The organism is Mesorhizobium sp. LNJC405B00 (genome assembly GCF_000502615.1).
In the GTDB taxonomy this organism is placed as follows: Bacteria; Pseudomonadota; Alphaproteobacteria; order Rhizobiales; family Rhizobiaceae; genus Mesorhizobium.
In genome coordinates, this window is sequence record NZ_AYWC01000021.1 from 1 (window position 1) to 57,671 (window position 57,671).

Annotated in this window: 46 protein-coding genes, 1 tRNA gene and 3 pseudogenes (1 of these 50 running past the window's edge); 16 read left to right on the forward strand and 34 right to left on the reverse strand. The window is 63.3% G+C overall.

The window, feature by feature from the left end; translation table 11 throughout:
- Positions 1–212: 212 nt before the first annotated feature.
- The 11 genes and pseudogenes from X756_RS1000000168125 to X756_RS139790 form a co-directional block, all read right to left on the reverse strand.
- Positions 213–694 (reverse strand): annotated as a pseudogene (locus X756_RS1000000168125) (methyltransferase domain-containing protein); the annotation flags it as partial.
- Between the two features lie 74 nt (positions 695–768).
- Positions 769–1,088: pseudogene (locus tag X756_RS1000000170635) on the reverse strand (hypothetical protein).
- Between the two features lie 54 nt (positions 1,089–1,142).
- Complete coding sequence (locus tag X756_RS01000000166035; protein WP_245264578.1) at positions 1,143–1,436, reverse strand: nuclear transport factor 2 family protein; 294 nt, start codon at positions 1,434–1,436, stop codon at positions 1,143–1,145.
- Positions 1,437–1,580: 144 nt separating this feature from the next.
- Positions 1,581–2,060, reverse strand: a complete 480-nt coding sequence (locus X756_RS139825; protein ID WP_023688798.1) for a carboxymuconolactone decarboxylase family protein — start codon at positions 2,058–2,060, stop codon at positions 1,581–1,583.
- Positions 2,061–2,170: 110 nt separating this feature from the next.
- Positions 2,171–3,724, reverse strand: coding sequence for an alpha/beta fold hydrolase (locus tag X756_RS139820; protein ID WP_023731371.1), 1,554 nt, complete (start codon positions 3,722–3,724; stop codon positions 2,171–2,173).
- Positions 3,725–3,858: 134 nt separating this feature from the next.
- Positions 3,859–4,173: a formate dehydrogenase subunit delta gene (locus X756_RS139815; protein ID WP_023731372.1), complete on the reverse strand. Its 315-nt coding sequence runs from the start codon at positions 4,171–4,173 to the stop codon at positions 3,859–3,861.
- Entirely contained in the window at positions 4,163–4,993 is an 831-nt protein-coding gene (gene fdhD, locus X756_RS139810; protein ID WP_023731373.1) for a formate dehydrogenase accessory sulfurtransferase FdhD, read from the reverse strand. The genes X756_RS139815 and fdhD overlap by 11 nt, the downstream gene beginning before the upstream one ends.
- 349 nt (positions 4,994–5,342) lie before the next feature.
- Positions 5,343–8,255 (reverse strand): formate dehydrogenase subunit alpha, encoded by a 2,913-nt coding sequence (gene fdhF / locus X756_RS139805; protein WP_023731374.1) that lies wholly within the window; start codon positions 8,253–8,255, stop codon positions 5,343–5,345.
- 10 nt (positions 8,256–8,265) lie between these two features.
- Positions 8,266–9,822 carry an NADH-quinone oxidoreductase subunit NuoF gene (locus X756_RS139800; protein WP_023731375.1) on the reverse strand — a complete coding sequence of 519 codons (1,557 nt, stop codon included), beginning with the start codon at positions 9,820–9,822 and terminating at the stop codon, positions 8,266–8,268.
- Positions 9,819–10,298, reverse strand: a complete 480-nt coding sequence (locus X756_RS139795; RefSeq protein WP_023731376.1) for a formate dehydrogenase subunit gamma — start codon at positions 10,296–10,298, stop codon at positions 9,819–9,821. Before X756_RS139795 ends, X756_RS139800 begins: the two co-directional genes overlap by 4 nt.
- A 193-nt stretch (positions 10,299–10,491) precedes the next feature.
- Positions 10,492–11,391 (reverse strand): LysR family transcriptional regulator, encoded by a 900-nt coding sequence (locus X756_RS139790; protein ID WP_023688790.1) that lies wholly within the window; start codon positions 11,389–11,391, stop codon positions 10,492–10,494.
- A gap of 158 nt (positions 11,392–11,549) precedes the next feature.
- Here X756_RS139790 and X756_RS139785 point away from each other — a divergent pair, with 158 nt between their 5' ends.
- The 3 genes from X756_RS139785 (at position 11,550) to X756_RS139775 (ending at position 14,467) form a co-directional block, all read left to right on the forward strand.
- Positions 11,550–12,191: a DUF47 domain-containing protein gene (locus X756_RS139785; protein ID WP_023673429.1), complete on the forward strand. Its 642-nt coding sequence runs from the start codon at positions 11,550–11,552 to the stop codon at positions 12,189–12,191.
- A 3-nt stretch (positions 12,192–12,194) separates the two neighbouring features.
- Positions 12,195–13,199 carry an inorganic phosphate transporter gene (locus X756_RS139780; protein WP_023688789.1) on the forward strand — a complete coding sequence of 335 codons (1,005 nt, stop codon included), beginning with the start codon at positions 12,195–12,197 and terminating at the stop codon, positions 13,197–13,199.
- 77 nt (positions 13,200–13,276) lie between these two features.
- Complete coding sequence (locus X756_RS139775) at positions 13,277–14,467, forward strand: Mrp/NBP35 family ATP-binding protein (RefSeq protein ID WP_023731377.1); 1,191 nt, start codon at positions 13,277–13,279, stop codon at positions 14,465–14,467.
- Positions 14,468–14,627: 160 nt separating this feature from the next.
- Here the strand turns inward: X756_RS139775 and X756_RS139770 are convergent, their stop codons facing one another.
- Positions 14,628–15,086 (reverse strand): carbon monoxide dehydrogenase subunit G, encoded by a 459-nt coding sequence (locus X756_RS139770; RefSeq protein ID WP_023692623.1) that lies wholly within the window; start codon positions 15,084–15,086, stop codon positions 14,628–14,630.
- Positions 15,087–15,229: 143 nt separating this feature from the next.
- Between X756_RS139770 and X756_RS139765 the strand changes: the two genes are divergently transcribed.
- Together X756_RS139765 and X756_RS139760 are read left to right on the forward strand one after the other, a co-directional pair.
- Positions 15,230–17,035, forward strand: a complete 1,806-nt coding sequence (locus X756_RS139765) for an IlvD/Edd family dehydratase (protein ID WP_023731378.1) — start codon at positions 15,230–15,232, stop codon at positions 17,033–17,035.
- Between the two features lie 140 nt (positions 17,036–17,175).
- Positions 17,176–17,574 carry a hypothetical protein gene (locus X756_RS139760; RefSeq protein ID WP_023731379.1) on the forward strand — a complete coding sequence of 133 codons (399 nt, stop codon included), beginning with the start codon at positions 17,176–17,178 and terminating at the stop codon, positions 17,572–17,574.
- Between the two features lie 17 nt (positions 17,575–17,591).
- Here the strand turns inward: X756_RS139760 and X756_RS139755 are convergent, their stop codons facing one another.
- Complete coding sequence (locus tag X756_RS139755) at positions 17,592–19,196, reverse strand: trimethylamine methyltransferase family protein (RefSeq protein ID WP_023731380.1); 1,605 nt, start codon at positions 19,194–19,196, stop codon at positions 17,592–17,594.
- A 208-nt stretch (positions 19,197–19,404) separates the two neighbouring features.
- Positions 19,405–20,898 (reverse strand): PLP-dependent aminotransferase family protein, encoded by a 1,494-nt coding sequence (locus X756_RS139750; protein WP_023669484.1) that lies wholly within the window; start codon positions 20,896–20,898, stop codon positions 19,405–19,407.
- Positions 20,899–21,320: 422 nt separating this feature from the next.
- On the opposite strand from X756_RS139750, the gene pgi reads away from it, so the two are divergent.
- Both pgi and X756_RS139740 read left to right on the forward strand, forming a co-directional pair.
- On the forward strand, positions 21,321–22,928 hold the full coding sequence (gene pgi, locus X756_RS139745; protein ID WP_245264579.1) for a glucose-6-phosphate isomerase: 1,608 nt from the start codon (positions 21,321–21,323) through the stop codon (positions 22,926–22,928).
- Complete coding sequence (locus tag X756_RS139740) at positions 22,925–23,656, forward strand: HAD family hydrolase (RefSeq protein WP_023731382.1); 732 nt, start codon at positions 22,925–22,927, stop codon at positions 23,654–23,656. The genes pgi and X756_RS139740 overlap by 4 nt, the downstream gene beginning before the upstream one ends.
- Before the next feature lie 140 nt (positions 23,657–23,796).
- On the opposite strand, the gene X756_RS0135410 is transcribed toward X756_RS139740, so the two are convergent.
- The 3 genes from X756_RS0135410 to X756_RS01000000166040 all read right to left on the reverse strand — a co-directional run bounded on the left by X756_RS0135410 (position 23,797) and on the right by X756_RS01000000166040 (position 28,175).
- A complete protein-coding gene (locus tag X756_RS0135410; RefSeq protein WP_031239443.1) occupies positions 23,797–25,287 on the reverse strand; it encodes a gamma-glutamylcyclotransferase family protein in 1,491 nt (496 codons plus the stop codon).
- A 132-nt stretch (positions 25,288–25,419) separates the two neighbouring features.
- Positions 25,420–26,181 (reverse strand): 50S ribosomal protein L11 methyltransferase, encoded by a 762-nt coding sequence (locus X756_RS139735; protein WP_023731383.1) that lies wholly within the window; start codon positions 26,179–26,181, stop codon positions 25,420–25,422.
- Positions 26,182–26,183: 2 nt separating this feature from the next.
- On the reverse strand, positions 26,184–28,175 hold the full coding sequence (locus tag X756_RS01000000166040) for a long-chain fatty acid--CoA ligase (RefSeq protein WP_023731384.1): 1,992 nt from the start codon (positions 28,173–28,175) through the stop codon (positions 26,184–26,186).
- A gap of 478 nt (positions 28,176–28,653) precedes the next feature.
- Here X756_RS01000000166040 and X756_RS139730 point away from each other — a divergent pair, with 478 nt between their 5' ends.
- The 5 genes from X756_RS139730 to X756_RS139710 are packed head-to-tail and all read left to right on the forward strand — an operon-like array spanning position 28,654 to position 33,894.
- Positions 28,654–30,252, forward strand: a complete 1,599-nt coding sequence (locus X756_RS139730; RefSeq protein ID WP_023731385.1) for an ABC transporter substrate-binding protein — start codon at positions 28,654–28,656, stop codon at positions 30,250–30,252.
- 48 nt (positions 30,253–30,300) lie between these two features.
- On the forward strand, positions 30,301–31,308 hold the full coding sequence (locus tag X756_RS139725) for an ABC transporter permease subunit (RefSeq protein ID WP_023731386.1): 1,008 nt from the start codon (positions 30,301–30,303) through the stop codon (positions 31,306–31,308).
- 26 nt (positions 31,309–31,334) lie between these two features.
- Positions 31,335–32,219, forward strand: a complete 885-nt coding sequence (locus tag X756_RS139720; RefSeq protein ID WP_050589308.1) for an ABC transporter permease subunit — start codon at positions 31,335–31,337, stop codon at positions 32,217–32,219.
- Positions 32,219–33,064, forward strand: a complete 846-nt coding sequence (locus X756_RS139715; protein WP_023731388.1) for an ABC transporter ATP-binding protein — start codon at positions 32,219–32,221, stop codon at positions 33,062–33,064. The genes X756_RS139720 and X756_RS139715 overlap by 1 nt, the downstream gene beginning before the upstream one ends.
- Positions 33,064–33,894, forward strand: coding sequence for a dipeptide ABC transporter ATP-binding protein (locus tag X756_RS139710; protein ID WP_023731389.1), 831 nt, complete (start codon positions 33,064–33,066; stop codon positions 33,892–33,894). Before X756_RS139715 ends, X756_RS139710 begins: the two co-directional genes overlap by 1 nt.
- Positions 33,895–34,017: 123 nt before the next feature.
- Here the strand turns inward: X756_RS139710 and X756_RS139705 are convergent, their stop codons facing one another.
- The 6 genes from X756_RS139705 to X756_RS139680 form a co-directional block, all read right to left on the reverse strand.
- Positions 34,018–35,814, reverse strand: a complete 1,797-nt coding sequence (locus X756_RS139705; RefSeq protein WP_027049321.1) for an ABC transporter ATP-binding protein — start codon at positions 35,812–35,814, stop codon at positions 34,018–34,020.
- Positions 35,814–36,860, reverse strand: a complete 1,047-nt coding sequence (locus tag X756_RS139700; RefSeq protein ID WP_023725804.1) for a glycosyltransferase — start codon at positions 36,858–36,860, stop codon at positions 35,814–35,816. Before X756_RS139700 ends, X756_RS139705 begins: the two co-directional genes overlap by 1 nt.
- A complete protein-coding gene (locus X756_RS139695) occupies positions 36,857–37,969 on the reverse strand; it encodes a glycosyltransferase (protein ID WP_023731390.1) in 1,113 nt (370 codons plus the stop codon). The genes X756_RS139700 and X756_RS139695 overlap by 4 nt, the downstream gene beginning before the upstream one ends.
- Complete coding sequence (locus X756_RS139690) at positions 37,966–39,147, reverse strand: acyltransferase (RefSeq protein ID WP_023669499.1); 1,182 nt, start codon at positions 39,145–39,147, stop codon at positions 37,966–37,968. Before X756_RS139690 ends, X756_RS139695 begins: the two co-directional genes overlap by 4 nt.
- Positions 39,147–39,335, reverse strand: a complete 189-nt coding sequence (locus X756_RS139685; protein WP_023669500.1) for a hypothetical protein — start codon at positions 39,333–39,335, stop codon at positions 39,147–39,149. Before X756_RS139685 ends, X756_RS139690 begins: the two co-directional genes overlap by 1 nt.
- Positions 39,336–39,827: 492 nt before the next feature.
- A tRNA-Thr gene (locus X756_RS139680) sits at positions 39,828–39,903 on the reverse strand.
- Positions 39,904–40,256: 353 nt separating this feature from the next.
- Between X756_RS139680 and X756_RS139675 the strand changes: the two genes are divergently transcribed.
- Positions 40,257–41,480: a hypothetical protein gene (locus X756_RS139675; RefSeq protein ID WP_023731391.1), complete on the forward strand. Its 1,224-nt coding sequence runs from the start codon at positions 40,257–40,259 to the stop codon at positions 41,478–41,480.
- A 7-nt stretch (positions 41,481–41,487) separates the two neighbouring features.
- Here X756_RS139675 and X756_RS139670 read toward each other — a convergent pair whose 3' ends face one another.
- Together X756_RS139670 and X756_RS139665 are read right to left on the reverse strand one after the other, a co-directional pair.
- Positions 41,488–43,086 carry a cisplatin damage response ATP-dependent DNA ligase gene (locus X756_RS139670; protein ID WP_023731392.1) on the reverse strand — a complete coding sequence of 533 codons (1,599 nt, stop codon included), beginning with the start codon at positions 43,084–43,086 and terminating at the stop codon, positions 41,488–41,490.
- A 239-nt stretch (positions 43,087–43,325) separates the two neighbouring features.
- The gene (locus X756_RS139665; RefSeq protein ID WP_023731394.1) at positions 43,326–44,336 is read right to left on the reverse strand and encodes a ligase-associated DNA damage response exonuclease; all 1,011 of its coding nucleotides are present in this window, start codon (positions 44,334–44,336) and stop codon (positions 43,326–43,328) included.
- A 105-nt stretch (positions 44,337–44,441) separates the two neighbouring features.
- On the opposite strand from X756_RS139665, the pseudogene X756_RS139660 reads away from it, so the two are divergent.
- Positions 44,442–44,888: pseudogene (locus X756_RS139660) on the forward strand (SAM-dependent methyltransferase); the annotation flags it as partial.
- Positions 44,889–44,952: 64 nt separating this feature from the next.
- On the opposite strand, the gene X756_RS139655 reads toward X756_RS139660, so the two are convergent.
- From X756_RS139655 to X756_RS139615, 9 genes are all read right to left on the reverse strand, one after another.
- A complete protein-coding gene (locus X756_RS139655; RefSeq protein ID WP_023731396.1) occupies positions 44,953–45,531 on the reverse strand; it encodes a DUF3592 domain-containing protein in 579 nt (192 codons plus the stop codon).
- A 153-nt stretch (positions 45,532–45,684) separates the two neighbouring features.
- A complete protein-coding gene (locus X756_RS139650) occupies positions 45,685–47,112 on the reverse strand; it encodes a gamma-aminobutyraldehyde dehydrogenase (protein ID WP_023692629.1) in 1,428 nt (475 codons plus the stop codon).
- A gap of 105 nt (positions 47,113–47,217) precedes the next feature.
- Positions 47,218–48,033 carry an ABC transporter permease gene (locus tag X756_RS139645; protein ID WP_023673416.1) on the reverse strand — a complete coding sequence of 272 codons (816 nt, stop codon included), beginning with the start codon at positions 48,031–48,033 and terminating at the stop codon, positions 47,218–47,220.
- A complete protein-coding gene (locus X756_RS139640; protein WP_023692630.1) occupies positions 48,023–48,988 on the reverse strand; it encodes an ABC transporter permease in 966 nt (321 codons plus the stop codon). The genes X756_RS139645 and X756_RS139640 overlap by 11 nt, the downstream gene beginning before the upstream one ends.
- A gap of 220 nt (positions 48,989–49,208) precedes the next feature.
- Complete coding sequence (locus tag X756_RS139635; RefSeq protein ID WP_023731397.1) at positions 49,209–50,207, reverse strand: ABC transporter ATP-binding protein; 999 nt, start codon at positions 50,205–50,207, stop codon at positions 49,209–49,211.
- Between the two features lie 210 nt (positions 50,208–50,417).
- The gene (locus X756_RS139630) at positions 50,418–51,572 is read right to left on the reverse strand and encodes an ABC transporter substrate-binding protein (RefSeq protein ID WP_023692632.1); all 1,155 of its coding nucleotides are present in this window, start codon (positions 51,570–51,572) and stop codon (positions 50,418–50,420) included.
- 211 nt (positions 51,573–51,783) lie between these two features.
- Entirely contained in the window at positions 51,784–52,695 is a 912-nt protein-coding gene (locus X756_RS139625; protein WP_023673412.1) for a LysR substrate-binding domain-containing protein, read from the reverse strand.
- Between the two features lie 80 nt (positions 52,696–52,775).
- On the reverse strand, positions 52,776–53,387 hold the full coding sequence (locus tag X756_RS139620; RefSeq protein ID WP_023731398.1) for a DedA family protein: 612 nt from the start codon (positions 53,385–53,387) through the stop codon (positions 52,776–52,778).
- A 404-nt stretch (positions 53,388–53,791) separates the two neighbouring features.
- Complete coding sequence (locus X756_RS139615; RefSeq protein WP_023685103.1) at positions 53,792–54,556, reverse strand: DeoR/GlpR family DNA-binding transcription regulator; 765 nt, start codon at positions 54,554–54,556, stop codon at positions 53,792–53,794.
- 420 nt (positions 54,557–54,976) lie between these two features.
- On the opposite strand from X756_RS139615, the gene X756_RS139610 reads away from it, so the two are divergent.
- Together X756_RS139610 and X756_RS139605 are read left to right on the forward strand one after the other, a co-directional pair.
- The gene (locus X756_RS139610) at positions 54,977–55,861 is read left to right on the forward strand and encodes a phosphotransferase family protein (RefSeq protein ID WP_023731399.1); all 885 of its coding nucleotides are present in this window, start codon (positions 54,977–54,979) and stop codon (positions 55,859–55,861) included.
- Positions 55,858–57,671, forward strand: the 5' portion of a protein-coding gene (locus X756_RS139605; RefSeq protein WP_023731400.1) for an FAD-dependent oxidoreductase. 640 nt of this gene lie beyond the right edge of the window; the window shows 1,814 of its 2,454 coding nt (coding positions 1–1,814); its start codon is at positions 55,858–55,860; its stop codon lies beyond the right edge, outside the window. The genes X756_RS139610 and X756_RS139605 overlap by 4 nt, the downstream gene beginning before the upstream one ends.

The following is a 57,671-nucleotide window of genomic DNA, read 5'->3' on the forward strand; positions in this document are numbered from 1 at the left end:
TTGGCCGTCGAGACCAATGAAAACTGGATGGAGGCCAACCGATACATCAACATGGACGACCTGCGCGAGCACAAGAAGCTCGCTCTGCGCCAAGCCGCATGACCAGCATCATGGCTGCCCCATTTTGCAGAACTTGACGCACACAACCGGCCGAAGCTGCTGATCCCCCCTTGCGGGGAGATGTCCGGCAGGACAGAGGGGGGTGTGAAGGATCACAACATCGGTGGTTGCTTCTCCGCCGTCACGGCCAGTCCCTCGACCGGCTCTCGCCGGTCATGCCGGATAGTCGTGCTATCAAGCGACAGAATCGAAAACCCGTTTGTGGCCAGAACGCGCCGCACATAAATTTCCGAGTGGGCGTAGCGGCGTGACAGCTGCAAGGCAAAGCCATCGCTGCCGATCAATGTCTCGACGGAAAAGGCAAACAGACCATTGCCGGCCAGAATGCCGGCGACGGTCCTCACCAGACTGTCGAGTGCACCGACATAGATGAACACGTCGGCCGCCACCACCAGATCGGCTTTCGGCCGGCATAAGCGAAATACTGCAGATCGGCCTTGACGAGCAGGTCGTAGACGCCCTTGGCGCGAGCCTATTTCAGCATGGCGGCGGAGATATCGTAGCCCTCCAGCCGTTCGGCGACCGGCCGCAGTTTCTCGCCCATCAGACCGGTGCCGCAACCAAGGGCCAGGGAAGGGCGGTTTTCCGGGCAGCGGACGAGTTTCGGCCGCCGCAACTGATGGCCGAAAACTGCTGCACCTGCCACGGCTACTCCACGATGCGGTAGATGTTCCAAAGGCTGGTGCCTGAAACGACGTAGGGCTCCATCTCCTTGCCCCATTTGGCGTGCGCGTCGATCTTGCCGATCCTGGCGAAGAATCCCTCCAGCTGGGCAAGGCTTTCGACCTGATGATGCGATTCGACCGTCGCTTCCCGAGCTCCGACCGAACCGGTCATGATCTGGAACTCGAGATCGGCAATGCCGACCTGAGAGCCGATCNGATCTCGCGTTCCCATTTCTTCAACAGGTCGAGCACGGTCTGCTTGTGCCCGAACTTGGCGTCGATCTGCCATCTGGCGCTGAACATTTTGTCTCCTCCAGTTTTGCGGCCCAAACCGCGGTTGATCTTTCCGCGGTGGAACTACTCGTCCCAGGCCTGCACGACGGTCTGTCGTGCAATCCGCCCATTCTTCAGCTCCAGCATCGCCGCGCAGAACACTTTCGTTCCGTCCGGATAGGCGCAGGCCTGGGTGAAGGCGAGATTGTCGCCATCGGCGATGGTGGTGTCGACCTTGTGGGTCATCGCCCGGCTGCAGATGTCGTCCCAGAAGGTGCTGATCGCCGCCCGGCCGCGGATCTCGCGCGGCTTGCTCGGCGGATTGTTGCGGTCGATCACCCGCACCAGTGCGTCGTCGGCATAGAAGCTAGCGAGCATCCTGCGTCCCGTCCTTCGATCGCTTTCTTGATCGCCGCGCCGTCCACGCTCTGCGTCTTGGTCAGCATCTTCTCCTCCATGGCCCGTTGATCGGGCGGTTGAATGATCACAAGCAATGCCCGGCGCACCGCCCGGCATTTTCTTTCACTGCGACTTGGCTTTGACGGCTGCGAACACGCCGTCGGTCTGTTGTTTGAAGGTCGCGAAATCGACCTGGCTGCCGTTGAGCATCGTCGACCAGTGGCGCACGATGGCCGCCATCGCGATCGCCTCCTTGATCTCCTCATCGGTCGCGCCATTGAGCTTGGCGGCCTCGGTGTGGAAATAGATGCAGTACTGGCAGGGGATCTGCGAGGCGACGGCCAGCCCCAGCAGTTCCTTGGTCTTGCCGTCGAGCGCGGTCTTGGGGTTGAGCTGCACACCCTTGATCTCGGCCCAGGCGCCGGCAACCGCGACATCGGGCAGCGTCTTGAACATGTCCGGCACTGAGCCGAGCGTCGCCTCGATGTCCTTGTAGGCGGCGGCCGCCGAGGCATCCTCGGCTCTGGCGGGAGCGATCGTGAACAACGCGCCAACGCCTGCCGCTATCACCAGCGATTTGATCGACCTGTTTGACTTCAGCATTGCATCCTCCATCCGCAGTGCCTTTCCCGGCGACATCCGCCTGGCCTGCATGGAGAGAATTGGTACGCCTCGACCCCACCTGGCCGCTTCGCCCGAAAGCGCCATGGTCCCTATGGCCCGTCCGGGCCAGCCTGCCTGGCGGAAAATGCCGCTGCCGCCGCCCGTGACGGCAAATCGAGCTTCAGCAATATGTTGGCGACATGACGCTTGACCGTATGCTCGCTGAGCCTCAGCTCGGCGGCGATCGCGGCATTGCTCTTGCCGTCGGCGATCAGGATCACCACCTCGCTTTCGCGCGCCGTCAGTTGAGCCGGCTCGGCGGGTTTCGCCTTGGGGCGGCAGGCCGGCTCCAGGTGCTGTTCCGACGTTGCCTGGACCAGCGCCAGCGGCTCGTCCAGCTCATCCACCGTGACACGCCCGGCATCGATGAAATGCAGGCCGGACCCCGCCGCCAGATCGGCGGTCAGCCGCGACGCCAGAATATCGCCGCGCCCGGCATGGGCGGCGATCTGCATCGTCACCCGTGCCATCAGCCCCACCGGCGGCCCGCGCATTTCGACCTCACCGACATGGGCGCCCTGGGCGCTTGCAATGCCCATATGTTGCGCCGCATCGCGCAGTGCCGCCGCGCAGCGTATGGCCCGCGCCGGCCCGTCGAAGCGCGAGATCATCAATTCGCCATGGATGCCGGCGACGCGTCCGCCATGACGGCCGACCAGCTGCTGCCAGCTCTCCTGGAAGCGCTCGCTACGTTCGCTCCACATGCGGTCGCCAACCCGCGCCGTGTCGTAGATGCGTGTCGCCAGAAGAGCGGCAAGCACGCGCTCCGCTTCGGCCACGGCACGCTCGCCGGTCAGGAATTCCTCGATCAGGTCGGCCACCCGGTCGACATCGCCGGTCCAGATCGGGTGGTCGCGCCCGGGGACCTCGACCAATCGCGCATTGGCGATCTCTTTCGCCAGGAAGCGGCTGGCGTCCGGGTCGACCCGCGCGTCGTTGCGGCGATGAATGAGCAGTGTCGGTGCGCCGATCGCCGAAAGCACGCCGCGCACATCGATTCCGGCATTCATCCGGGCAAGGGCTGCCGCTGCCGTCGGACTGGCCGACAGCCGCTCGAAGCGGGCCCACCACTGGGTGAAATGCGCATCATCTACCCGGCCGGGAGCGAAGTTGGGCAGTGTGGCGCCCGTGCCCCATTCCGTGCCGGCCGTCGCGATGAAGGCCTCGAGGCGCTCCGGCGACATCACCCATTTGTGGAAATGCGCATAACCGCCATAGAGCGCCAGCGCTCGTGTCCGTTCCGGATAGGTGGCGGCAAACAACATTGCCATCGGCGCGCCTTCCGAAGCGCCGAGCAAGGCCGCGCGGCCGCTGCCGGTGGCATCCATCACCGCGCGCACATCGTCCATGCGGGTTTCGAGGCTGGGCAGGTGGCGTGGGTCGACGCGGTCGGACAGGCCGGTGCCGCGCTTGTCGAACAGGATCAGCCGCGAGAACGCCGAGAGCCGTTTCAAGAGCCTGGCGTAGCCCTCGTCTTCCCAATGCAGGTCGAGATTGGAGATGAAGCCGGGCACGAAAACCAGGTCGAACGATCCCTGGCCGACCACCTGATAGGCGATCCGCACGTCGCTGCTGAGGGCATATCGCGTCTCGATCGGCCTCACGTTGCTATCCCGCCCGGCCAGACGATTTCTGATCGCCGACCATAGCAGACGCCCGGCGGATGCGGCAGCCAAACTTTAGAAGACAGGAATATAGCCCGCGGCGAGCCGTGTTCGCCCGCCATTTCTGGGGGAGGCTATTTCTGGGGAGCGGCGCTCTCTGCACCCGTGGGTTGGACGTAGCCGATGCTCACATCGGCCTGCTCCTCGGTCTTCGGCCGCTTGATCCTGGCCGAGGCCACGACGACGAGTTCGTCAAAACCTTCGCCGCCGCTGTCCAGCATCTCGAAGAACTGCCGGCGCATCCTGGGCTCCCAGAACTTGTTGATGTGCTCGGCCACGCCCGCCACACCTTCCTCGCGGGGCCTTGAATGGAAGAAGGCGGCGATCTGGTTGGCCATGCGCACCAGCTTTTCCCCGGTGCTCGTGATGCGTTCTTCGTTATGCGACATGCTGGGCAACTCCCAAGACCACCCGTTCCGGGTGGGTGAAAACATCGAAATCATCGCCGCGCACCAGCGCTACCAGTGTCATGCCGGCCTCATCAGCGGTGCGGATGGCGAGCGCTGTCGGCGCCGACACGGCGATGATGAAGGCGGAGCCGATCGCCGCCGTTTTCTGCACCATCTCCACCGAGACGCGTGATGTCACCACCACCGCGCCCGATGCACCGTCAATGCCGGCCTTGGCCAGCGCGCCGGCCAGTTTGTCCAGCGCATTGTGCCGGCCGACATCCTCGCGCGCCATGACGATGCCTTTGCCGGGAATGTAGAAGCCCGCTGCATGCACGGCGCCGGTTTCTGAATGCAGAGGCTGCACCTTGGACAAAAGCTTTACCGAACGGGTGATATCGTCGGCTTCAAGCGTAAGCTTGGACGCACCAACCTTGTCGACCGAGCGCATCGCTTCCTCGATCGATTCGATGCCGCATAGCCCACAGCCGACCGGACCGGCCAATCGCCTGCGTCGCGCCTCGAAGCGCGTATTGGCCTGGTCCTTCAACCGGATCTGGATATCGATCCCGGCGCCATGGTCCTCGACCTCGATCGCCTCTATCTCGTCAGGCAACGCGATGATGCCTTCGGTCAGCGAGAAGCCGAGCGCGAAATCCTCGAAATCGGCCGGGCTCGCCATCATCACCGCATGGGTGGTGCCGGCAAAGGAGAACGCCACCGGCGTCTCCTCCGGCACCATGCGGTTGGCCGATGTCGTGCCGCTGGCGCGGTGGGCAAGGCGAGAGATTTGGGTGGTGGCTTGGCGTTTGCGGGTCACGAGGCGCGCCCCTCTGCCCTGTTCGTCCTTAGCAGCAGCTGTGGAGGCTCGCGCCTTTCCTCTCCCCCGTCGACCGGGGGAGAGGTGTCAAGCGAAGCTTGACGGAGTGGGGGTCGACTGCTCGCCAGATAGGCCGGTTTGCCTGCTCTTTGGGTTGTGCGCGACTTTCGACGGCTGCGTGTTGCGGGGCCGGCTTCCCCCACTCCGTCGCCGCTTCGCGGCGCCACCTCTCCCCCCTCCGGAGGGAGAAGAAAGGCGCCAGGCGGCATAAGCTCGCGTCCTTCCTGACGGAGTAGGGGTCGACCAACCGTCAAGATTGAAGCTCTTATTGTCGAACGCCGTGGCAAGACTACTCCGCCGCTTCCAGCTTTGCGATGCGGCGGCTCTGCTCGGCCTGCTCGTTATAATCGCGCTGCCAGTCCGAAGGCCCGTTGGAGGCGCCGACCTGCACCGCGGTCACCTTGTACTCCGGGCAGTTGGTCGCCCAGTCGGAGAAGTCGGTGGTGATGACGTTGGCCTGCGTGTCGGGATGGTGGAACGTTGTGTAGACCACACCTGGCGACACCCGGTCGGTGATCAGCGCACGCAGCGTCGTCTCACCCGAACGGCTGGTCAGCCGCACCCAGTCGCCATCGCGCAGGCCGCGGTTCTCCGCATCGTGCGGATGGATCTCCAGCCGGTCCTCCGAGTGCCACATGACGTTTTCGGTGCGCCTTGTCTGTGCACCGACATTGTACTGGCTGAGGATGCGGCCGGTGGTCAGCAGCAACGGGAAACGGGGCCCGGTCCGCTCGTCGGTCGCCACATATTCCGTCCGGATGAACTTGCCCTTGCCGCGCACGAAGCCGTCGATATGCATGATCGGCGTGCCGAGCGGCGCCTTCTCGTTGCAGGGCCATTGCACCGATCCGACACGGTCGAGCAGATCGAAGGAGACGCCGGCGAAGCTCGGCGTCGTTTTGGCGATCTCGTCCATGATTTCGGAGGGATGCTGGTAGTTCCAATCCAGCCCGATCGCGCGGGCAAGCTCCTGTGTCGCTTCCCAGTCGGCGTAGCGCGCCTTCGGCTCCAGCACCTTGCGCACCATGTTGATGCGGCGCTCGGCATTTGTGAAGGTGCCGTCCTTTTCCAGGAAGGTCGAGCCCGGCAGGAAGACATGCGCGTAGTTCGCTGTCTCGTTGAGGAACAGGTCGTGCACGACCACGCATTCCATCGCCGCCAGGCCGGCCGCGACATGCTTGGTATCAGGGTCGGACTGCAGGATGTCCTCGCCCTGGATGTAGATGCCCTTGAAGGATCCGTCGACGGCGGCATCCAGCATGTTGGGGATGCGCAGGCCCGGTTCGTCGTCGAGCTTCACCCCCCACAGGCTCTCATAGATGTCGCGCACCGCCTCGCCGGAGATGTGGCGGTAGCCCGGCAGTTCATGCGGGAACGAGCCCATGTCGCAGGAACCCTGCACGTTGTTCTGGCCGCGCAGCGGGTTCACGCCGACGCCGGGACGGCCGATATTGCCGGTCGCCATGGCAAGGTTGGCGATAGCCATAACCGTGGTCGAACCCTGGCTGTGTTCGGTGACGCCAAGGCCATAATAAATCGCGCCATTGCCGCCCTTGGCATAGAGGCGCGCAGCACCCCGGATCAGTTCGGGATCGACGCCGGACAGCTTGCCCACGATTTCGGGGTTGTTTTCCGGCAAGGCGACGAAAGAAGCCCAATCCTGGAACTCCGCCCAGTCGCAGCGATCGCGGATGAAGGCTTCGTCGAAAAGCCCTTCGGTAACGATGACATGCGCCAGCGCCGTCAGCACCGCCACGTTGGTGCCGGGCTTCAGCGGCAGGTGATAGTCGGCCTCGATATGCGCCGACTTGACCATTTCGGTGCGGCGCGGATCGAGCACGATCAGCTTGGCGCCCTGGCGCAGCCGCTTTTTCAGCCGCGAGGCGAACACCGGGTGCGCGGAAGCCGGATTGGCGCCGATGATGACGGCGACATCGGTGAAGTCGACGGAATCGAAATCCTGCGTGCCGGCCGAGGTGCCATAGGTCTGGCCGAGGCCGTAGCCGGTCGGCGAGTGGCAGACGCGCGCGCAAGTGTCGACATTGTTGTTGCGGAAGCCTTGGCGCACCAGCTTCTGGACGAGATAGGTCTCTTCATTCGTGCAGCGCGAGGACGTGATACCGCCGATCGAGGTGCGGCCGTATTGATACTGGATACGGCGGAATTCCTTGGCCGTATGGGCGATGGCCTCTTCCCAGCTCACCTCGCGCCAGGGATCGCTGACCTTTTCCCGGATCATAGGCGACAGGATGCGGTCCTTGTGGGTGGCATAGCCATAGGCGAAACGGCCCTTCACGCAGGAGTGGCCGTGGTTCGCCTTGCCGTCCTTGTAGGGCATCATGCGAATGACTTCGTCGTCCTTCACTTCTGCCTTGAACGAGCAGCCGACGCCGCAATAGGCGCAGGTGGTGACGGCGGAGCGCTCGGGCATGCCTTTCTCAAGCACGGTCTTTTCACGCAGCGCATCGGTCGGACAGGCCTGCACGCAGGCGCCGCAGGATACGCATTCGGAGGCGATGAAATCCTCGTGCATGCCGGCGACCATGCGCGATTCGAAACCGCGGCCCTCGATCGTCAGCGCGAAGGTGCCCTGCACCTCCTCGCAGGCCCGCACGCAGCGCGAGCAGACGATACATTGCGCCGGATCATAGGTGAAATATGGGTTGGACTCATCGCGAGCGATGTAGTCGACCGCCAGCGAGCCATGGCCGGGCGCGACGCCGTTTTCCTGCTTGACGTGGTTGCGGCCCTCGATGCCGAAGCGGTTCTCGGTCAGGCCGACCGATTTCGCCACAACGTCGAACTCGCTGGCGCCGGTGCCGGCCTTCTCGTTCCAGCCGGTCGGGTGGTCGGAGACGTAAAGCTCCATGACACCGCGGCGGATGGCGTCGAGCCGCTCGGATTGCGTGCGCACCACCATGCCTTCGCCGACGGGCGTCGTGCAGGATGCCGGCGTGCCGCCGCGCCCGTCGATCTCGACCAGGCAGACGCGGCAGGAGCCGAACGAGTCAAGCATGTCGGTAGCGCAGAGTTTTGGGATCTCGACCCCGCCTTCCATCGCCGCGCGCATGATCGACGTACCCTCCGGCACGCTGATGCTGCGGCCGTCGACGATCAGCGTAACCTGCTTTTGCGCCTTCGATTCCGGGGTTCCGTAATCGAGTTCTTCGATGAGTGTCGGGAAGTCGGCCTTGATATTCATCTGCCAGCTCCTATTCAGCAGCCACGCGCGCCGGCGCGGGCTTGAAATCTTCGGGGAAATGGGTGATCGAGCTCATCACCGGATAGGGCGTGAAGCCGCCCAGCGCGCAGAGCGATCCGAACTTCATCGTGTTGCAGAGATCGGTGACCAGTGCCAGGTTCTTCTCCGGCTCGATGCCGGCGGCAAGCCGGTCGATGGTCTCCACCCCGCGTATCGAGCCGATGCGGCAGGGCGTGCACTTGCCGCAGCTTTCGATGGCGCAGAACTCCATGGCAAAGCGCGCCTGCTTCAGCATGTCGGCCGTGTCGTCGAACACGGTGATGCCGGCATGGCCGATCAGCCCGTCGCGCTTCGCGAACTCTTCGTAGTCGAACGGCGTGTCGAACAGGCCGCGCGGGAAATAGGCGCCGAGCGGGCCGCCGACCTGCACCGCCTTCACCGGGCGACCTGTGGCCGTACCGCCGCCGATATCGTCGACGATCTCGCCCAGCGTCATGCCGAACGCCGCCTCGAACAGGCCGCCGAACTTGACGTTGCCGGCGATCTGTATCGGGATCGTGCCGCGCGAGCGGCCCATGCCGAAATCCTTGTAGAAGGCAGCACCCTTGTCCATGATGATGGGCACGGAGGCCAGGCTGATGACGTTGTTGATCACCGTCGGCTTGCCGAACAGACCCTGGATTGCCGGCAGCGGTGGCTTGGCTCGCACCACGCCGCGCTTGCCTTCAAGGCTGTTCAGCAGCGAAGTTTCCTCGCCGCAGACATAGGCGCCGGCGCCGACGCGGATTTCCATGTCGAAGGCGTTGGGCGAACCCAGCACGCTGACGCCGAGCACGCCTGCCTTGCGGGCGACCTCGACAGCCTTGTTCATGACAGCCACCGCATGCGGATATTCCGAGCGGATATAGACGAACCCCTTGGTCGCGCCGGTGGCGATGCCGGCAATCGCCATGCCTTCGATGAGCACGAAGGGGTCGCCCTCCATGATCATGCGGTCGGCAAAGGTGGCGCTGTCGCCCTCGTCGGCATTGCAGACGATGTATTTGCGGTCAGATGTCGTATCGAGCACCGTCTTCCACTTGATGCCGGTCGGGAAGCCGGCGCCGCCGCGGCCGCGCAAGCCCGATTCCGTGACCTGTTTGACGATGTCGAGCGGCGCCATGGCCACCGCGTTCTGCAGGCCCTTGAGCCCGCCCAGTGACTTGTAGGCGTCGAGCGATAGCGGGTCGTTGATGCCGCAACGCGCGAAGGTCAGGCGCGTCTGCTTGGCGAGGAACGGGATTTTGTCGGGCGCGCCCAGCCAGCGCTTGTGATGCCCGCCGGTCAGAAAGCCGCTGTCGAACAGGCTCTTGATGTCTGAGGGCTTGACCGGCCCGTAAGCGACGCGGCCCTTTTCGGTCGCGACCTCGACCATCGGTTCGAGGAAATAGGCGCCGCGCGAGCCGTTGCGGACGATCTTGGCCTCGACACCCCGTTCGGCCAGTTCCGCACGAACAGCCTTGGCGACCTTTTCGGCGCCGAGCGCCAGCGCGCCGGAGTCACCTGGAATGTAGATGCGCGGGATCATGAGCGTACCTCCGCGACGATCTCTTCGATCTTCTCGTCATCGAGCCGCCCGATCACCTCACCATCCAGCATCGCCGACGGTGAACAGGCGCACAGCCCGAGGCAATAGACAGGCTCAAGTGTAACCGATCCGTCGCGGGTGGTCTCATGGAAATCGATGCCCAACAACTGCTTGACCTTTGCGGCGATCGCATCCGAACCCATCGACTGGCAGGCTTCCGCCTGGCAGAGCTTGAGCACATGCCGGCCAGCCGGACGGGCACGGAAATCATGATAGAAGGTCACGACGCCATGCACTTCGGCCCTCGACAGGTTCAGCCCATCGGCGATGACGGGCACGGCGTCCTGCGGCACGTGGCCAAATTCTTCCTGGATCTCGTGCAGGATCGGCAGCAGCGGGCCTTCGAGGCCCTTCAACTGCTGGATGATCGCCGCCGTGCGCGACTGTATCTCGGTACTTGCTGGCTGCATCGTCACGCAGCGCCCTCCCTATCGTAGCGATCGATGCATATATCGTCCAAAAGCATGAAGCGGTTTTGGAACAACGACATGCCTACGCCGCTTAATCGCTAAGTGCTTAAGAAATCAGAGAAAACCTCTGAAATCAATAAAGCGGTTTCGTTGCACGATAGGAAATTTCTATCGCGCCGATTGACCAGTTATGACTAGCTCAGCGATTGGCGCGGAAATCGTCTGCCAGCGCCATCGCCTCGTCCAGCAGCGCCTGCACCAGCGGCGTGTGCGGTTCGCGCGGCGCGGCGACCAGCCCGACCGTGTGGCTGGCATCCGGTTCGACGATCGGAATGGCCCGGATCGGCTCGGAAAAGCCGAATGTTTCCGCCAGGTTGAGCGGCATGATCGACGACCATTTGCCTGTCCGTATGTGGGAGAACAGCACGATCATCGAGTTGGATTCCAGTGTCGGCCGCACCTGCACGCCGGCCTCGGCCAGATGCTGGTCGATGATGCGGCGGTTCTGCATGTCCGGCGTCAACAAGCAGAGCGGCAGCTGGCTGATTTCGGCCCATGTCACTTTGTCGCGATCCGAATAGGGATTTCCGACCGCCGTGATCAGCTGGTAGCGCTCGTCATAGAGCGGCACGCTGGTCACCCGTCCGAGAGGCTCGTTGTCGAGATAGGTGATGCCGGCATCGACGTCGAAATTGCCGAGCAGCGACAACACCTCGATCGAGGTGCGCGACAGGATAGAGAAGGTGACGCCCGGATGCTTCTCGCGAAATGGCGTCGTAAGCCGCGCCACCATGGCGAGGGCGGTTGGGATGGCGGCAATACGGATACGCCCGGACAGGCCATGTCGCGCCGCCCGCATCTCTTCGCGCATGGTCCTGGAATCGCCGACGATGCGACGCGCCCACACCAGCACCTGCTTGCCTTCCGGCGTCAGCCCCTGAAAGCGCGAACCGCGATTGACCAGCATGACGCCGAGCTGGCCCTCCAGCTGCTTGATCCCGGCCGACAAGGTCGGCTGCGTGACGCCGCACGCTTCCGCCGCCCGGCCGAAATGCTCCTCCTTGGCCAGCGCGATGAAGAATTCGAGCTTGTCGATCATACCATCCGTCCGTTCGTTGCGCGCAAGGTCGGGGAAATTGCCTTTCGCCGCAAGCTCTACCCGCAATTGGCCATGCATCCACATCTTTGGGCCGGCTGGCTGTTTCCCCCGGCCGAACACGGCGCTATGTGGTTGGATGGAATACGAGGAGATCGGACATGCTGGGCTGGTTCCGCAAGCTTTTGCCGCGCGAAGATCGCTTCTTCGACCTCTTTGAACGGCATTCCCGCACCGTGGTCGGCGGCGCCGAGGCGCTGGAGCAGCTTCTGCAGGGCAAGGACATCGATCGTTGGTGCCAGAAGATCATCGATCTCGAGGACGAGGCCGATCATATCACGGCCGAAGTGCTGCTGGCGGTGCGGCGTTCCTTCATCACGCCCTTCGATCGCGGCGACATCAAGGACCTGATCCAGTCGATGGATGACGCCATCGACATGATGCACAAGACCGTCAAGACGGTGAAGCTGTTCGAAAAGAAGGAATTCGACCCGCTGATGCAGGAGATGGGTGGCGTCATCGTTGCCGCCTCCAGGCTGGTTGCCGAAGCGATCCCGCTGCTCAGCAAGGTCGGCACGCACACGGTACGCCTCAACGCCATCGCCGAAGAGGTGATGCGCGTCGAAAGCCGCGCCGACGATCTGCATGAGCAGGGATTGAAGGACCTGTTCAAGCGGCATGGCCGCAGCGATCCGATGGCCTACCTGATCGGCTCGGAGATCTACGGCCAGCTGGAGAAGGTGGTCGACCGCTTTGAGGACGTCGCCAACGAGATCAGCGGCATCGTTATCGAGAACGTTTAGGCAATGGAAGCCACCATCGCCTTTCCCGTGCTGATCGGCCTTGTCGCCGTCGCGCTGTTTTTCGATTTCCTAAACGGCTTGCACGATGCGGCGAACTCCATCGCCACCATCGTCTCCACCCGCGTGCTGAGACCACAATATGCGGTCTTGTGGGCGGCTTTCTTCAATTTCATCGCCTTCATGTTCTTCGGCCTTCACGTGGCTGAAACTGTGGGAAAAGGTATCGTCGACGTCAGCATCGTCACGCCGGCGGTGATCTTCTCGGCGCTCGTCGGCGCCATCGTCTGGAACATCGTCACCTGGATTGCCGGCATCCCGTCCAGCAGTTCGCATGCCCTGATCGGCGGGCTCGTCGGCGCCGGCGTTGCAAAGGCTGGGCCCGGCGCCATCGTCTGGACCGGGCTTGGCAAGACGGTCGCCGCAATCGTCGTGTCGCCGGCGACAGGGTTTGTTCTGGCGCTGGTCCTGATCCTGGCCGTTTCCTGGCTGTTCGTGCGCCAGACACCGTTCGCCGTCGACAGCACTTTCCGCGTCATGCAGTTCTTTTCGGCCTCGCTTTATTCGCTAGGGCACGGCGGCAACGACGCCCAGAAAACCATGGGCATCATCGCCGTGCTGCTCTATTCGCAAGGTATGCTCGGCGGGACGTTCTACGTGCCGCTGTGGGTCGTCCTCACCTGTCAGACAGCACTGGCGCTCGGCACTTTGTTCGGCGGCTGGCGCATCGTCCACACGATGGGCTCGAAGATCACCCGGTTGAACCCGATGCAGGGCTTCTGCGCCGAGACCGGCGGCGCCATCACCCTGTTTGCCGCCACCTGGCTTGGCGTTCCCGTGTCGACCACCCATACGATCACCGGGGCCATCATCGGTGTCGGCGCTGCCCGTCGCGTCTCGGCCGTGCGCTGGGGCATTGCCGGCAACATCGTCATCGCCTGGATCGTCACCTTGCCGGCCACGGCTGCAATTTCGGCGCTCACCTACCTTGCGGTTGGCCTGGCAAGGTGAGGCGGACACTGTGGTGCTTGGAGTCGCTGCCAATCTGCACTATCTGAGCCGCAGCCAAACGCCTTAGGGAACAATGCATGTCCGTCACCAAGGAAATCGTCACCGAGCGTCTGAAGACGGTCAACGGGCCGGACTTCACCGGCAACATCGTCGACCTCGGCATGGTTTCGGAGATTTTCATCGCCGATTCGAAAGTGTTTTTCTCGATCACCGTTCCCGCCGCCCGTGCACAGGAGATGGAGCCGCTGCGCGCCGCAGCCGAGCGTGTCGTCAAGGCGATCCCTGGTGTCGCCGGCGCCGTCGTCGCGCTGACGGCGGAGACGAAGGGCGGCGGCATGGAGGCTCCGGTTGCGTCGCGTCCCGCGCCCAGGCCGGCACCCCCGGCTGCGCCAGCCGCGCCGCGCCCAGCTCCACACTCTCCAGCCCCGCACGCCCCGGCCTCGGAAAGGTCGGGCAAGCGCGGCGTGCCCGGCATCGAGGCGATCATCGCGGTGGCGTCCGGCAAGGGCGGCGTCGGCAAGTCGACCACCGCCGTCAACATCGCGCTTGGCCTCGCCGCCAACGGTTTGCGTGTCGGCGTGCTCGATGCCGATATTTATGGCCCGTCCATGCCCAGGCTGCTCAACATCCATGGCCGGCCGCAGACCGTCGACGGCAAGATCCTGAAACCGATGGAGAATTACGGCCTTAAGGTGATGTCGATGGGCTTCCTCGTCGACGAGGAGACGCCGATGATCTGGCGCGGTCCGATGGTGATGTCGGCGCTGACGCAGATGCTGCGCGAGGTCGAATGGGGCCGCCTCGACGTGCTCGTCGTCGACATGCCGCCCGGCACCGGCGACGCGCAGCTGACTATGGCCCAGCAGGTGCCGCTGGCCGGCGCCGTCATCGTCTCGACGCCGCAGGACCTGGCGCTGATCGACGCCCGCAAGGGATTGAATATGTTCAAGAAGGTCGACGTGCCGCTGCTCGGCATCGTCGAGAACATGAGCTATTTCATAGCCCCCGATACCGGCAAGCGCTACGACATCTTTGGCCATGGCGGGGCGCGGCGCGAGGCCGAGCGACTCGGCGTGACCTTCCTCGGCGAAGTGCCGCTGGAAATGGGCATTCGCGAAAGTTCTGATGAAGGCTCGCCCGTGGTGGCGTCGAAGCCAGACAGCGCCGAGGCGAAGATCTATCGCGGCATTGCTTCGAAGGTCTGGGACCGGGTCAACGAAGAACGCGGCGCGGCCGAAGCGGCGGTGCCGAACATCGTGTTCGAGTAGCTCGGATATCCCTCCCCCTTGAGGGGAGGGTGGCCCGAAGGGCCGGGTGGGGTCCGCGGTGACACGCTCGACGCTATTTCTTTACAAGTCGAGGCAGCTCAACTCAGGTTGAGGCGGTTGAGGCGACCCCACCCGCCTCGCTTCGCGAGGCACCCTCCCCTCAAGGGGGAGGGGAACCCACCTTCTCACCAAAGCTTGAAAAAAACTGCCCGGCCAGCTTCTTCGAAGTCGATTCGATGAGCCGGCTGCCGAGTTGGGCGATCTTGCCGCCGACTTCGGCTTTGGCCGCGTATTTGAGGACCGTCGCATCCGGCCCGTCCGCCGTCAGCGTCACGTCGGCGCCACCCTTGGCGAAGCCGGCAATACCGCCCTTGCCCTCGCCCTGGATGGTGTAGGAGTGCGGCGGCTTCAGGTTCTTCAACGTCACCTCGCCGTTGAATATCGCCTTGATCGGTCCGATCTTCAGGACCACCGTCGCTGCCATTTCGGTCGGCGATTTCATCTCCAGGTTCTGGCAGCCGGGAATGGTCGCCTGCAAAACCTTCGGATCGTTCAGCGCGTCCCACACTTTCTGCAGGGGGGCGGCAATGCGTTCCTCGCCTTCGATCACCAAAGCCATCGATACCTCCCGGACAGACTTCGAAGGCCTAACGCACGGTCTGGTCTGTGTCTATCGCACCAAAGTCCGGTTGCGACGGTGCGCCCTCTTGCCTGCTTCCGCGCGTTGCCATATCGATTTGTCTTACAAATACGGAGACCATGATGGCAGGCGCCCCCACCGGAAAGAAGAAATTTCGCTCGCAGGAGTGGTTCGACAATCCCGACAATCCAGGCATGACCGCGCTCTACCTCGAGCGCTACCTGAACTACGGCCTGACGCGGGCCGAGCTGATGTCTGGCAAGCCGCTGATCGGCATCGCCCAGACCGGCTCGGATCTGTCGCCATGCAACCGCCATCATATCGAACTCGCCAAGCGCGTGCGCGAAGGCATCGTCTCGATGGGCGGCATCCCCTTCGAATTCCCGTGCCATCCGATCCAGGAGACCGGCAAGCGCCCGACCGCGGCACTCGACCGCAACCTTGCCTATCTCGGCCTGGTCGAAGTGCTTTACGGCTATCCGCTCGACGGCGTCGTGCTGACCATCGGCTGCGACAAAACCACGCCGGCGCTGCTGATGGCGGCGGCCACCGTCAATATTCCGGCCATAGCACTTTCGGTCGGACCGATGCTCAATGGCTGGCACAAAGGCAAGCGCACGGGATCCGGCACCATCGTCTGGGAATCGCGCCAGCGGCTCTCCGCCGGCGAGATCGACTATGACGAGTTCATGGACATCGTCGCCTCATCGGCGCCGTCGACCGGCTATTGCAACACCATGGGCACCGCCACCACGATGAACTCGCTGGCAGAGGCGCTCGGGATGCAATTGCCGGGCTCGGCTGCCATTCCGGCACCCTACCGCGAGCGCGGCCAGATCTCCTATGAGACGGGCAAGCGCATCGTCGAGATGGTGCATGAGGATCTGAAGCCATCCGACATCATGACGCGCAAGGCGTTCGAGAACGCCATTGTCGTCAATTCGGCGATTGGCGGCTCGACCAATGCGCCGATCCACCTCAACGCGATTGCCCGCCATCTCGGCGTGCCGCTCACCAATGACGACTGGCAGACGGTCGGCCTCCATGTGCCGCTCATCGTCAATCTGCAGCCATCTGGCGAATATCTCGGCGAGGACTATCATCATGCCGGCGGTGTGCCGGCTGTGGTTGCCGAACTGATGAAGGCCAAGCTGCTGCCCTATCCCGAAGCCATGACCGTCAACGGGAAATCGATCGGCGACAATTGCAAGGGGGTCGCCAACGAGAATACCGATGTCATCCGCACTGTTGCCGAGCCGCTGAAGGTCAATGCCGGCTTCATCAATCTCAGCGGCAATCTGTTCGATTCCGCCATCATGAAGATGAGCGGCATCTCGCCGGAATTCCGCGAACGCTATCTCTCCAACCCGAACGACCCGGAAGCCTTCGAAGGCAACGCCATGGTCTTTGACGGGCCGGAGGACTACCACGCCCGCATCGACGATCCGGCGCAAGGCATCGACGAGCACACCATCCTATTCATGCGCGGCGCCGGCCCGATCGGCTATCCCGGCGGCGCCGAGGTCGTCAACATGCAGCCGCCCGCTTATCTCATCAAGAAGGGCATTCACGCGCTGGCCTGCATCGGCGATGGCCGCCAGTCGGGCACATCGGGGTCGCCCTCTATCCTCAACGCTTCCCCGGAAGCCGCCATTGGCGGCGGCCTGGCGCTGCTCAAGACCGGCGACCGTGTGCGCATCGACTTACGCAAAGGCACTGCCAACATCCTCGTCTCCGACGAGGAAATCACGCGGCGCCGTGCCGAACTGCAGGACGATGGCGGCTATCACTATCCCAAGCACCAGACGCCATGGCAGGAAATCCAGCGCTCCATGGTCGACCAGTTCTCGGAGGGCATGGTGCTGAAGCCGGCGGTGAAATACCAGGACGTCGCCCATACCAGCGGCGTGCCGAGGGACAACCACTAGGCGTTGCAAGTTTGGTGAAATCGAAGGCGGCTTGCCATCGGGTAGGCCGCCTTTTCTCATGGCAACGCTCTTGTATCGATTGGGCCAAGTCTACAGATACGTCGTCTCGACAGGTCCTGCACGAGGGATAACACCCATCAATGACGAAGCGGCGCTCTTCCCTCGGTTTCCTCGGCATGTTCGGCCGCTCGGGTGACTTGCGGGAACTGGACAACGCGCTGCGCGGCGCCGATCTTCATCCGGCGCTTGCCCCCGGGGGGGTAAAGCTCACCATCGTCAATTTGATGAAGGATCATTGGCCGGACGAGCCGCCGCCCGACGCCTACCGGTCCGTGGCGCAGCTGTTCGGCTTTTGCATCGCGGGCCCACAAACCTTCGAGCAGGCCAATGGGCCGGAGCGGCGGCTGGAGGCTGAGCGCCGCATGGAGGCTGCGCTTGAAACCGGCGACAGCCTGGATGCCCAGATCGTGTTGATGGCGCTGCATGGCAAGCTGATCAGCGCCCAAGTCGTCGAGCGCTTTGGGCTAAGTGCGGACTGACCTTCGTAAGGTGAAGCTTACCCGCCCATGCCGCTGCGTGGCAGCTTGATCATCTCGCCGAAGCGGGCACGCAATTTGTCGTCGAGCAGCTTCGGCACATGGCGCGGGAAGCGCTCGGCCAGCACGCGCTTCTTTTCGATGATCGCCCGCTGCAAGATGTCGGGCCGGCCCTTCTCGTTCCATTCCTTGGGCGAAAAGCGGTCGCCGACGGCAGGATAGAAATACTCCGTCTGCATCAGGCGCAGCGTCTGCTCATTGCCGAGATAGTGGCCTGGGCCATTCATGCAGACTTCGGTGATGGTGTCGATCGACAGCGCTTCGTCGGTCACTTCGATGCCCCGCACGCAGCGCAGGCAGTGGCCCAGCATGTCATTGTCTATGATCAGGCTCTCCAGGCAAAAGCCGAGCAGCGAGGCGTGCATGCCCGCCGATTCATAGACCAGATTGAGGCCGGCAAGGCCGGCCATCACATCGGTGATCCCCTTTTCATAGCCGGACTGGATGTCGGGCAGTTTCGAATCCGTCATGCCGGCGGCCGAACCGCCCGGCAGATCGTAGAACTGCGCCATCTGCGCACAGGCCGAAGTCAGTACTGCCTGCTCGGCCGAGCCGCCCGACATCGCACCGGTCCTGAGGTCGGAGACGAACGGCCATGTGCCGAAGATCGCCGGATGCCCCGGCTTGATGGCGTTTACATAGATGAGGCCGACCAGCACTTCCGCCACCGCTTGCACCACAGCGCCGGCAATCGCCGCGGGAGCGGTGGCGCCGGCCTGGCCGGCCGATAAAAGCAGGATCGGAATGCCGCCTTCGACGCAGGCTTCGAGCACGCCGCAGGCGTCCTCGGCAAACTTCATCGGCGGTACGACGAAGCAGTTGGAGTTCGACACGAACGGCCGGGCGCGGAAATTCTCCTCGCCGCCGGCGATCGCATAAAGCATGTCCAGCGCCGGCTGCACGTTCTCGCGCACCGTGAACGAGGTGCCGACATGCTTCGACGTCCCCATCACGCAGGCGTAGAGCGTGTTGAAGTCCATTTCGAGCGGATCGGGAATGTCGCGCGGCACCATCGGCCGCTGGAAGAAATGGATGTTGTCGAGCCCTTCGACGAGGCGGGCGGCATCGTAAATGTCCTGCACCAGCGACTCGCGGTATTCGCGCTTTTCGACATCGACCAGATGCACCGCCGCACCCGCCGTGCCGTAATGCACGCGCTTGCCCTGGATCAGCATGTCATGCCTGGGGTCCTGGCCGTGCAGCGTAAAATTTCGCGCGGCTCGTCTGATCGTGTCCATCACAAGCCCACGTGGGAAACGGACGCGGCCGTCGTCGCCGTAAACGGCGCCGACCCCGGTCAGAGCCTCGATGCAGGAGGGAATGGCATTGGCGAAGCCGACGGTCTCCAGTAGCGTCAGCACCGCTTCATGGATGCGCTCCTGTTCGTTCTGGTTGAGCGGCCCGTAGCTGCCGCCTTCGAGGCCGGCGCGCACCGGCCGGATATCGTCGGCAAGCGGTGCGGCCCGCATGGCGCGGCGCGCTTCGCGCCCGCCGGATCGGCGCGAACGCTGGTCGGCTGATGCATCCTTAGGAGCCGCATCCTGCTTCTCAACAGCCACTGACATGGGGGGGCACTCCACCTTTAGTTTGCGAAACACGACGCGATGATTGGTCCACCGTCGGCTTGCTTCGTCCCTCTGTCAGCCGACTATGCCGTTGCCATTGGCCCAGCCTATGGGCCAGTCAACGCAGCCGAGTATGCCAGAGAGCTAATGCAGAATGTTGGTGATCATGCCAAGGGCCGGGGCTGTTCAAAGCTCCGGCACAGGCAAATCAGGCTGCAGCGGGCCTGCGTCCGGCCGCGGTCGCGAGCTCGCGAATACCCGGCTCGATGTGCTGCAGTGCGATCGAGGAAATGCCCAAGCGCATGAAACGCGACGGCTTTTCGGTGCGATCGAAGAAGCGGTCGCCCGGCTCGATGATGACGCTGCGCGAGGCCGCGGCCTCGGCCAGTCCACGTGAATCGGTGCCGCGCGGGCCTTCCAGCCAGAGCGATGTGCCGCCGGCCGAATCGGTTGAGCGCCATTCCGGCAGGAATGCGGAAATCGCATGGACCAGACGCTTGCGCCGCTCGTCGAAGGCCGACGACAGCCGCCGCACCAGCGCCTCGTGATGGCCGAGCGACAGGAACAACGCGACCGCGCGCTGGTTGTTGGCCGGCGGGTGCCTGAGCATGAAGCGGCGCAGCGCCCTTAGCTCGGAGATTAGTCCAGCCGAAGCGACGATGTAGCCAAGCCGCAGGCCCGGAGCCAGCGTCTTCGACATCGAGCCGACATAGACGACGCGACCCGAGCGATCGAGGCTCTTCAGCGCCTGCTGCGGCGCCTCGTCGAGAAGCTGGCTGTCATAGCCGTCCTCGATGATGATCTGGTTGTGGCGGTTGGCGCGCGCCAGAAGGTCCTGCCGCCGCTCTGCCGACAGCGGCACCATGGTCGGGCAGTGGTGGCTGGGGGTGACGAAGACAAAGCCGGAATCGTTGGGAATGGACGAGGTGACGATGCCGGACTGGTCGACCGGGACCGGCTGGATCTCGGCGCCGGCCAGGCGGAAGATCGAGCGCGCGTCGGGGTACCCCGGGTCTTCCATCGCGACCTTGGAGCCCTTTGTCATCAGCAGTGTCGCCAGCATATAGAGCGCGTTCTGGGCGCCGAGCGTGACGATGATCTCGTCCGGATTGGCGAAGATGCCGCGCCGCGGCAACAGCCGCGCCTGGATCTGCTCGATCAAGAGCGGATCGTCGCGGTCGACCATGTCGGAGGCCCAGTTGCGGATTTCGAGCACGGCCAGCGCCATGCGGTTGCACTCACGCCATTCGGCTGTCGGGAACAGCGCCGGGTCGAACTGGCCGTAGACGAAGGGGTAGGACGACTTGATCCAGTTGTCGTGCTTGGCCGGCGGCGGCATGTCGCTGGCAGCGATCTGCCGGCGTGCCTTCCAGTCGATCTCGTTTTGCTGGTCCGGCGCCTTCTGGTGCGGCTTGGCGGGGGTGGCCAGCACATCCGGATTGACGAAATGGCCGCGCCGTTCGCGCGCCACCAGGAAACCTTGGTCGACCAATTGCTGGAACGCCAGCACCACAGTGCCGCGTGCGACGCCGAGTTTTTCAGCCAGGATGCGGCAGGACGGAAGCGGCATCGAAGCGGCGATCTGCCGGTCGAGAATGGCGGCGACGATCGCCTGACGGATCTGCGCCTGCAGGGTCTGGCCCGATTCCGCCGAAATCCGGAACAGGCCGGACCATATGGCCGTGTCGTTACGCTGTGGCATGGAAGGTGTTCCTCGATGGCCAGTCTTTTTTGCTTGGCTGGACCAGCGGAAGGTAACCGTGGCACAAGGGGTTGCGCCAATCAATTTTTCTGATCGCTGGGATTTATGCCAGTGATCTATGCGCGACGCGCAGCGTCGTCGCATCCCCGGGTGACGCTTGCGTCATCCCGCAGCGCGGACGCCCGCGCGATGCGAAGCGTCGTCGCGCCTCACTATCATCCAGCGCGACGCGCAGCGTCGTAGCTCCATCACATCGCACTATGCTGCACTGCGTCATCCCCACGCATTGAAACATGGGGAATTCGGCTCAATAAGATCAGCGCGACGACACGCGCCGGAAACATCCGGTCTGATAAGATGTCGTGAAAAACGATCAGGAGCCGGCAGTGGATCATTCCTCCTTCGACAAACAGCTTGTCGCCTTGCGTGCTGCGCGCGCGGCGGCATCGGGCACGATGCGCGAGGCGTTTGCCGCGGACCCCAAGCGCTTCGAGACATTTTCGGCCAGCGACGGCGACCTTTTGCTCGACTGGTCGAAATGCGCGGTCGACCAGCGCACGATGGAACTGCTCGAGAAGCTCGCCGCCGCCGCCGATCTCGAAGGTCGCCGGGCCGCAATGTTTTCCGGCAAGAAGATCAACATCACCGAGGATCGCGCCGTGCTGCACACGGCGCTACGGAACCTCTCGGGCAAGGGCGTCACGGTCGATGGCCAGGACGTCAAGGCGGATGTGCTGTCCGTGCTCGACGCCATGGGCGCTTTCGCCGATGCCATTCGCTCCGGCAAGGCCGCCGGCGCCACCGGCAAGAAAATCACCGACATCGTCAACATCGGCATTGGCGGCTCCGATCTCGGCCCGGCCATGGCGACGCTGGCGCTGGCGCCCTATCACGACGGCCCGCGCGCGCACTACGTCTCCAACATCGACGGCGCCCATATCCACGACACGCTGAAGGGCCTGTCGGCCGAAACCACCCTGTTCATCATCGCCTCGAAGACCTTCACCACGGTTGAGACGATGACCAATGCCGAGACGGCACGCGAATGGGTGCAGAAGGCGCTCGGCAAGGAAGCAGTCGGCAAGCATTTCGCCGCCGTCTCGACCGCGCTCGACCTGGTTTCCAAGTTCGGCATCGAAGCGGATCGCGTGTTCGGCTTCTGGGACTGGGTCGGCGGCCGCTATTCGCTGTGGGGCGCCATCGGCCTGCCGGTGATGATCGCCATCGGCCCGCGCAACTTCCGCGCCTTCCTCGATGGCGCGCATGAGATGGACGAGCACTTCCGCACCGCACCCCTGCAGAAGAACCTGCCGGCGCTGCTGGGGCTGGTCGGCTGGTGGCATCGCGTGATCTGCGGTTATCCGGCGCGTGCGGTCATCCCTTATGACCAGCGCCTTTCCAGGCTGCCGGCCTATCTGCAGCAGCTCGACATGGAATCGAACGGCAAGGGCGTCACCCTCGACGGCACGCCGGTGACGACGCCGACCGGACCGCTGGTCTGGGGCGAGCCCGGCACCAATGGCCAGCACGCCTTCTTCCAGCTGCTGCACCAGGGCACCGACTTCATCCCGGTCGAGTTCCTTGCCGCTGCCGTCGGCCATGAGCCTGATCTCAAGCACCAACACGATCTACTGCTTGCCAATTGCCTGGCCCAATCGGAAGCGTTGATGAAGGGCCGCACGCTGGACGAGGCGCGCGCGCAGATGCTGGCCAAGGGCATGAAGCCGGCCGATGTCGACAGAATAGCCCCGCACCGCGTCTTCTCCGGCAACCGCCCCTCGGTGACGATCCTCTACCGCAAGCTCGACCCGCGCACCTTCGGCCGGCTGATCGCGCTTTACGAGCACCGCGTCTTCGTCGAAGGCACTCTGTTCAACATCAATTCCTTCGACCAATGGGGCGTCGAGCTCGGCAAGGAGCTGGCGACCGGCCTGTTGCCAGTCGTGGAAGGCAAGGAGAGCGCCGCCAAGCGCGACGCATCGACGGTCGGGCTGGTGGCGCGCATCCAGCAACTGCGGGGGGCTCAATGAAAAATCCGGCCGACATCAAGGGCATCTTGTTCGACAAGGACGGCACGCTTGTCGATTTCAACGCGACCTGGCTCGGCATCGCCGATTTCATGGCCATGGACGCCGCCGAGGGCGATCGCTGGAAAGCCGACAGGCTGCTTTCGGCGGCGGGCTTCGATTTTGTCGCCAAGCGTTTCAAGCCGGATTCCATCTTCGCCTCGGGCACCAACATGGATGTCGTCGAACTATGGTTCCCGCGTCTGTCCGACGAGGACCAGATGCTGGCCGTCGCCCGCTTCAACGAGATCACCTCGGTGCAAGGCTCGTCGATGGCGGTTGCCTTGCCCGGCGTCGTCGCAGCGCTGACGGCTCTGCACAAGCGGTCCTACCGGCTCGGCGTCGCCACCAACGATTCGACTGCCGGTGCCGAAAAGACCATGGTCACGCTCGGCGTCGCGCAGCTGTTCACCGCCGCCTATGGCTATGACGCGGTCGCCAATCCGAAACCGGCGCCGGACACGATCGTCGCCTTTTGCGACCTGACCGGGTTGAAGGCGTCCGAGATCGCCATGGTCGGCGACAACCGCCACGACCTGGAGATGGCGCGTGCCGGCGGCTGCGGCCTGGCGGTCGGCGTGCTCTCCGGCACCGGCACGCGTGAATCGCTGTCGGCGATCGCCGATGTCGTTTTGGATTCGGTCGCCGATTTGCCAGACTTTCTCTCGGCGCGGGTCAAGGAGACAGTCTGACGGGGGCTTGGGGGGATTCAATCAACTTCGGCTTTCCTACCAATGGAAGTTGCCGTTGGGCTCATCTGCCTGAACGGGCAGGTTGCGGTATAGCGGACATCGGGTCAGCAGTCAGGGGTGCAACTCGCACCGATGCCCTCTCACCGCCCAAGACCTCCCAGCGTAGCCCGCTGCTTCCTGTTCCGTGTCTTGTTGATATCTTCGATCGCTTCAACCGACTGGATGTATTCGGCAATATACTCCGGCGGCAGGCCGTGTTCCCTGCCACCTGCAAGGACAAAATCCTTGTACCAGCTATAGGGTTTGAGGCTATCGTCGATGTAGTCGGGAGTGGAGAGATAGGTAAGAACTTTTCGCCTGCGACCTTTGTCATTGATGACCGTGACCGTCGCGTGCTCGTAGCCGCTGCCGACGCCTTCGGCCTTATCTAGCTTAGCGCGCTCGGTAGGATCGAAGCTGAACAGGACTCCAATCACGCTATTCTCGTCGCCCGTGGCAAATGCGTTGCACTTCCCGGACTCGTCAACGCTACGCTTATGAAATCGAAGCGTATGACCCGGCAAGGTGGCAATGCCGATTGGATTGCAGCTCGGCATGCGATCGCGCAGCCGGGCGGTCGACATATTGGACCCGTAGGCAAAATACACAACGTGCTCCGGAGGACCGGTCTCCGTGTTCTTCAGCGGCTCGATCAAGGGACTTCCCGGCTTTAGGATCGTGCGTAGCGGTACTGTCATGATGCTGCACCCGTCGGTTTTTTCGCCTTCGCGTGTGATGATGGGCTGTCCGTCGCCGAGATCGAGAATTGGAACCGGCCTGCCGGCCCATCCGCAGTCGACGCACTGCGGTCGTTCCCAGAGTACACCGGGCGCCTCAGTATTCTCGCCATGTCCGGGTTCAAGATGCGGTGAGCCGCAGTTCGGGCATTCCCAAGGCACACCGCGCAACTCGCGAATGATCAACGATGTCGCCAAGCCGACGGCGTGTTGGATCAATGAGTGCGCCATCTCGGCATCAATCCAGGTGGCCGACTTTGAATGCGTCAGCCAGTTGGAAAACGTCCATGCGGACTCAAGCGCGCTCTTGACGGTCCCGCGACGCTCCTTGTTGGTGTCACCCGGCAGAAGATCGTTGCAAATGATCTCGGTCCACGCGCGGAAGTTCGCACGCTGTGGTGGCGTGTCTGTCCATATTGCAGCGTCCTGCGCGACGCCGATGAGCTCGAGCAGCGCCTCGCGGCAGCGAACACCGACGGCCTGATAGTCCGAGAGGCCATGCGCCTGTGTCACGGCGGTTCCTGCTTCTTCCATCTTTTCGAAGACCGGGCCGAACGGGAGGATGCGTAGATCATCTTCCTGTTGTTTTTCCGTACGCGGGATCCGGAGCATCAGGCCAATATGGAAGGTAAGGGCAAGATCCATATTTGGGAATTGCTCCTGAGAGTAGAGGTTTGTGCCGCCCGTGATGACCCACCAGCGATCCTTGTTGGTGTGGACGTCCCACACATCGTGGCGGGTGTTGAGGACGGCCTCCGAGTAGACCTTCTGCATAAAGGCCACTTCGAGGTCGGGCGCCTGCCATTCAAAGTATTCCCGTACTTCCTCGATCTCCTCTTCGGTAGCTTTCAACATGATTGGCTCCCTGCGGTGGACTCGTTGCACCCCGCTGCAAAGGGCTGTGAACCTCAACATAATCCGATGTCGCTGAGCTTTCAAAATCCGGCACGTAACGCGGGATGTCCGCAATGGGCCGAACCGGGTCATTCAGAGTGATCGGCTTTTGATCTCAGCGCAGCAATCTTCCACCTCAAACGAAAACACACCGCTCAGCCTGCCCGCAGCGCCCTTCGCGTCACCGAAGTCCGGCACTTGATATTCCGCAACCAATCGTAGCCGCGACAGCGGCAGATCGGCGCGGCGGGGGTCGCCGACCAGCACTTCGATGCCGGCTGCCAGGCAGCGGTCGAGGAACGGAATAACCCGTATCGCAACCTCGCGGCCGTAGAACACGTCGCCGGCAAGCACGAGGTCGACGGCCGGCGGCGGGCCTGTGGTGATGTCCTTGTCGACAATGGTGATCTCGACGCAGTTGGCCGCGGCATTGATGCCGATCGCGGCGACGCCGTTGCGATCGATCTCGGCCGCGATCACCGCGCTGGCGCCGGCCTTGGCGGCGGCGATGCCGACGAGGCCGGAGCCGGCGCCGAGATCGAGCACGCGTCGGCCGGCTACGCTTTGCGGATGGTCGAGTATATAGCGCGCAAGCACCGCCCCGCCGGCCCATGGATAGGCCCAGTAGGGCGGCGGTGGCTGAGGCGCGTCGTCGACTGGCTCAACCGCATCGTCGTCCGCGCCTTGGTGCGGGTCGACAAGCCGCCTCAGGCCGCTGCCGGGATGAGCCGTGTAGAGTTGGATTTCAGGAAGTGCTGGAACAGGCGCAAGGCGCATGTTCGCCTTGATGAACGTCGCCGCGTCGGGACGCGGATTGTCGTCTACACTTTCGCCGCGACTAGGCTCGTCGTTCAAATCTATTCCCGCAGCGCCCGGCGCAAGATCTTGCCCACCGGAGTCTTCGGCAGTTCGGTCCTGAACTCGATGTATTTCGGCCGCTTGTAGCCGGTCAGGTTTTCGCGGCAATAGGCGGTGATTGCCTCAGCGGTCAGCGCCGGATCTTTCTTGACGATGAACAGCTTCGGCACCTCGCCCGAATGCTCGTCCGGCACGCCGATCGCCGCCACTTCGAGCACGCCCGGATGCTGGGCGACGACTTCCTCGAGTTCGTTGGGATAGACGTTGAAGCCGGAGACCAGGATCATGTCCTTCTTGCGGTCGACGATCTTGGTGTAGCCGCGCTCGTCCATGAAGCCCATGTCGCCGGATTTGAAAAACCCGTCCTTGGTCATCACCTTGGCGGTCTCGTCCGGCCGGTTCCAGTAACCGGCCATCACTTGCGGTCCGCGGATGCAGATCTCGCCGACTTCGCCCAGCGGCAGGTTGTTGCCGTCATCGTCGCGGATGACGATCTCGGTCGACGGCAGCGGCAGGCCGATCGTGCCGGTGAAATTGCTGTCGCTGAACTTGTTGGCGGTGGCCACCGGCGAGGTCTCCGACAGCCCGTAGCCCTCGGTGATCGAATTGCCGGTCAGCGCCTTCCAGCGCTCGGCAACCCCCTTCTGTACCGCCATGCCACCACCCAGCGTCATGATCAGCGGCTTGAAGTCGAGCTTGCGGAAATCCTCGTTGTTGAGCAGCGCGTTGAACAGCGTGTTGAGGCCGGGGAAAATGTGCATCGGGTATTTCTGCAGCTCCTTGACGAAGCCGGGAATGTCGCGCGGGTTGGGAACGAGCACGTTCTGGGCGCCCTGCTGCATGCCCATCAGCGCGTTCACCGTCAGCGCGAAGATATGGTAGAGCGGCAGCGCGCAGATGAAGTTGAGATGCGCCGGTTTCGGCTTGATCGCATAGGCGTCCTGCAGCCACAGCGTGTTCTGCGCGACATTGGACAGCACATTGGAGTGCAGCAGCACAGCACCTTTGGAAATCCCCGTGGTTCCGCCGGTATATTGCAGGAAGGCGATGTCGCCGGCCTCCATCTTGGCCGGCTTGAAGGCGATGCCGGCGCCGGCTTTCACCGCCGCATTGAACTTGACATGGCCGGGCAGCGACCAGGCCGGCACCATCTTCTTCACCCGGCGCACGACGAGGTTGACGATCGTGCCCTTGAGGCCGCCGAGCATGTCGCCCATCGCCGCGACCACCACATGCTTGACCGCCGTCCTGGCAATCACCGCGTCCAGGGTGCTGGCGAAATTCTCCAGAATGACGATCGCCTGCGCGCCGGAATCCTTGAGCTGATGTTCGAGCTCGCGCGGCGTGTAGAGCGGATTGATGTTCACCACGACATAGCCGGCGCGAAGCACGGCCATCATCGCCACCGGATATTGCAGCACATTCGGCATCATCAGCGCCACGCGTGCGCCTTTCTGCAGGCCCTTCGATTGCAGATAAGCGCCGAAGGCGGCCGATTGCCGCTCGAGTTCGGCATAGGAGATCGACTTGCCCATGCAGACGTATGCCGGCTGGCCGGAAAACTGCTTGCAGGCGCCGACGAGGAAGTCGCCGATCGAACTGTAGGGCAGGGCGCCGATCTCCGCCGGCACGACCTTCGAATAGCTTTTTAGCCATGGCTTTTCCGGCAAGCCCGCGGCAAGCGCCGTCAGCGTATTCGGCAGTTTTTTGGCCGCGCCCGGCGACGGCTTCGAGGCGGGCTTCGCCGCGGCTGTCTTCGCGGCTGGCGGCTGGGCGGGCTTTGCAGCGGGTGTTGTCTTCGCCGCGCGCTTGACCGCAGGTTTCGCTGCCGGGTTGGCGCTTGCCTTCGCCGGCGTCGAGGTTGCCGTTGGCTTGACGGCGGGAGTGGCTTTGGCCGGTGGCGCTTTCGACTTGGCGGCAGCGGCGGCCGGTTTTGAAGCTTTCGCCGCTTTTGCTTTCGCCGGGGCCGTTGTCTTTGTTGCTTTCGCCACCTCTAGCCTCCCTCGGTCGCTCTGTTGCCTGCTCCATGCTGCACCGCCTCTATGTAGTGAGGCGTCCTCCGCTGCAGCGATGTCACGGATTCCCGGGAATCCCGCGTGTCATCTATCTATTGCGACTATCGGCGGCCGTGCAAGTCTTGCCCCAACGGGAGGACGGCAAAGATTTGCCGTCAAAATCTTTGCCGCGCCGTCGTCTCCGGCACCGGCTTGCCGTGATGAGTGTGAGGAACCCCAGCTGTGTGGATTATTGTGTTCGCGATACCAGCGATCAATGAAAAAATGCGGTCGTTAACAATCCCGTGATTAGCAGATTTTGCTATTTCTTTCTGAAATCGAGCAAAAGCCGAGAAATATTTTCTGCTTACGGTGGGGTAGGCAAACAGGGTGTTCCAAAGCCTGAAAAACGGTGCTTATATGCGCGCTTCGCGAGCCTGATAGAGGGGCTTGGAAGAACATCAGGGAGTGCTCAATGAAAAAGAAACTGACTTTTGCAGCCGCGTTGCTGGCTGCAAGCGTCCTCGGCGGCGTGGCCAATGCCAAGACGCTGGTCTACTGCTCGGAGGCTTCGCCAGCCAACTTCGACCCGGGTACCACGACGGGCGGCAACGACTTCGACGCCTCGTCGCGTACCGTCTATTCGCGCCTGGTCGAGTTCAAGCATGGCGGCACCGAAGTTGTGCCCGGCCTCGCCGACAAATGGGAGATTTCGGACGACGGCCTGGTCTATACTTTCCACCTGCATCCGGGCGTGAAGTTCCAGACCACGGATTTCTTCAAGCCGACGCGTGACCTCAATGCAGACGACGTCGTCTTTTCCTTCGATCGCCAGTTCAACAAGGAAAACCCCTGGAACGGCGAAAAGTACCTGCCCAACCTGACCTGGGACTATTACACCGGCATGGACATGCCGAAATACGTCGCCAAGTGGGAAAAGGTCGATGACCTGACCGTGAAGCTGACGCTGACCGAGCCGAATGCTCCGATGCTGGCCAATCTCGGCATGGACTTCGCCTCGATCGTGTCGAAGGAATATGCCGACCAGCTGGAAAAAGACGGCAAGATGGCCGACTTCTCGACCAAGCCGGTCGGCACCGGTCCGTTCCAGTTCGTCGACTATCAGCTGGATTCGGTCATCCGCTATGCGGCCAACCCGGATTACTTCAAGGGCAAGGAAAAGATCGACGATCTCGTCTTCGCCATCACGCCTGACGCGACCGCCCGCATCCAGAAGGTGCTCGCCGGCGAATGCGACATCGCTCCCTATCCGAATCCTGCCGACATCGGCATGATCAAGGCCAACGCCGACGTGACCCTGATGGATCAGGCTGGCCTCAACATCGGCTATATGAGCTACAACACCACCATCCCGCCGCTCGACAAGCCTGAAGTGCGCCATGCGCTCAACCAGGCGATCGATCGGGAAGCGCTCATCAAGTCGCTGTTCCAGGACGCCGGCGCCACGCCGGCCGTAAACCTGATCCCGCCGACCATGTGGTCGTGGAACAAGGACGTGAAGTCCGACGCCTATGATCCGGAAGCAGCCAAGAAGGTGCTGGCCGATGCCGGGCTGAAGGAGATCCAGCTTTGGGCCTCCGATCGCGTGCGTCCCTACAACCCGAACTTCGCGCGCGCCGCCGAGCTGATCCAGGCCGACTGGGCCAAGGTCGGCGTCAAGGCGGAGGTCGTCAATTACGAGTGGACGAAGTACCGCGAGGAAGGCAAGAAGAAGGACCGTCCCGGCGCGTTCCAGATCGGCTGGACCGGTGACAATGGCGATCCGGACAACTTCTTCGCCACGCTGTTCGCCTGCTCGGCCATCGGCGTGTCGAACTACTCCAGCTGGTGCGACAAGGACTTCGAGGACCTGATCCAGAAGGCCAAGAAGACAAGCGACCAGGCCGAACGCACCAAGCTCTATGAACAGGCGCAGGTTGTCTTCCAGAAGCAGGCTCCGGCCTTCCTCTTGGCACACAGCCAGGTCTACGCAGTCGTGCGCAAGAATGTCAGCGGCTTCATGATGGACCCGCTCGGCATTCATCGCTTCGACGGCGTCGACAAGGCCGAATAGAACTGTTAGGCGGGCGGCGCGCAATCAGGCGCCGCCCGCTTTTTCAAGATGCTCCGATATCTCCTCAACAAAATCGTCTTGGTGCTCCCGACGCTGATCGGCATCACCATCTGCGCCTTCGCTTTCGTCAGGCTGCTGCCCGGCGATCCCATTCTTGCCATGGCCGGCGAGCATGGCGTGTCGCCCGCGCGCTACGAGGAACTGAAGGAACAGTTCGGCTACAATCTGCCGATCTGGCAGCAATATGCGCATTATGTCCGCGATGCCGCGACGGGTAATTTCGGAGTGTCGATCTCGTCCAAGCGCCCGGTCATCGAAGATTTCATGACGCTCTTCCCGGCGACCATCGAGCTCTCTGTCTTCGCCTTGATCTTCGCCATGGTGCTGGGCATCCCGGCCGGCATCGTCGCCGCCGTCAAACGCGGCTCCTGGTTCGACCAGTCACTGATGGGCACCGCCCTTGTCGGCTATTCCATGCCGATCTTCTGGTGGGGCCTGCTGCTGATCATCTTTTTCTCCGGCTATCTCGGCTGGACCCCGGTTTCGGGCCGTATCGGCCTGCAGTTCTTCTTCAAGCCGATCACCGGCTTCATGACCGTCGACACCCTGCTATACGGCAAATGGGATGCTTTCCGCTCGGCATTGAGCCATCTGGTGCTGCCGGCGGTCGTGCTCGGCACCATCCCGCTGGCGGTGATCGCGCGTCAGACGCGCTCGGCCATGCTCGAAGTGCTGGGCGAGGATTATGTGCGGACCGCCCGCGCCAAGGGTCTTTCCTCGACCCGCGTCATCGGCGTGCACGCGCTGCGCAATGCGCTGATCCCGGTGGTCACCACCATCGGCCTGCAGGTCGGCGCGCTGCTCGCCGGCGCCATCCTCACCGAAACCATCTTCGCCTGGCCGGGTATCGGCAAGTGGATGGTCGATTCCATCTTCAAGCGCGACTATGTCGTCGTGCAGTCAGGCTTGCTCTTGATCGCCCTTATCGTCATGGCCGTGAACCTGATCGTCGACGTGCTTTATGCCGTCATCAACCCGCGCATCAGGGCGGCGTGATGAGCCAGTCGACCGAAATTGCCCCGATGGCCGCTGGCAACCCTGACCGCCTGACCGGCTTCAGGACCTTCTGGCACTATTTCTCGGTAAATCGCGGCGCCGTCATCGGCCTGTTCGTCTTCATCCTGCTGGTGCTGGCCGCACTCTTTGCGCCGCTGCTGGCGCCTTATGCGCCCGACATCCAGGACAAGACCGCTTTCCTGCGGCCGCCGGCGTGGCAGGCAGGCGGCAGCACGGAATATCTGCTCGGTACCGACGCGGTTGGCCGCGACATGCTCTCGCGCCTGCTTTACGGCGCGCGTTTCTCGCTGCTGATCGGCGCCGTCGTCGTCACGCTGGCGCTTACCGGCGGCATTACGCTCGGTCTGCTGGCCGGCTATTTCCGCGGCTGGGTCGACGTGGCGATCATGCGCGTCATGGACTTGATCCTGGCCTTCCCGTCGCTGCTTTTGGCGCTGGTGCTGGTCACCATCCTCGGCCCCGGCCTGTTCAACGCCATGCTGGCGATCGCACTGGTCCTGCAGCCGCATTTTGCCCGTCTGGTGCGCGCCGCTGTCATGGCCGAAAAGGGCCGCGAATATGTAGTCGCCGCCAAGGTCGCCGGTGCGGGCCATGTCCGGCTGATGCTGCGCACCATTCTGCCCAACTGCCTGGCGCCGCTGATCGTCCAGGGCACGCTGTCGTTTTCCAACGCCATCCTCGAGGCGGCCGCCCTCGGCTTCCTCGGCCTTGGCGCCCAGCCGCCGACACCGGAATGGGGAACCATGCTCGCCTCGGCGCGGGAATTCATCCTGCGCGCCTGGTGGGTGGTGACTTTCCCCGGGCTAGCCATCCTCATCACCGTGCTTGCCATCAACCTGGTTGGCGACGGCCTGCGCGATGCGCTCGATCCGAAGCTGAGGAGGTCGTGATGGCGCTGCTCGACATCCGCAACCTCGTCGTCGAGTTCCAGACCGCGTCCGGCCCGTTCCGGGCCGTCGACGGCGTCTCGCTCCATGTGAACGAGCGTGAAGTGCTGGCCATCGTCGGCGAATCCGGCTCCGGCAAGTCGGTGTCGATGCTGGCTGTGATGGGCCTGTTGCCGTGGACGGCGACGGTCACTGCCGACGAGATGAGCTTCAATGGCCGCGACCTCCTGAAGATGAGCCCGGCCGAGCGCCGCAAGATCGTCGGCAAGGACATGTCGATGATCTTCCAGGAGCCGATGGCCAGCCTCAATCCGTGCTTTACCGTCGGCTTCCAGATCGAGGAAGTGCTGCGCTTTCATATGGGCATGGACAAAGCCCAGCGCCGGGAGCGCGCCATCGAGTTGCTGACGCAGGTCGGCATTGCCGAGCCGGCCGAACGGCTGAACTCGTTCCCGCACCAGATGTCGGGCGGCCAGTGCCAGCGCGTCATGATCGCGATCGCCATCGCCTGCAATCCGAAGCTCCTGATAGCCGACGAGCCGACCACTGCGCTCGACGTCACCATCCAGAAGCAGATCCTCGATCTGCTGGTCTCGCTGCAGGTCAAATACGGCATGGGCCTGATCATGATCACCCACAATATGGGCGTTGTCGCCGAGACCGCCGACCGTGTCATCGTCCAGTACAAGGGCCGCAAGATGGAAGAGGCCGACGTGCTGTCGCTGTTTGAATCGCCGAAGAGCAACTACACCCGCGCGCTTTTGTCGGCGCTGCCGGAAAATGCCGTCGGCGACCGTTTGCCGACCGTCTCCGACATGCTGTTCGAACCGGCCGCCGGAGTCGCCTGATGAGCATCAAGGTCGTCGAAGGCAAAAACATCAAGCGCGATTATCACGTCGGCGGCGGCCTGTTTCGCGGCGCGCGCACCGTGCATGCGGTCAAGGGCGTTTCGTTCAGCGTCGACAAGGGCAAGACGCTGGCCATCGTCGGTGAATCGGGCTGCGGCAAGTCCACGCTGGCGCGCATCATCACGCTGATCGATCCGGCAACGTCGGGCGAGCTGTTCATCGACGGCAACAAGGTCGACATCGCAAGGAACGGCCTGACCAGGGAGATGCGCCGCAAGGTGCAGATCGTCTTCCAGAACCCTTACGGATCGCTCAATCCGCGCCAAAAGATCGGCGATGTGCTGGGCGAGCCGCTGCTCATCAACACCGACAAGCCGGCCGAAGAGCGGCGCGACCTCGCCATGAGGATGCTGAAGAAAGTCGGCCTCGGGACCGAGCACTACAATCGCTATCCTCACATGTTCTCGGGCGGCCAGCGCCAGCGCATCGCCATTGCCCGCGCGCTGATGCTGAACCCGAGCCTGCTGGTGCTTGACGAACCGGTCTCCGCGCTCGATCTTTCGGTGCAGGCGCAGGTGCTCAACCTGCTCGCCGACCTGCAGGACGAATTCCAGCTGACCTATGTCTTCATCAGCCACGATCTGTCGGTCGTGCGCTACATCGCCGACGATGTGATGGTGATGTATTTTGGCGAAGCCGTCGAATACGGCTCGCGCGAGGAGGTCTTCGCCGACCCCAAGCACAACTACACCAGGACGCTGTTCGCCGCGACGCCGCGCGCCGACGTCGCCTCGATCAAGGCGCGGCTGGCGAAGAAGAAGGCCGCCTGACCTCCCACCGAGAATTGTTTTTGAACAATCGGAAATGCGTCGCGGCGGTGGTTTGCCGGCAGGATTGATCGCGATCTGCGAGCTGCCGGGCGCAAGCCGCGTCGCAGGTTGGGGTGCGCCCCATCACTCACCCGCTCCGTGCTGGTAAAGCTCGTCCATGCTGAGCATTGCCAGGGTTGCGAAGGGGGCCTGTTTTTTCACCCGACCGCGGCTCAAGATCACCACGTCGTCGCAGAACGATATGGTGCTGTAATGATGACTGATGACAATGGTGGTGCGGCGGCCGGCCCGCGATTTCAGCGTCTCGACAATAGCGGCTTCTGACAACCCATCCACCGCACTGGTGGCTTCGTCGAGGATGAGAATATCGGGATCGCGCACCAGCGCCCGCGCCAGGGCGATCCTTTGCCTTTGTCCGGCTGACAGGTTGATGCCCCGGTATCCGACCAGCGTCGCGTAACCCTGCGGCAGGTGCTCGATGAATTGATGTGCCTCGGCCAGCCTTGCGGCGCGCATGGCGTCGCTGGCCGAGGCCGTGTCGTAGCCGTAGATAATGTTTTCAAAAATGGTGCCATCGACCAGTTCCAGCTCCTGACTGGCCAGGGCAATGTTCCGCCGCCACTGGCTTGGGTCGACTTCATCGAGCGGTGCCCCATCGACGAGGATCCTGCCGCTGTCGGGTTTGACGAAGCGGCACAGGAGATTGACGATCGTCGTCTTGCCGGCGCCCGAGCGGCCGATCAGCGCCGTCGAGCGGCCGCTGCGGATGTCGAACACCGCCTTATGCAGCACCGCCTCGCGCGCGTCGGGGCCTGACAGGGGACCGGAATAGGCGAAGCTCACATCATCGAAGCTGATCCCTTGGCGCAAGCCGTCGAACGGCAGGCTGCCCTGCGGCGCCTCGGGCTTGTCGGAAGGATCGAGCAGCCATTGTACCTCCTCCAGCGAGCCGCTCATGCCTTGCAACTGACTCCAGGACATCTGCAAGGCCCGCATATGCGGCTGCAGTCGGTAGAGCAGGATGAGGAAGGCGACGGTCAGCGGGAAGCTTACATTCGCCAGCCAGGCTCCGATCACCACCGCCAGGAACAGCATTGCGTGCAATACCTCGGTCAGTGGCGGCAAGACGCCCTGGCGGATTGAAAGCACGAAAGCCGCCCGCCGCACCCCGTCGGACGCTTTGGCGAAGACCGCCTTTTCGCGGTTCTCCTGCCCGAAGATGCGAATCAGGCGCCCGGCATGCACCAGATGCAGCATCTGCGACGCCAGTGCGCTGTTGCGCGAGACGACGCTGCGGCTCGGCGCCTTCAGATTGGACGACAAAACCCCGTGCGCCAGTTGGACGAGCGCCAGCCCTAGCGTCACCAGCAGCGTCATCTGCCAAGAGAGGAGCAGGAGGAAGGCGAGCAGGATGACGGCGGCCGAGGCACTGACGATCGCGCCGAGCAGGGCCTGGATAGCGTCGGATGCTCGCCAGGATTCGTTGGAGATGATGTTGAGCAGCCGCCCGGGGCTTTGCTGCAGGAAAAAGGGGTAGCCGACCCTGAGCAACTGCTCCGACAGTGCGCTACGGATCGAATAACCTGCCTTGCCGTAGATGTAGCTGGTCAGCAGCGTGTTGGCGAAGGCAAAGACATTTTTCAGTACGATCGAACCGAGGATCGCGGCCGAAATGGCGATCAGCCGCTGGCGCTCGCCGAGGTCCGCTCCAACCTGCTGGAGGAGGGCGGAGAAACCGGCCATGCCTGATGTTTCGCCACGTCCCATAATGATGCCAAGCAGCGGAATGATGAGACCGATGCCGAGGCCTTCCAGCGCGGCGCCCGCAAGCCCGAGCCCCACCACGACGGGAACGAGCCGCAACAGCCTGCCACCAAGCGCGCGGCGCAGCATTGGCAGGGCTGACGGAATCAGTGACATTATCGCGCTCTGGCCTCCGCATTGGCTTCGCTGGCTTCTCGGTCGTGGCGCAGCGGCAGCCGTTTTGGCCATCCCATCATGACGAGCAGCGCAAATCTGGCGGCACCTGCCAGATTCATAACGACAATAGGCCAGTGCGACAGATCGAGGTCGCGGTCAAAGCGAGGACGGCCCGCCAGTTCCCTGAACGCGGCCCGCGCGGACCAATAGACATGGCGAAGCAGCCAAGGGGCGTGGCGGACATGTTTCAGGCACAGCGCACCATTACCGAGGCTATAGTCGCGGTGCAGCCTGTCGATCGATTTGCGGTCTCGCCGGCCGTGATGATGCAAGACCGTCATGTCGGGCACATACTCGACCGGCATGCCGAGCAGCATCGCCCGCACGAGATAATCAGTATCTTCAGCCGAGCGTAGCGGGCCGCCAGCGCCGAAGCGTTCGTCGAACGACCCGATGCGGGCCGCGACGTCGCGGTGCATGGTCATGTTGCAGCCGAGCACGAAGCCGCCGGGGTGGACCGCCGGGGTCAGCCGCTCGCTTGCCTCGCGGAGCTTTATGGTGAAGGGCAGGTCCCGGGCATCACCGAGCTCGACCCGGCCGCCGCGGATCAGCCACTTCTCGCCACTCCGGTAGTGCCGCTCCAGGTCGCGGAGATAGTCGCGGTCGAGCTTGCAGTCGTCGTCGACGAAGACCAGCACGCGGCCTCGCGCTCGCGCCAATCCGGCATTGCGGGCAGCGGCTAGTCCGGGGCGAGTCTCCGAGACGGCTGTGACTGGGATGTCGGAAGTTTCGGCGATAGCGGCCAGCCGCTTTGACGTGCCGTCCCGTGAACCATTATCGACCACCACCAACTCTGCCGCGAAGGTGGCGTGCACCCGGCATGCCGCCTGGATCGAGGCTATGCAAGCCTCCAGCACAGCGGCGCGGTCGCGCGTGCAGACGATGAAACTGACCTCGAGCGACGGCCGCTCCGATCGGGGAGATGTCGGGACAGGCGCACTCGCAAACTGGTGATCGCGCAGGAGCGGGTGGGGCCTGTCGGTCATACCAGTCCCCGCTGATAACGCGCAAGCACCGCTTCGGCCGGCGTGGTTTTGAAGAAGTAGGCCACCGCGTCCGCCCGCTTTCCGGCCCTTATCGAGAGCAGGCTGAGCCAAGGCGCCCAGACGCCGGGACGCAGCGCATATTGTTCGCGGCGCCGGATGAAATTCCATCTCGCCGTCCGCGTGAGCAATTCGTGGGTCAGCGGCGGTTCTCCTTCGTCGCCGACGAGTTGGTAGAGGAAATAGAACAGGTTCAGCGCGCCTGCCTCGAAGCTTGGCCGTGTGTCGGTCGGCAGCTCGGAAATCCGCTCTTCAAGCGCACGGATGAAATCGGCTGCGCGCGAAACCGTGTCGAAAGAGACGGCCTCGCCGATGTCGCGCAGATCCGCTGTGGTTTCCGCAAGCCCCTCACGCTCGAGATTTTCGGCCACGATCCGCAAATGCGTCCTGCGCATTTCCTTGGCATGCCGCATGGTCACGCTTCCCGCATGGATGCGATAGACGAGCAGGCTATCGGGCAATATGGTCGCCGGGAAACGGCCGGCAAGCCGTCTGAAGAGATCAAAATCCTCGGCATGCCTATATTTTGGATCGTAATAGAGATCGTTGTTCCCAATAACCTTCCTGTTATAGATCACCGTCGGATGTAAGAATATCGTAAAGAACATCGACAATATGTCGAGCCGGCCGAGCCGGAACACCGGATCTAGCCTGCCTTTGGCGATACGGCCGTGAAGCAAGGTATCGACGCAGGCGCCGCAGAAGCCGAGATCGGGCCGCCGCTCGAACAGTGCGACCTGGCGCGAGAGACGCCGGGGATAGGCGACATCGTCCGCATCCATTCGCGCAACAAGCTCGCCCTGGGCCAGTCGTAGCCCTTCATTGAGGGTGGCGACGAGGCCGCGGTTCTCACGCGAGATGACAGAAACGCGATTGTCTGCCCGGCGGTATCGTTCGAGAATCTCGAGCGAGTTGTCAGTCGATCCGTCATCGATAGCGATGACCTCCAGGCGATCGTAGTCTTGCCGCAGAATGCTCTCCAGCGAAGCGGTGAGATAAGGCCCGGCATTGTAGACCGGCAGAAGGACGGAGACGAGCGGCGCGGTGGTCATCTCTGCGCATCCGTTCGCCGGAGTTCGAGTGCGGCGCGGCCATCGGGGGATCCGCCGGGATAGGCGTCCGCCGCCCTGCCGAGCCAGCCGGCATCGCCAGAGCGTGCCTGGGAGCGGCGGCGCGCTACATAGGGGAAGCGGCGCTTGAGGCCGTTGAGCGGCTTTTCGAAAGCCGTCCACGAGATCGAAGCGACGGCGATCGTGGCGGCGCTCGCGACCAGGAAACGCCCTGGCCCCTGCTCCGAGACATTGAGCGGGATCCAGGGCTGTGACTTGACGGCGAGCGAAAGAAGGATCGGATGGTAAAGATAGACGCCGTAGCTGATGCGGCCCAGTGACAGCAGCGGTGGCAGTTCGAAAACCCTGCCGAGGACGCCGCCAAGGCCGGCTGAACAGGCGGCGACAACGGCCACCAGCGGCACTAGGGGCAGGATCTGCAGCAACGCCCAGCGGGCCCATTCCAGCATAGGATCGGCCGGCGCAGGGATAAGCCACTCAATCGCCAGGAAGACAGCCGCAAGGGCTGGCCAGCCTAGCCGCATCCATTGCGGCAGGCCGGCGCCTCTGGTCCGCCGGCAGGCAAGCAAAGCACCAAACGCCAGCGCGTCCATCGATGCTGGCGGCAGCAGGTCGCGCGCTAGCGCCGGGGTGGCGGTGATCGGCCAGTAGAAGCGATAGGCCAGCGACAACAGGATGACGCCGATAGTGATCGCTTCCACCCGCCGGCGGGGTGCGAGAAGCACGACCAGCGGCCAGGCGATATAGAACTGCTCCTCGATGCTCAGGCTCCAGAAATGGCAGAGTAGCCAGGGCGTCCATTCGTTGCGCAGCGCGTACCAAAAATTCGACAGGTAAAGCGCATGCCAGACGAGCGATCCACTGGACTGCTCCAGATCGGTCAGCCAGACGAACCCAAGCACGGCGAAATAGGGCGGGAATATGCGCAGCGCGCGCCTGATGTAGAAGGAACTCAATGCAGGGCCGGCTTTGAATTCGGCCGCGGCGCGCGCTTCGAGCAGCAGTCGTGTGATCAGGAAGCCGCTCAGCACAAAAAAAAGCCGCACCCCGATGTGGCCCCAAAAGGAGGACCCGTTGGGTGCAAGGAAATGGGAATAGAGAACCATCGTGACAGCGATGGCGCGCAGAGCGTCCAACTGATTGTCACGCGCGACCGCCATCAGCCATTTCCGCCGGTCTGAAATCTCCGATGAAGCCAGCGGCCCTGCATTCCGGGCCTCAGGTCGAGGCCTGCCAGCGTCGAGAGTGCGCCGACAACATCAAACCCGCGCCTTTTGCGCGGGGCAGCCTCGAAATCGGTGCTGGCCAGCGAAAAATTCAAGCTGATCAACTTGGCGGAATCCTCCACGGCGCACTTCCCAGTACCAAATCCCCCAAGAAATCGTGCAACCGGGCAATGGTGCAGTGCAACACAAAATATCTATCGAGCTGTAATATTCGTGTGAGTTAGTGCTAAAAATGGGTATGATTTGCGAGTGCGTTGCGTCTATGAGGGTTTTTCACGTCCGCAATGCTGTACGAGAAGTGGTACCATGTCAGAAAAGACACGGTTTAATTACACAACTATAATCCGGAGTTTCTGATATAATTCAAAATTGACGAAGATTATTCTAAGATAGTGGTTTTGTATCTTATAAATTATGCTTGTATTGTCGGGTTCTCTAGGCTGTCGATCTTGCGCGATGCAGCATAGTCGATGGTCAAGCGTCTGACGACGCAATCCTGTGGCGGCGGCCATATGGCGCATGTCGACGAGGCAGACAGGAAGTGCCGGTGTTGGCGTAGGGAGTGACGTGCATTAGCCTTGCACCTGCCGTCACGCTTGCGTCGGATGGAGAACTGGTGCCGCTTAGGTGACTCGAACACCTGACCCCATCATTACGAATGATGTGCTCTACCAACTGAGCTAAAGCGGCCCGGGAAGCGCGAGGTTCCAGGATCGGCAGGGTGATAGACTCAACCGGCCGCTAATTCAAGATGGGCAACCGCGATTTCGAGCCGGCATCCGGCAATTCGTCCCGGCATTTTCCATTGGCGCGCAATGAGCCACCGCCTCATTTGCTTTTTCGGCTACGCGGAGACGTCGCGGCGGACTGCGCACAAACTGCCCGGCAAGGCGGCAAAAACGGACTGATTTTATTGCCAAAACGCATCGAAATGGGCCTTGAACAGGCCTGTAAGGCAGAATGCGGGCGCTCGCCCGTTGATTGATTGGTCGCCTGCGGCTAACGATCATGGCAATGTAAGCGAACGGACAGGGGAAATTCGCTTGGACGCGATCGAAAAAGCGATCCGCAACGCCTTCGAGAAAGGCAACGCCGAGGACCGGGCATTTCGCGAGAGGGTCTATCGGTCGGCTTTCGCGGCGCTCGACCGCGTGCTCCAGGCCAATCCCGGCGTGACGGTGGAAGCCGCCATCAAGCGCCGCAAGGCGGTGCAGGAAAAGATCGCCGAGATCGAATCCGAATTCCTGCCCGCGGTCCCCGATGTCGCCGCGCCGACGCAGAGCGCTGCGCAGACACAAGATACCGCGCTGACGCAACGCGTTGCGCAGGCGCAAGACGCCGTACAGGGCGCCGCCGAAGCGCCCGCGGTCGATGCCCCGACAGGTGTCGCGGCCGGACCGTCGCCGGCGATCGTCGTTGATGAACCGGTTCAGCCCGAGGCATCCGACGCGCCGCGTTCGCGCGTGCTGCCGGTCGTCCCCGACATCATGCCTGACGCCACGCTGCCCGGCGCCCCGGCGATCGATATGGCCGATTCCGCGCCGGCCGAGGCCGCGGCGGAAGTGGCGCCTGATCGCGATGAAAGGCGGATAAGGGGCCGCCGCCTGCCGCTGACGGCGATCTTCTTTGGCGTGACGTTGCTCGCCGCCGCCGGCATCGGCCTCTATTTCGCCGTGCAGACCGGGGTCTTCAAGACGCCGGCGCAGCTCGACACGGCGCCGCCCGAAGCGCCGCCGACCGTCGACGATGACGACTTCACGCCGCCTGCCGATACAACTGAGCCGCAGCAGCCTGGCGCGCCGCAGCAGCCTGGTGTCGCCGAACAGACGCGCGACTGGATCAACGTGTTTACACCCACCGATCCAACGGATGTGGCGACCCCGTCCGACGCCAAGGCCGATGTCGTGCAGGACGACACCGGCTCCTTCCTGCGCATCCGCTCCGGTGCTTCCGGCTCGGCCATCAGCTTCGATGTCGGGCAGGGCGTGCTGGAGAAGCTTGCCGGCAAACATGCCGTGTTCGACATCGTCGCCCGCGCCGAGGACGGCAAGGACACGCAGATCTCCGTCGACTGCAATTTCGGCGATCTCGGCGACTGCGGCCGCAAGCGCTATGCGGTCGGCCAGCAGCGTAACGAATATCTGTTCGACGTGAAATTCCCCGACAAGCCCCCGGGCGCGGCCGGCAGCATCGCCATCAACTCCGACTTCGACAAGCAGGGCAAGGCGGTCGACATCTACGAGATCCGCGTCTCGATCGAACCGTAAGCGCCGCCTAGCGATCAAGCAGCGCCTGCAGCGTCTCGATGCGGTCGGCTTCGGCGGTCGGCTTGTCCCAGCGCAGCCGTGAGATGCGGGGAAATCGCATCGCAACGCCGGATTTGTGGCGGGTCGAACGGTTGAGACCTTCGAACGCCACCTCCAGCACCAGGCCTTGGCTGCGGTCGGCGCGCACCGAGCGCACCGGGCCGAAACGCTCGACCGTATTGTCGCGGACAAATTTGTCGATCTGCTTCAACTCCTCGTCGGTGAAGCCGAAATAGGCCTTGCCGACCGGCACCAATTCCTCCGCGCCTTCCGGCCCCGACCAGACGCCGAACGTATAGTCGGAATAAAAGCTCGACCGCTTGCCATGGCCGCGCTGCGCATACATCAGCACAGCATCGACCGTGTGCGGATCGCGCTTCCACTTGAACCACGGCCCTTTCGGCCGTCCCGCGAGATAGGGCGAATCCCAGCGCTTCAGCATCACGCCTTCGATAATCGGGTGCGGCGGCGCGCGGCGCAGTTCCTCCAGCGTTTGCCAATCCCGGAATTCGACGAATGGCGACAGATCGAAACGGTGCGGGTCCAGCGTTGTGATGAAGGCCTCAAGACGGGCCCGCCGCTCGCGGAAAGGTAGCGCGCGCAAATCTTCGCCGTTGATCTGCAGCGCATCGTAGCAGCGCATGAACGCCGGGTATTGCTGCTGTATCTTCGGGGCCACGCTCTTGCGATTGAGCCGCTGTTGCAGGTCCGAAAAGGTGCCGGTCGCCACCGGCTCGCCGACCAGCAATTCACCATCGAGCGCGGCGGAAAAATCCATTGCCTGGGCGAGATCGGGGAATGCGCCGGACACATCGTCGCCGGTGCGCGAATAGAGCCGGCGCACGCCGCCCTCGCACACCGCCTGAACGCGGATGCCGTCCCATTTCCATTCGGCGGCATAGTCGGCCGGATCGAGCTTTTCGAGGTCGCCGTCGCCGACCGGGTTCGACAGCATCACCGGACTGAACAGGGCAAGTGCGGTCCGCTTCGGCTTCTCGGCCTTGCCTTCCAGCCAGGCGAACAGCGAGATATAGGGCGGTGTCAGCCCGTGCCACAGCTCCTCGATCTCGGCGACATCGACCTTGCCGAAATCGGCCAGCGCCTGTTTGGCCAGCCGCGCCGAAACTCCGATGCGCAAGCCGCCGGTGACCAGCTTGATGATGGCAAAGCGCGCCGAAATGCCGGCGCTGTCGAGCAGCCCGGCCAGCACCTTGGGTCCGTCCGAGCGGCTCGCCGCCTGCAGCTTTGTCACGACGTCGCCAAGCGTCGGCTCCCGGTTGGGGATATGTCCCGGCGTTTGCGGCCAGACCAGCGACACGGTTTCAGCGAGGTCGCCGACATAGTCGTAGGAATAGCCGAACAGCACCGGATCCATGCGCTCGGTGACCAGCGTGCGCAGCATCGCCGGCTTGACCGCCGCAATGTTGAGGTCGCCGGTGATCGCCGCCAGCGCCAGCCCGCGGTCGGGGTCCTCGACGCTGCGGAAATAGTCGACGAGCAGCGTCAGCTTGCCATTGCGCGACGGCGTCAGCACCAAGCGGTCGAGGAGTTCGGCGAAACGGTTCATGCGTCGCCCCACGCCAATGGTGAAAACCGGCGCGAGGCACCCCCCTCTGGCCTGCCGGCCATCTCCCCCTCAAGGAGGAAGATCGGATGTCGCGCCGGCCTTGGCCAATCTCCGATATTGGCGGAGATGAGCCGGCATTGGAGCTGCCAATATGCCCCCTTGACGGGGAGATGTCCGGCAGGCCAGAGGGGGGTGGGAAGGATCGCCGCGCCGGCGATTTCTGGATCAAAAATCACCATTCAATCGCCCTCGTCCTCATAGCCCACAAGGTGCAGTGGCCTGGCGGCGATGCCTTCCAGCTCGCACCAGCGCACCAGCGCTTCCTCGCGGCCGTGCGTCACCCAGATTTCGCCGGCGCCCGTCTCCTTGACGGTAGCGGTCAGTTCATCCCAGTCGGCATGGTCGGAAATGATCAGCGGCAGTTCGACGCCGCCTTGCTTGGCGCGCTGGCGGATGCGCATCCAGCCCGAGGCGAAGCATGAGATCGGGTCGGGAAAGCGCCGCGCCCAGCGGTCGGCGAAGGCCGATGGAGGGCCGACAACGATGGCCCCAGTGAAATCCTGCTTGCCGCCGCTGTCGACGGTTGCCGGCTCCAGCGTGCCGAGGTCGATGCCCTGGCTCTGGTAATATTCGCTGAGCTTGGCCAGCGCGCCGTGGATATAGATCGGCCTGTCATAACCGGCATCGCGCAGCAGCCGCATCACCCGCTGTGCCTTGCCCAGCGCATAGGCGCCGACCAGATGCGATCGCTCGGGAAACTGCGCCGCCGATTTGAGCAGCCGGGCGATCTCCTCCGTGTCGGGCGGATGGTGAAACACCGGCAGGCCGAAGGTCGCCTCGGTGATGAAGACGTCGCATTGGACCGGTTCGAACGGTGCGCAGGTCGCGTCCTTCTGGCGCTTGTAGTCGCCGGAGGCGACGATGCGCCTGCCCTTGTGCTCGACCGCGATCTGCGCCGAGCCCAGCACATGGCCGGCCGGATGGAAGGTGACGCTGACATCGTTCAGCGCCATCGCTTCGCCAAGCACGGCCGCTTGCGTTGTCCCGGCAAAATCCTCGCCATAACGCAACCCCATAATGTCGAGCGTCTGCTGCGTCGCCAGCACCGAACGATGGCCGGATCGGGCATGGTCGGAATGGCCATGCGTGATCAACGCCCGGTTGACTGGCCGCACCGGGTCGATGAAGAAATCGCCGCATGGGCAATAAAGGCCTTCAGGCCGGGGATGGAGCAGGTCGCTGGCGCGCATCCACTGAAGATAGTGGCTAATTCCAGCGCGGGAAGCCTGTTGCAAGAGACTGCTGACTCGGCTTACAGCCAGCCACCGGCCGCATCAGCCGGCGGGGCCATCGCCATGCAACCGCTGAAAATCTCGTCCGGCGACTTGACCGCCGACCGTCGCGCCGACTATGCCGAGATGCTTTTCGGCTCGGGCGAGCACGCGGCAGCGGCGGAGCTGCTGCTCGGCGCGCTGGAACTGGCGCCGCAATGGGCGGCGGGCTGGTTCCGCCTGGGCGAGATGCAGGAGGCAACGGGGCTGCTCGACCTGGCGACGCAGGCCTGGGCGACGGTGCTGAAACTGGACCCGGCGGATCGCCTGGGTGCTGCGCTGAAGCTGCAGCTGATCGGCAAGGCGCCGGCTGCCGCAGCGCCACCCAGCGCCTTCGTCGAGACGCTGTTCGACCACTATGCCGAGACTTTCGAGGACTCGCTGGTCGACAAGCTCGGCTACCGGCTGCCGGAGTTTCTCGATCGCGCCATTCGCGCGGCAAGACCGGGCCGCTTTTCGCTGGCGCTCGACAATCCGGCAGCCGCGACACGTGCCGGCTGATTGGGCAATGTGGCCTGCTTGGCCAGGGCCGCCGCTATAAGGCGTCGGCCTGGCGCGCGCGCTGGTCCGCGCCGGCATCTCCGGCAGGGTTGCCCGCCACGGCGGAGGTCGACATCCGCCGGCGGGGTTTGAAAGCAAGATAGAGAAGCAACGCGCCGAGCAGTCCAGCCCCAATGACGATCGTCAAACGCGTGCCGGTCATGCCGGTGCGTTCGATCTGGGTGGGGTTGGCGGGGTTCTGGACGACGGTGAGCTTGTCGCCGACCTGCGGTTCGCGGGCACCGTTCTTGTTCAGCTCCATCGTGGCCTCGACGGCGTCGGCGCCGGTGCCGACGCGCAAGGTGCCGGTGAATTTCTGGGTCACCTTCCACTCTTTGTCAGCATGAACCGTCTTGAACGCATCCACCAGTTCGCACGGCATCGTGGCGGTGCTGACGGTCTTGTAGACAATCTTGTGGGCGGTCGATTCCATGTCGCATTCGACATTGACCGCGAGGATTTCAGCAGGCGCCTCGGGCCAGCCGCTCTTCTTAATCATGTCCTTGCCGCCGAACACAGCGATCAGCAGACAGAAGCCGCCAATGAGTACCAGCTTGATCTTGGTCGTGTTCATGCGCAAACCCCTCGCCGCGCGGTTTCCCGGCAAGAGGCTGCTCGTTCAGGTTGAATATTCAGTAAATCGTGAACTCCCGCCGTACCGCAAAAGTAACTCTCGCTTAATGTACAGAAAACGGGTTGGCGAATATCTTAGAGATAGTGGCGGCCTCTACCCATGCGCCACCATCACATGACGAACGGCGGTATAATCCTCCAGCGCATAGAGAGACATGTCCTTGCCGTAGCCAGACTGCTTCAGCCCGCCATGCGGCATCTCGTTGGTCAGCATGAAATGGGTGTTGATCCAGGTGCAGCCATATTGCAGACGGGCGGCCGTCGCCATGGCGCGCGAGACGTTCTTGGTCCACACCGAGGATGCCAGGCCGTAGTCGCTGTCATTGGCCCAGTTCACGGCTTCATCGACTTCGGAGAAGCGGGTGATGGAGACGACCGGACCGAACACTTCGCGGCGCACGATCTCGTCTTCCTGCAGCGCGCCGGCAACCACCGTCGGCTGGTAATAGAAGCCGGAGCCTTCGCCCGGCTTGCCGCCGGTGGTGATCTCGATGTGCTTCAGTTCCGAAGCGCGCTCGACGAAGCTCGAGACTCGATCGCGCTGGCGGCGCGAGATCAGCGGCCCGATCTCGTTTTCGGTGTCGTCGGGCTGGTTGTATTTGATGGTCGAGACGGCAGATGAGAGATCGGCGACGAGCTTGTCGTAGATCTTCTTGCCGGCATAGATGCGGCAGGCGGCTGTACAATCCTGCCCGGCATTGTAGTAGCCGAAAGCGCGCAGGCCGTTGACCACGGCGCCGAGGTCGGCATCGTCGAAAACGATGACCGGCGCCTTGCCGCCGAGTTCCAGATGCGTGCGCTTGACCGACTTGGCGGCGGCCTGCAGCACCTTCTTGCCCGTGGCGACGTCGCCGGTGATCGAAATCATGTTGACCTTGGCGTGATTGATCAGCGTGTTGCCGACGCTGTCGCCGCGGCCGAGCACGACATTGACGACGCCCTCGGGCAGCACCTCGGCCAGGATCCTGGCCAGCTTCAGCGCCGTCAGCGGCGTCTGCTCCGACGGCTTGAAGACGACGGTGTTGCCGCCGGCAATGGCCGGCGCCAGCTTCCAGGCCATCATCATCAGTGGATAGTTCCACGGCGCGATGGAAGCGACGATGCCGATCGGGTCGCGCCGCACCATCGAGGTGTGGCCGGGCAGATATTCGCCGGCGACCACGCCCGGCATCGAACGTACCGCGCCGGCAAAGAAGCGATAGCAGTCGACGATCGCCGGGATTTCGTCATTGAGCACGGCGTTGATCGGCTTGCCGCAATTCAGCGCCTCGAGCGCCGCGAACTCCCGCGCGTTGGCCTCGATGCGGTCGGCGATCTTGAGGAGATAGCCGGAGCGCTGCGCCGGCGTTGTGCGTGACCACAAGACGAACGCTCGCTCGGCGGCAGTAACAGCCGCCTCGATCTGCGCCTGGCTGGCTTCAGGCAGGTTGAGAATGGTCGCCCCGGTCTTTGGATTCAGAATCGGCTCCTCGGTCTCGGTGCCGTTCTCGAAGCTCGAGCCGATCAGCATCTGGGTGTCCATGCAGGTTCTCCTCGGTCAGGAGCGAGTAGCGAATAGCGAGTAGCGAATAGGGCTGGTCGTGCAATCTCCCCTATTCGCTATTCGCTACTCCCTATTCGCTGTTCTTCATTTGCCCGAACCGGCGATCTGGTCGCCGTCGCGGGTCAGGTAATAGGCGGCAAGGATGGGCAGCAGCGTCACCAGCACCACGACCATGGCGACGACATTGGTGACCGGACGCTGGCGTGGGCGGATCAGCTCTTCCAGCATCCAGATCGGCACGGTCTGCTGCTGGCCGGCGGTGAAGGTGGTGACGATGACCTCGTCGAAGGACAGCGCGAAGGCGAGCATCCCCCCGGCAAGCAGAGCGGTGGCGATGTTGGGCAGCACGACGTGCCGGAAGGTCTGGAAGCCGTCGGCGCCGAGATCCATCGAGGCCTCGATCATTGAGCCGGAAGTGCGGCGGAAACGGGCGACCGCATTGTTGTAGACGACGACAACGCAGAAGGTGGCGTGGCCGAGCACGATCGTCCAGAACGAGAACGGGATGTCGGCTAGCGAGAAGGCCGAGCGCAACGCGATGCCGGTGATGATGCCGGGCAGCGCGATCGGCAGGATGACGAGCAGCGAGATCGTCTCGCGGCCGAAGAATTTCGTCCGTGAGACGGCGGCGGCGCACAGCGTGCCCAGTATCAAGGCAATCGCGGTCGAGATTGCGGCGACGCGGACCGAAAGCGACAGCGCCTGCCAGACATCCGGCCGGTTCCAGGTGACGGCGAACCATTGTGTGGTCAGCCCCGGCGGCGGCCAGACGAAGCTCTTCTCTTCCGTGGTGAAGGCATAGACGAAGATCAGCAGGATCGGCAGGTGCAGGAAGAGCAGGCCGCAAGCGGCTGCGATCTTGAGGCCGAGCGGGGCGGATTGCGAACCGTCAGAGCGCATCGAAGGCCCCCATGCGCTTGGCGCCCCAGAGATAGAAACCCATGATGACGATGGGCACGACGGTGAAGGCGGCGGCGAGCGGGATGTTGCCGGCGGTGCCCTGCTGCGAATAGACGGCCTGGCCGATAAACAGCCGCGACGTGCCGATGATCTGCGGGATGATGTAGTCGCCCAGCGTCAGCGAGAAGGTGAAGATCGAGCCGGCGACGATGCCGGGCAGCGCCAGCGGGAACAGCACGTTGCGGAAGGTCTGGCCCGGCGATGCGCCGAGATCGGAGGACGCCTCGACCAGATTGCCGGGCACGCGCTCCAATGCCGCCTGCACCGGCAGGATCATGAACGGCAGCCAGACATAGACGAAGGCGATGAAGGTGCCGGTGGCGGAGACCGACAGCGAGTTGCCGCCGACGACCGGCAGCGACAGCCAGCCGTCGAGCACCCAGAGCAGATGCAATTTGGCCAGCAGCCAAGTCAGAATGCCTTCCTTGGCGAGGATCAACTTCCAGGCGTAGATTTTCACCAGATAACTCGACCACAGCGGCAGCATGATTCCGAGATAAAACAGCGCCTTCCAGCGGCCCCGGGCATAGCGCGCCGCATAATAGGCGATCGGGAAGGCGATGGCGGCGGAGGCCAGCGTGACCAGCACCGCCATCGTCACCGTGCGCAGGATGATGTCGAGATTGGCGGGCTGGAACAGGTCGCCATAGGTCTTCAGCGTGAACTCATGGTTGATGAGGCCGGAAAATTCGTCGATCGAGAAGAAACTCTGTGCCAAGAGCGCGAACAGCGAACCGATATAGACAACGCCGAGCCACAGCACCGGCGGCGCCAACATGAGGAACAGCAGCAGTTGCGGCTTGCGCCAGAACAGGTCGGACAGCGCACCGCGCACGCCGCCGCTGCCGGGCAGGATGGCGGGGGCGGAGGTTGAGTTGAGCGCGGCGATGGTCATGGGGAGACCGCGTGCTGAAGGAACCCTGAGAAGCCGGGTTCCTTCACACCCCCCTCTGTCCTGCCGGACATCTCCCCCTCAAGGGGGGAGATCAGCAGTTTCGCTGCCTCGCCAAATCCCCAACGTTGAAGATTGGCGAAACCGGGAGGAACAGCCAATCTCCCCGCTTGAGGGGGAGATGTCCGGCAGGACAGAGGGGGGTGCTTGGCGCAAACCTCAATCATGCCGGCTCGTCCATCAAATGCAAATGCTCGCGGTTGAACGTCAGCACCACCGCTTCGCCTTCCGCCGGCAGCTTTGTCCCGGCCGGCACGATGGCGTGCAGCCTCAAGCCGTCGGCGTCGAGCGCCAGCCTGGTCGTGGCGCCGAGATAGTTGGTTCCGACCAGGCGCGCGGCAACCCCTTCGCCTTTCGCAATGCTGCCGATGCGGATCGATTCGGGGCGCAAGCTGCCCCAGCGGTCCTGGCCGGAATAACGCTGGACGAAATCCGGCGGCAACACATTGGAGGAGCCGACGAAATCGGCGACGAAGCGTGTCCTGGGCCGCTGGTAGATGTCTTCCGGCGTGCCGATCTGCATGATCTTGCCGTCATTGAAGACGGCAACGCGGTCGGCCATCGACAGCGCTTCGCCCTGATCATGGGTGACGAAGACGAAGGTGATGCCGAGCGCCTTCTGCAGCGACTTCAGCTCTTCCTGCATGTTCTCGCGCAGCTTGAGGTCGAGCGCGCCGAGCGGCTCGTCGAGCAAAAGCACCTTGGGCTGGTTGACCAGCGCACGGGCCAGCGCGACGCGCTGGCGTTGGCCGCCGGAGAGCTGGCCGGGACGGCGGGCGCCATAGCCGGGAAGCCGCACCAGTGACAATGCCTCTTCCGCCGCCTTCTGCCGCTGCGGCTTGGCGATGCCCTTGACCATCAGCCCGTAGGCGACATTGTCCAGCACGTTCAAATGCGGGAACAGCGCGTAGTCCTGGAACACCGTGTTGACGTTGCGGCGATAGGGCGGCACGCCCTCGGTGCGGTCGCCGAAGATCGAGATCGAGCCCGATGTCGGCTGCTCGAAGCCGGCGATGAGGCGCAGGCAGGTAGTCTTGCCGGACCCCGACGGACCAAGCATGGCGAAGAACTCGCCCGGCACGATGTCGAGATCGACCGCATCGACGGCGCGCACGCTGCCGAAATGGCGAGAGACTTTCTGGAAGGAAACGGCCGAGGTCATGGGCTGTCCTGATCTGTTGCCGGTTTGTGGTTCGTCGAAATAGCTCTTGCCGCCACCAATCAGGCCAGCGGGCACGGCACTTCACCTCCCCCTCGATGGGGAGGTCGCGGCGAAGCCGCGGGTGGGGGTGACTAGCACCGGACGTCAGCGCTGCCCCCACCCCGACGCTGCGCGTCGACCCTCCCCACAAGGGGGTGGGTTAAAGGGAGCTCAACGCCCGCCGATGACGCCGATATAGTCGGACACCCAGCGGTAGTAAGGCACGCACTGGTCGTTCTGGGTTGCGCACTTGGAGACCGGGGTCTTCCAGAACTTGATCTTGTCGAAGTTCTCGTAGCCGTTGGTCTTGCAGCCTTCCTCGCCGAGCAGCTCGTTGCCCTTGCAGGCAGCGGGCACCACGGGGAGCGAGCCGAACCAGGCCGAGACATCGCCCTGGACCTTGGGCGACAGCGAATGCTCAAGCCACATATAGGCGCAGTTGGGATGCGCGGCGTCGGCCTCCATCATGGTGGTGTCGGCCCAGCCGGTGACGCCTTCTTCCGGCACGGTCGAGGCGACCGGCTTCTTGGCGGCAACCAGCGTGTTGACCTGGTAAGGCCACGAACCGGAAGCGACGACGCCTTCGTTCTGGAAATCGTCGACCTGGATGGCGGCGTCATGCCAGTAGCGGCCGACCAGCGTCCGCTGAACACGCAGCAGCTCGAGCGCTGCCTTGTACTGGTCTTCGTTCAATTCGTACGGGTCCTTAATGCCGAGTTCCGGCTTGTGGAACATCAAATAGTTGGCGGCGTCGGCGATGTGGATCGGGCCGTCATAGGCCTGGACGCGGCCCTTGTTGGACTTGCCGTCCGGCAGGTTCATTTCCTCGAAGACGACGTTCCAGCTCTTGGGCGCTTCCTTGAAGACATCGGTGTTGTACATCAGGATGTTCGGGCCCCACTGATAGGGAACGCCGTAATGCACCTTGTCGACGGTGAACCAGGGCGCATCCTTCAGACGGTCGTCTACCGCCTTCCAGCTCGGGATGAGATCGGTGTTGATCGGCTGCACGCGCTTGCCGGCAACGAGGCGCAGCGATGCGTCACCCGAAGCGGTGACTAGATCGAACCCACCCTCATTCATCAGCGAGACCATCTCGTCGGAGGTGTTCGCGGTCTTGACGTTGACCTTGCAGCCGCTCTCCTTCTCGAAGGAGGTCACCCAGTCATAGCCCTTGTCGGTTTCGCCGCGCTCGATGTAGCCCGGCCAGGCAACGATGCTGACCTCCCCTTCGCCCTTGCCAAGTTCCTTGACCTGGGCGACGGCCTGACCGGAAAAGGTCAGCGCGACCGTCAAGGCGGTGCACGTCTTCAGGAATGAATTCATCGTCAATCTCCCATTTTGGCGCCTGACTGCGAAGCGAGTCGCCGCCGCGGTCAGCCGCAGGCTGAAAAGCGTCAGTTCATCCGATGGCACGTTGCCGCTCTGATGGCGGCTTTCGTCCCTGACATGAAAAGTGCTCGGAAAATTCCGGTTTCGCAAATTCATTTATCAGAAACGCGATATCGGTTTTTCCGATAGATAACCACGCACCCTATCAACGCTGCTGGCGTACCATACGCTGCGACTGGGCAAGGCCGATGAAGTCGCGCGACGCCTGCGGCAGACCGGAGCCGCGGCGCCAGACCATGCCGACCTGGACGACCGGCAGGGAACCCGAAATGTCGCGCGATTCGATGCGGTCGCCTTCCAGCGACCACGGCCGGTAGACTAGGTCGGGCAGCAACGCCACGCCCGCACCTGTGGCGACGAGGCTGCGAACGGCTTCGACCGAGCGGGTGCGAAAGGCGACATGCGGCCTGGCGCCGATCGCCGCCAGAAGCTTGCCGGTGTTCTCCTCGATCTCGTCGACGGTCAGCATGATCAGCGGCTCGCCGGCAATGTCGCCTATGCCGATAATGTCGGCGCTGGCCAGCTTGTGGCCGAGCGGGACCCACAGCCGGTAGGCCGAGACCTCGAGGATTTCCGACTGCAGAGCGGTGCGGTCGCGCAAATTGGAGGTGACCATGACGGCAATGTCGAGCTTGCCGCCGATCAGCAGATGTTCGAGATAGTCGCCATTGTCCTCGATGGCCGAGACATCGACGCCGGGATAGGCGCGGCGGTAGCGCGCCAGCAGATCGGACAGCACATAGCCCGCGACCAGCGAGGTGACGCCGAGCTGCAGCCGCCCGCCGGCCACCACCTGGTCGTCGGAAAAAGCGCGGCGCGCGTCGGAGACGTCGGCCAGGATCTTGGTCGCATGGCGCAGGAACTGGTGGCCTTTGTGGGTAATGTTGAGGCCACGCGGATGGCGCTCGAACAATTCGACGCCGAGATCGCTCTCCAGCTCCTTGATCGCCTCGGTGACCGAGGATTGCGAGATGGAGAGGTTTTGTGCGGCGCCCGACACCGTGCCTTGCTCGGCGACGGCAATGAAGAACTGCAGCTGGCGGATGGTGAAAGCCATGGCCGGACTAAACACCGGCGCGCCGGGGAAGGAAAGCCGAAGGCGGAGCTTATACCCATACGGCTTGAGGCGCCTCCTGGTCAGCCGAACCCGAGGCGCCGCCGGCAGGCAGGACCGTAGCGAAGCGCGAGCATGAACGCCGTCTCCAGCGCCAGGACGATGACGATGATGCGAAAGCCGATGGCATAGGAATCCCGGCCGCTGCCGCGCATAAGGTAGCCGGTGACGAGGAAGCCGGTGTTCCATAGCGTGGCGCCGAGCAGCGTCGCCGCCGCGAAGGGCAAGAGTGGAAGACGGAGCGCGCCGGCCGCGATCGGCAGATAGTTGCGAACCGTCGGGATGAACTGCGCCAGCAAGGAGACCCGGACATGATGGCGGCGATAGGCCTGACCAAGCTTGCTGTAGGTCGCATAGCGCAAGCAGACATATTTGCCGAAACGCTGGACCAGCCTGTCGGCACGATCCAAGCCAATCCGACGACCCAAACTATACCAGACAAGGCAGCCTGTGATGGCGGACAGCGTCGTTACCAGAAGCAGGATCGCCAGCGCCGGGAGATCGGGGGCTGCCGTCATGCCGAGGAACAGCAGCAGCACATGCGAGGGCGGCAGCGGCAGGATCTTTTCTGTGAAGGCGAGGCAGGCGACGCCGAGCAGGCCGAAGCCCAGGATCGCCGACAGTGGATCAGTCATGCGAAGCGCCAGTCATAGGTTTTGAGGTTCTTGATCCTGGACACCTTATACACCGTCATACACCGTCGCCGGCGGAAAGTTGCGGAATGTCCGGCCAAGCCGGGTCGGCTTCCAGGTCGGAGCGCGCAAGCGTCCAGGCCATGAGGAAAGACAAGGCATCGTTTGCAGCATGGTGGCCTCATTGCTGATGCGGGCGATTCGCCCGGCCCGCATTTCGACGAGGCGCTGTTTGCGGCTGCCAAGTTGCATGGACATTGCGAAGAGCGGGATGATTGAAAAACAATTTTTCACCAGAACGAAATCTTATGCGGCCGGCGACGCGGCGCGCATGATGCACAACATGCCTTCGTGGTATCGGGTGGCGGCATGGCCGGGATCGCGGCGCGCCAGTCGCTGGTGTTTGGCTAGGCCGCAGCAATGCTAAGGCGCGCTCCAGCCTCGGCAAGTGCCGAGGCAATGTCGCGCGGCGGCGGCTGGTCGGTGGCGAGTTCGGAAAAACCGTCGAAGCCGCAGACCTGGACCAGACCCTGGCGACCGAACTTGGTGTGGTCGGTGATGACCAGCGAGCGCTGGCCGCGCGACAGCACCATGCGGGCGAACTCCGCCTCTTCCAGATCGTAGTCGGCAAGGCCTGCGGCGGCATCAACGGCGCCGATCGAAATCACCGCATGGCTGACCGAGAAGCGGCTGACGAAATCGATCGCCGAGGCGCCGAAGGCGGCTCCGGAATCGCTGCGCAATTCGCCGCCGGCCATATAGACCTTGTTGCCGTTGACGGTGGCCAGCGTGCGGGCGATGTCGGATGAATTGGTGACCACGGTCAGCCGCCGGTGGCCGAGCAGTTCGCGGGCCAGGAACGAGGTCGTGGTGCCGGTGTCCAGCATGACCGATTCACCGTCGCGAATGGTGGCAGCGACCATGCGGGCGATCAGCCGCTTGGCCTCCGCATTGTCGCGCATGCGCCGCTCGAACGGCGCTTCGCCGGCCATCGACGGCAGGCCGATGGCGCCATGCATCTTGAGCACCGAGCCATTGCCGGTCAGTGGCTTGACATCCCGGCGCACCGTTTCAAGCGAAACCCCCAGCCGGTCGGCGAGGCTGGCAATGGTGACGGTGCCCTCTTCCTTGAGGAGGCGGAGGATTTCGCCATGCCGTTTCGAATGGATCATCTGGCTTCCTGAATTTGCGGCCTGCCCGGTTTTAGGGCAATGCCGCCGTTTTTAAAGGAATTGCTCGTGGTTTCGGGCAAAACACCCAAAAAAAGTCACAACATTTCATTGACAGTTAGGTAGCACTGGCGTGACATTGACGGCGTGACAGCTTCGGAACTGCCACGGGAGGGTGATGGCAGAGCCGCAATTCACGGACCGGACCGTCTGGCCAGACCGTCTGGGTTTGAACTGGCACAAAAGTTTCTCAAATCCGCGGGGGCGGAGACCGGGTATCAAAACCTGGCCAGAGGGGCTCGTCGGTGCGGCGCGGGATAGGAGTTCCTGCGTCCCGCACCGACGAGATTTTTTGCGTTTCCCAACGCTCGTTGCGCGGCGCATGGCGCCCAGGAAAGCTCCGCAAAAGTCAGGGATGGTCCCGTGACTGCTGAAGACCGCATCCGGACCTTGCCTTGCTGGAATGGCAGCATCGACATTGCGCCGTTGCCGGGCGGCCTCAGCAACGCCAACTATCTGGTCAAGGACGCGGCCGGGCGGCATGTCGTGCGCTTCGGCCAGGACTATCCATTTCACCACGTCTTTCGCGACCGCGAGGTGATGACGGCCCGCGCGGCGCACGCCGCAGGCTTCGCGCCGGCGGTCCACCATTCCGAACCCGGCATCATGGTCACGGAATTCCTCGGCGCGAAGACCTATGTCGCCGAGGATGTGCGCGCCAATATCGGCCGCGTCGCAGCGCTTATGCGCGGGTTCCATCGCGAGATGCCCAATCACATCTCCGGCGCCGGCTTCATGTTCTGGGTCTTCCATGTCATCCGCGACTATGCGCGAACGCTGAGCGAAGGCGGCAGCCGCAAGCGCGACGAGCTGCCCAGGCTGCTGGCTCTGGCCGACGAGTTGGAGCGGGCGCAGAAGCTGCTGCCGATCGTATTCGGCCACAACGATCTTCTGCCGGCAAATATCCTCGACGATGGCGACAGGTTGTGGCTCATCGATTTCGAATATGCCGGTTTCAACACCGCGATGTTCGATCTTGCCGGCGTTGCCTCCAACGCCGAGATGAGCGACGCGGAGTCCTTCTCTTTCCTCACGGCGTATTTCATGCGCGAGCCGGATGAGGCGATCCGCCGCTCGCACGCGGCCATGCAATGCGCCTCGCTGCTGCGCGAGGCGATGTGGAGCATGGTTTCCGAACTTTACCTCGACGCGCCCGGCATCGACTACGTCGCCTACACCGCGGAGAACCTGACGCGGCTCGACGCGGCGCTGGACAATTACCGCACGAAATACGGGACACAGTCATGAGCTTGCCCACGCATGCCGGCATCGTCGTCATCGGCGGCGGCATTATCGGCTGTTCGACGGCCTATCACCTGGCGCGCGACCACAAGGCCGATGTCGTGCTGCTGGAACAGGGCAAGCTGACCTCGGGTTCGACCTGGCATGCGGCCGGGCTGGTCGGCCAGTTGCGCTCGTCGGCCTCGATCACCCGCGTGCTCAAATATTCGGTCGAGCTCTACAAGGGACTGGAAGCCGAAACCGGACTCGCTACCGGCTGGAAGATGACCGGGTGCCTCAGGCTTGCGACCAATGCCGACCGCTGGACCGAATATAAACGGCTGGCGACGACGGCCAGGAGCTTCGGCATGGACATGCAGTTGCTGTCGCCGGGGGAGGTCAAAAAGATGTGGCCGCTGCTGGAGACTGGCGACCTCGTCGGCGCCTCCTGGCTGCCGACCGATGGGCAGGCCAGCCCCTCCGACATCACGCAGTCGCTGGCCAAGGGCGCGCGCATGCATGGCGCCAAGCTGTTCGAGGACGTCCGCGTTACCGGCTTTGACATGACGGACGGGCACATCACCGCGGTGAAGACCAACAAGGGCGACATTGCTTGCGACAAGGTGGTGAACTGCGCCGGGCAATGGGCACGCCAGGTCGGCGCGATGGCCGGCATTTGCGTGCCGCTGCAACCGGTCAAGCACCAGTACATCGTCACCGAGAAGATCGACGGGCTGGCGACCGACGCGCCGACAATCCGCGATCCCGACCGCCGCACCTATTTCAAGGAAGAGGTCGGCGGGCTGGTGATGGGCGGCTATGAGCCGAACCCGCAGGCCTGGGCGACCGGCCTGCCCGGCGGCGATGTCCCCGATGACTGGGAGTTCCGCCTGTTCGACGACGACTACGATCATTTCGAACAGCATATGAGCCAGGCGATCGCGCGCGTGCCGGCGCTGGAGACGGTCGGCGTCAAGCAGATGATCAACGGGCCGGAGAGTTTTACGCCGGACGGCAATTTCATCCTCGGTGTCGCGCCCGAATGCGCCAACATGTTCGTCGGCGCCGGCTTCAACGCCTTCGGCATCGCTTCCGGCGGCGGCGCCGGCTGGGTGCTGGCGCAATGGGTTGTCGATGGTGAAGCGCCGCTCGACCTTTGGGTGGTCGACATCAGGCGCTTTTCCAATTTGCACCGCGACCGGCAATGGGTCAGCGATCGCACGCTGGAAGCCTATGGCAAGCATTACACGATCGGCTTTCCGCATGAGGAGTACGTCTCGGGCCGGCCGCGCATCGTCTCGCCGCTCTACGAGCGGCTGAAAGCGCACCGCGCGGTGTTCGGCTCCAAGCTCGGCTGGGAACGGCCGAACTGGTTCGCGCCGCAGGGCGCCACATCCGAAGACATTTATTCCATGGGCCGGCAGAACTGGTTTGGCCCGGTCGGCGAGGAGCATCGCCATGTGCGCGAGAAAGTCGGCATCTTCGACCAGTCGTCCTTCGCCAAATACGAAATGACGGGTTCGGATGCGGCTAAGGCGCTGGACTGGATCTGCGCCAACGATGTCGCCAAGCCGGTGGGACGGCTGACCTACACGCAGCTTCTCAACACGCGCGGCGGCATCGAGGCCGATTTGACGGTGGCCAGGCTCGCCGAAGACAAATTCTACATTGTGACCGGCACCGGCTTCCGCACGCATGATCTCTCCTGGATCGACGACCATGTCGGCAAGGGTCTCGACGTGACGCTGAAAGATGTCACTGAGGATTTCGGCACGCTGTCGCTGATGGGACCGCGGGCCCGCGACGTTCTGGCTGCCGTGACCGATGCCGATGTCTC

Excerpts from the sequence above, each read along its gene's own strand:
- X756_RS01000000166035 (WP_245264578.1), bottom strand. The coding sequence starts at position 1,436 with ATGCTCGCTAGCTTCTATGCCGACGACGCACTGGTGCGGGTGATCGAC.
- X756_RS139825 (WP_023688798.1), bottom strand. The coding sequence starts at position 2,060 with ATGCTGAAGTCAAACAGGTCGATCAAATCGCTGGTGATAGCGGCAGGC.
- X756_RS139815 (WP_023731372.1), bottom strand. The coding sequence starts at position 4,173 with ATGTCGCATAACGAAGAACGCATCACGAGCACCGGGGAAAAGCTGGTG.
- fdhF (WP_023731374.1), bottom strand. The coding sequence starts at position 8,255 with ATGAATATCAAGGCCGACTTCCCGACACTCATCGAAGAACTCGATTAC.
- X756_RS139800 (WP_023731375.1), bottom strand. The coding sequence starts at position 9,822 with ATGATCCCGCGCATCTACATTCCAGGTGACTCCGGCGCGCTGGCGCTC.
- X756_RS139790 (WP_023688790.1), bottom strand. The coding sequence starts at position 11,391 with ATGATCGACAAGCTCGAATTCTTCATCGCGCTGGCCAAGGAGGAGCAT.
- X756_RS139785 (WP_023673429.1), top strand. The coding sequence starts at position 11,550 with ATGCTGGGCTGGTTCCGCAAGCTTTTGCCGCGCGAAGATCGCTTCTTC.
- X756_RS139780 (WP_023688789.1), top strand. The coding sequence starts at position 12,195 with ATGGAAGCCACCATCGCCTTTCCCGTGCTGATCGGCCTTGTCGCCGTC.
- X756_RS139775 (WP_023731377.1), top strand. The coding sequence starts at position 13,277 with ATGTCCGTCACCAAGGAAATCGTCACCGAGCGTCTGAAGACGGTCAAC.
- X756_RS139770 (WP_023692623.1), bottom strand. The coding sequence starts at position 15,086 with ATGGCTTTGGTGATCGAAGGCGAGGAACGCATTGCCGCCCCCCTGCAG.
- X756_RS139765 (WP_023731378.1), top strand. The coding sequence starts at position 15,230 with ATGGCAGGCGCCCCCACCGGAAAGAAGAAATTTCGCTCGCAGGAGTGG.
- X756_RS139760 (WP_023731379.1), top strand. The coding sequence starts at position 17,176 with ATGACGAAGCGGCGCTCTTCCCTCGGTTTCCTCGGCATGTTCGGCCGC.
- X756_RS139755 (WP_023731380.1), bottom strand. The coding sequence starts at position 19,196 with ATGTCAGTGGCTGTTGAGAAGCAGGATGCGGCTCCTAAGGATGCATCA.
- X756_RS139750 (WP_023669484.1), bottom strand. The coding sequence starts at position 20,898 with ATGCCACAGCGTAACGACACGGCCATATGGTCCGGCCTGTTCCGGATT.
- X756_RS139740 (WP_023731382.1), top strand. The coding sequence starts at position 22,925 with ATGAAAAATCCGGCCGACATCAAGGGCATCTTGTTCGACAAGGACGGC.
- X756_RS0135410 (WP_031239443.1), bottom strand. The coding sequence starts at position 25,287 with ATGTTGAAAGCTACCGAAGAGGAGATCGAGGAAGTACGGGAATACTTT.
- X756_RS139730 (WP_023731385.1), top strand. The coding sequence starts at position 28,654 with ATGAAAAAGAAACTGACTTTTGCAGCCGCGTTGCTGGCTGCAAGCGTC.
- X756_RS139725 (WP_023731386.1), top strand. The coding sequence starts at position 30,301 with ATGCTCCGATATCTCCTCAACAAAATCGTCTTGGTGCTCCCGACGCTG.
- X756_RS139720 (WP_050589308.1), top strand. The coding sequence starts at position 31,335 with ATGGCCGCTGGCAACCCTGACCGCCTGACCGGCTTCAGGACCTTCTGG.
- X756_RS139715 (WP_023731388.1), top strand. The coding sequence starts at position 32,219 with ATGGCGCTGCTCGACATCCGCAACCTCGTCGTCGAGTTCCAGACCGCG.
- X756_RS139710 (WP_023731389.1), top strand. The coding sequence starts at position 33,064 with ATGAGCATCAAGGTCGTCGAAGGCAAAAACATCAAGCGCGATTATCAC.
- X756_RS139705 (WP_027049321.1), bottom strand. The coding sequence starts at position 35,814 with ATGTCACTGATTCCGTCAGCCCTGCCAATGCTGCGCCGCGCGCTTGGT.
- X756_RS139700 (WP_023725804.1), bottom strand. The coding sequence starts at position 36,860 with ATGACCGACAGGCCCCACCCGCTCCTGCGCGATCACCAGTTTGCGAGT.
- X756_RS139695 (WP_023731390.1), bottom strand. The coding sequence starts at position 37,969 with ATGACCACCGCGCCGCTCGTCTCCGTCCTTCTGCCGGTCTACAATGCC.
- X756_RS139690 (WP_023669499.1), bottom strand. The coding sequence starts at position 39,147 with ATGGCGGTCGCGCGTGACAATCAGTTGGACGCTCTGCGCGCCATCGCT.
- X756_RS139670 (WP_023731392.1), bottom strand. The coding sequence starts at position 43,086 with ATGAACCGTTTCGCCGAACTCCTCGACCGCTTGGTGCTGACGCCGTCG.
- X756_RS139665 (WP_023731394.1), bottom strand. The coding sequence starts at position 44,336 with ATGCGCGCCAGCGACCTGCTCCATCCCCGGCCTGAAGGCCTTTATTGC.
- X756_RS139655 (WP_023731396.1), bottom strand. The coding sequence starts at position 45,531 with ATGAACACGACCAAGATCAAGCTGGTACTCATTGGCGGCTTCTGTCTG.
- X756_RS139650 (WP_023692629.1), bottom strand. The coding sequence starts at position 47,112 with ATGGACACCCAGATGCTGATCGGCTCGAGCTTCGAGAACGGCACCGAG.
- X756_RS139645 (WP_023673416.1), bottom strand. The coding sequence starts at position 48,033 with ATGCGCTCTGACGGTTCGCAATCCGCCCCGCTCGGCCTCAAGATCGCA.
- X756_RS139640 (WP_023692630.1), bottom strand. The coding sequence starts at position 48,988 with ATGACCATCGCCGCGCTCAACTCAACCTCCGCCCCCGCCATCCTGCCC.
- X756_RS139635 (WP_023731397.1), bottom strand. The coding sequence starts at position 50,207 with ATGACCTCGGCCGTTTCCTTCCAGAAAGTCTCTCGCCATTTCGGCAGC.
- X756_RS139630 (WP_023692632.1), bottom strand. The coding sequence starts at position 51,572 with ATGAATTCATTCCTGAAGACGTGCACCGCCTTGACGGTCGCGCTGACC.
- X756_RS139625 (WP_023673412.1), bottom strand. The coding sequence starts at position 52,695 with ATGGCTTTCACCATCCGCCAGCTGCAGTTCTTCATTGCCGTCGCCGAG.
- X756_RS139620 (WP_023731398.1), bottom strand. The coding sequence starts at position 53,387 with ATGACTGATCCACTGTCGGCGATCCTGGGCTTCGGCCTGCTCGGCGTC.
- X756_RS139615 (WP_023685103.1), bottom strand. The coding sequence starts at position 54,556 with ATGATCCATTCGAAACGGCATGGCGAAATCCTCCGCCTCCTCAAGGAA.